The sequence below is a fragment of the Pseudomonas graminis genome (assembly GCF_900111735.1).
Classification (GTDB): Bacteria; Pseudomonadota; Gammaproteobacteria; order Pseudomonadales; family Pseudomonadaceae; genus Aquipseudomonas; species Aquipseudomonas graminis.
Genome location: NZ_FOHW01000001.1, coordinates 338,442 through 389,107, shown reverse-complemented (window position 1 = coordinate 389,107; position 50,666 = coordinate 338,442). Strand labels below are relative to the sequence as shown.

Annotated in this window: 43 protein-coding genes and 2 pseudogenes (1 of these 45 only partly in view); 27 read left to right on the top strand and 18 right to left on the bottom strand. The window is 61.0% G+C overall.

Features of this window, described 5'->3' with window-relative positions:
• Positions 1-150: 150 nt before the first annotated feature.
• Positions 151-1,143, bottom strand: a complete 993-nt coding sequence (locus tag BMY98_RS01735) for a GntR family transcriptional regulator (RefSeq protein ID WP_425438839.1) — start codon at positions 1,141-1,143, stop codon at positions 151-153.
• A gap of 341 nt (positions 1,144-1,484) precedes the next feature.
• Here BMY98_RS01735 and BMY98_RS01730 point away from each other — a divergent pair, with 341 nt between their 5' ends.
• The 9 genes from BMY98_RS01730 (at position 1,485) to BMY98_RS01690 (ending at position 14,678) form a co-directional block, all read left to right on the top strand.
• A complete protein-coding gene (locus BMY98_RS01730; RefSeq protein WP_074883764.1) occupies positions 1,485-2,870 on the top strand; it encodes an amidase in 1,386 nt (461 codons plus the stop codon).
• Positions 2,871-2,896: 26 nt separating this feature from the next.
• Positions 2,897-3,778, top strand: coding sequence for a polysaccharide deacetylase family protein (locus BMY98_RS01725; RefSeq protein ID WP_074883761.1), 882 nt, complete (start codon positions 2,897-2,899; stop codon positions 3,776-3,778).
• A gap of 27 nt (positions 3,779-3,805) precedes the next feature.
• Positions 3,806-5,146, top strand: a complete 1,341-nt coding sequence (locus tag BMY98_RS01720; RefSeq protein ID WP_074883759.1) for an MFS transporter — start codon at positions 3,806-3,808, stop codon at positions 5,144-5,146.
• A gap of 10 nt (positions 5,147-5,156) precedes the next feature.
• On the top strand, positions 5,157-5,918 hold the full coding sequence (locus tag BMY98_RS01715) for an SDR family NAD(P)-dependent oxidoreductase (RefSeq protein ID WP_074883756.1): 762 nt from the start codon (positions 5,157-5,159) through the stop codon (positions 5,916-5,918).
• Between the two features lie 60 nt (positions 5,919-5,978).
• Entirely contained in the window at positions 5,979-6,725 is a 747-nt protein-coding gene (locus tag BMY98_RS01710) for an SDR family NAD(P)-dependent oxidoreductase (RefSeq protein ID WP_074883753.1), read from the top strand.
• Between the two features lie 64 nt (positions 6,726-6,789).
• Entirely contained in the window at positions 6,790-7,089 is a 300-nt protein-coding gene (locus BMY98_RS01705) for a hypothetical protein (RefSeq protein ID WP_065989066.1), read from the top strand.
• Positions 7,086-8,090 carry a CobW family GTP-binding protein gene (locus BMY98_RS01700; protein WP_074883749.1) on the top strand — a complete coding sequence of 335 codons (1,005 nt, stop codon included), beginning with the start codon at positions 7,086-7,088 and terminating at the stop codon, positions 8,088-8,090. Before BMY98_RS01705 ends, BMY98_RS01700 begins: the two co-directional genes overlap by 4 nt.
• Complete coding sequence (locus tag BMY98_RS01695) at positions 8,087-9,280, top strand: ABC transporter substrate-binding protein (RefSeq protein WP_074883746.1); 1,194 nt, start codon at positions 8,087-8,089, stop codon at positions 9,278-9,280. Before BMY98_RS01700 ends, BMY98_RS01695 begins: the two co-directional genes overlap by 4 nt.
• 172 nt (positions 9,281-9,452) lie before the next feature.
• Positions 9,453-14,678 (top strand): DUF4011 domain-containing protein, encoded by a 5,226-nt coding sequence (locus BMY98_RS01690; protein WP_139214419.1) that lies wholly within the window; start codon positions 9,453-9,455, stop codon positions 14,676-14,678.
• 31 nt (positions 14,679-14,709) lie between these two features.
• On the opposite strand, the gene BMY98_RS01685 is transcribed toward BMY98_RS01690, so the two are convergent.
• Complete coding sequence (locus BMY98_RS01685; protein WP_074883743.1) at positions 14,710-17,313, bottom strand: hybrid sensor histidine kinase/response regulator; 2,604 nt, start codon at positions 17,311-17,313, stop codon at positions 14,710-14,712.
• Between the two features lie 48 nt (positions 17,314-17,361).
• Here BMY98_RS01685 and copM point away from each other — a divergent pair, with 48 nt between their 5' ends.
• Positions 17,362-17,991, top strand: a complete 630-nt coding sequence (copM, locus tag BMY98_RS27530; protein ID WP_245760004.1) for a CopM family metallochaperone — start codon at positions 17,362-17,364, stop codon at positions 17,989-17,991.
• An 87-nt stretch (positions 17,992-18,078) separates the two neighbouring features.
• Here the strand turns inward: copM and BMY98_RS01675 are convergent, their stop codons facing one another.
• From BMY98_RS01675 to BMY98_RS01655, 5 genes and pseudogenes are all read right to left on the bottom strand, one after another.
• The gene (locus tag BMY98_RS01675; protein WP_074883736.1) at positions 18,079-18,513 is read right to left on the bottom strand and encodes a GNAT family acetyltransferase; all 435 of its coding nucleotides are present in this window, start codon (positions 18,511-18,513) and stop codon (positions 18,079-18,081) included.
• Positions 18,514-18,573: 60 nt separating this feature from the next.
• Positions 18,574-19,245: a LysE family translocator gene (locus tag BMY98_RS01670; RefSeq protein WP_245760003.1), complete on the bottom strand. Its 672-nt coding sequence runs from the start codon at positions 19,243-19,245 to the stop codon at positions 18,574-18,576.
• Between the two features lie 148 nt (positions 19,246-19,393).
• Positions 19,394-20,056, bottom strand: coding sequence for a DUF1203 domain-containing protein (locus BMY98_RS01665; protein ID WP_245760002.1), 663 nt, complete (start codon positions 20,054-20,056; stop codon positions 19,394-19,396).
• Positions 20,025-20,153 (bottom strand): annotated as a pseudogene (locus tag BMY98_RS27525) (NADP oxidoreductase); the annotation flags it as partial. The pseudogene BMY98_RS27525 and the gene BMY98_RS01665, both read right to left, overlap by 32 nt.
• A 217-nt stretch (positions 20,154-20,370) precedes the next feature.
• On the bottom strand, positions 20,371-21,012 hold the full coding sequence (locus BMY98_RS01655) for a TetR/AcrR family transcriptional regulator (protein WP_074883730.1): 642 nt from the start codon (positions 21,010-21,012) through the stop codon (positions 20,371-20,373).
• 111 nt (positions 21,013-21,123) lie between these two features.
• Between BMY98_RS01655 and BMY98_RS01650 the strand changes: the two genes are divergently transcribed.
• Positions 21,124-22,326 (top strand): MFS transporter, encoded by a 1,203-nt coding sequence (locus BMY98_RS01650; protein WP_083398687.1) that lies wholly within the window; start codon positions 21,124-21,126, stop codon positions 22,324-22,326.
• Positions 22,327-22,572: 246 nt separating this feature from the next.
• On the opposite strand, the gene BMY98_RS01645 is transcribed toward BMY98_RS01650, so the two are convergent.
• Both BMY98_RS01645 and BMY98_RS01640 read right to left on the bottom strand, forming a co-directional pair.
• On the bottom strand, positions 22,573-23,751 hold the full coding sequence (locus BMY98_RS01645; RefSeq protein ID WP_074883724.1) for an MFS transporter: 1,179 nt from the start codon (positions 23,749-23,751) through the stop codon (positions 22,573-22,575).
• A 104-nt stretch (positions 23,752-23,855) separates the two neighbouring features.
• Positions 23,856-24,410, bottom strand: a complete 555-nt coding sequence (locus BMY98_RS01640; RefSeq protein ID WP_074883721.1) for a GNAT family N-acetyltransferase — start codon at positions 24,408-24,410, stop codon at positions 23,856-23,858.
• 237 nt (positions 24,411-24,647) lie between these two features.
• Between BMY98_RS01640 and BMY98_RS01635 the strand changes: the two genes are divergently transcribed.
• The 10 genes from BMY98_RS01635 to BMY98_RS01590 all read left to right on the top strand — a co-directional run bounded on the left by BMY98_RS01635 (position 24,648) and on the right by BMY98_RS01590 (position 36,180).
• Positions 24,648-24,977 carry a DHCW motif cupin fold protein gene (locus tag BMY98_RS01635; RefSeq protein WP_074883890.1) on the top strand — a complete coding sequence of 110 codons (330 nt, stop codon included), beginning with the start codon at positions 24,648-24,650 and terminating at the stop codon, positions 24,975-24,977.
• Between the two features lie 182 nt (positions 24,978-25,159).
• Positions 25,160-25,474: an RcnB family protein gene (locus BMY98_RS01630; protein ID WP_074883718.1), complete on the top strand. Its 315-nt coding sequence runs from the start codon at positions 25,160-25,162 to the stop codon at positions 25,472-25,474.
• 390 nt (positions 25,475-25,864) lie between these two features.
• Complete coding sequence (locus BMY98_RS01625; protein WP_074883715.1) at positions 25,865-28,447, top strand: M10 family metallopeptidase C-terminal domain-containing protein; 2,583 nt, start codon at positions 25,865-25,867, stop codon at positions 28,445-28,447.
• A gap of 797 nt (positions 28,448-29,244) precedes the next feature.
• A complete protein-coding gene (locus BMY98_RS01620; protein WP_074883711.1) occupies positions 29,245-30,276 on the top strand; it encodes a LacI family DNA-binding transcriptional regulator in 1,032 nt (343 codons plus the stop codon).
• Positions 30,260-31,264, top strand: coding sequence for an ABC transporter substrate-binding protein (locus BMY98_RS01615; RefSeq protein WP_074883708.1), 1,005 nt, complete (start codon positions 30,260-30,262; stop codon positions 31,262-31,264). The genes BMY98_RS01620 and BMY98_RS01615 overlap by 17 nt, the downstream gene beginning before the upstream one ends.
• 51 nt (positions 31,265-31,315) lie before the next feature.
• Complete coding sequence (locus tag BMY98_RS01610) at positions 31,316-32,134, top strand: ABC transporter permease (protein WP_074883885.1); 819 nt, start codon at positions 31,316-31,318, stop codon at positions 32,132-32,134.
• Positions 32,131-32,925 carry an ABC transporter permease gene (locus tag BMY98_RS01605; protein WP_074883705.1) on the top strand — a complete coding sequence of 265 codons (795 nt, stop codon included), beginning with the start codon at positions 32,131-32,133 and terminating at the stop codon, positions 32,923-32,925. The genes BMY98_RS01610 and BMY98_RS01605 overlap by 4 nt, the downstream gene beginning before the upstream one ends.
• The gene (locus BMY98_RS01600; RefSeq protein WP_074883702.1) at positions 32,922-33,953 is read left to right on the top strand and encodes an ABC transporter ATP-binding protein; all 1,032 of its coding nucleotides are present in this window, start codon (positions 32,922-32,924) and stop codon (positions 33,951-33,953) included. Before BMY98_RS01605 ends, BMY98_RS01600 begins: the two co-directional genes overlap by 4 nt.
• 24 nt (positions 33,954-33,977) lie before the next feature.
• Positions 33,978-34,811, top strand: coding sequence for a phosphodiesterase (locus tag BMY98_RS01595; protein WP_074883699.1), 834 nt, complete (start codon positions 33,978-33,980; stop codon positions 34,809-34,811).
• A 214-nt stretch (positions 34,812-35,025) separates the two neighbouring features.
• Positions 35,026-36,180 (top strand): ATPase, encoded by a 1,155-nt coding sequence (locus BMY98_RS01590; RefSeq protein WP_074883697.1) that lies wholly within the window; start codon positions 35,026-35,028, stop codon positions 36,178-36,180.
• A 21-nt stretch (positions 36,181-36,201) separates the two neighbouring features.
• On the opposite strand, the gene BMY98_RS01585 is transcribed toward BMY98_RS01590, so the two are convergent.
• The 3 genes from BMY98_RS01585 to BMY98_RS01575 form a co-directional block, all read right to left on the bottom strand.
• On the bottom strand, positions 36,202-36,441 hold the full coding sequence (locus BMY98_RS01585) for a hypothetical protein (RefSeq protein WP_065988840.1): 240 nt from the start codon (positions 36,439-36,441) through the stop codon (positions 36,202-36,204).
• A gap of 319 nt (positions 36,442-36,760) precedes the next feature.
• Entirely contained in the window at positions 36,761-39,673 is a 2,913-nt protein-coding gene (locus BMY98_RS01580) for a putative bifunctional diguanylate cyclase/phosphodiesterase (protein WP_074883694.1), read from the bottom strand.
• A gap of 29 nt (positions 39,674-39,702) precedes the next feature.
• The gene (locus tag BMY98_RS01575; RefSeq protein ID WP_074883692.1) at positions 39,703-40,554 is read right to left on the bottom strand and encodes a phosphate/phosphite/phosphonate ABC transporter substrate-binding protein; all 852 of its coding nucleotides are present in this window, start codon (positions 40,552-40,554) and stop codon (positions 39,703-39,705) included.
• Positions 40,555-41,030: 476 nt separating this feature from the next.
• Between BMY98_RS01575 and BMY98_RS01570 the strand changes: the two genes are divergently transcribed.
• Positions 41,031-41,876, top strand: coding sequence for an AraC family transcriptional regulator (locus tag BMY98_RS01570; protein ID WP_074883689.1), 846 nt, complete (start codon positions 41,031-41,033; stop codon positions 41,874-41,876).
• Between the two features lie 43 nt (positions 41,877-41,919).
• Here BMY98_RS01570 and BMY98_RS01565 read toward each other — a convergent pair whose 3' ends face one another.
• Both BMY98_RS01565 and BMY98_RS01560 read right to left on the bottom strand, forming a co-directional pair.
• Complete coding sequence (locus tag BMY98_RS01565) at positions 41,920-42,429, bottom strand: YkgB family protein (protein WP_074883685.1); 510 nt, start codon at positions 42,427-42,429, stop codon at positions 41,920-41,922.
• Positions 42,430-42,568: 139 nt separating this feature from the next.
• On the bottom strand, positions 42,569-43,447 hold the full coding sequence (locus tag BMY98_RS01560; RefSeq protein ID WP_074883683.1) for a LysR family transcriptional regulator: 879 nt from the start codon (positions 43,445-43,447) through the stop codon (positions 42,569-42,571).
• Positions 43,448-43,574: 127 nt separating this feature from the next.
• Here BMY98_RS01560 and BMY98_RS01555 point away from each other — a divergent pair, with 127 nt between their 5' ends.
• The 3 genes and pseudogenes from BMY98_RS01555 to BMY98_RS01545 form a co-directional block, all read left to right on the top strand.
• Complete coding sequence (locus tag BMY98_RS01555; RefSeq protein WP_074883680.1) at positions 43,575-44,672, top strand: oxidoreductase; 1,098 nt, start codon at positions 43,575-43,577, stop codon at positions 44,670-44,672.
• 115 nt (positions 44,673-44,787) lie between these two features.
• The gene (locus BMY98_RS01550; protein ID WP_083398685.1) at positions 44,788-46,368 is read left to right on the top strand and encodes a sensor domain-containing diguanylate cyclase; all 1,581 of its coding nucleotides are present in this window, start codon (positions 44,788-44,790) and stop codon (positions 46,366-46,368) included.
• 242 nt (positions 46,369-46,610) lie between these two features.
• Positions 46,611-46,796: pseudogene (locus BMY98_RS01545) on the top strand (methyl-accepting chemotaxis protein); the annotation flags it as partial.
• 13 nt (positions 46,797-46,809) lie between these two features.
• On the opposite strand, the gene BMY98_RS01540 reads toward BMY98_RS01545, so the two are convergent.
• The 4 genes from BMY98_RS01540 to BMY98_RS01525 are packed head-to-tail and all read right to left on the bottom strand — an operon-like array spanning position 46,810 to position 48,612.
• Positions 46,810-46,980, bottom strand: coding sequence for a DUF1289 domain-containing protein (locus BMY98_RS01540; protein WP_074883673.1), 171 nt, complete (start codon positions 46,978-46,980; stop codon positions 46,810-46,812).
• Between the two features lie 2 nt (positions 46,981-46,982).
• Entirely contained in the window at positions 46,983-47,339 is a 357-nt protein-coding gene (locus tag BMY98_RS01535) for a hypothetical protein (protein ID WP_074883670.1), read from the bottom strand.
• 35 nt (positions 47,340-47,374) lie between these two features.
• Positions 47,375-48,316 (bottom strand): CDF family Co(II)/Ni(II) efflux transporter DmeF, encoded by a 942-nt coding sequence (gene dmeF / locus BMY98_RS01530; protein ID WP_074883666.1) that lies wholly within the window; start codon positions 48,314-48,316, stop codon positions 47,375-47,377.
• Between the two features lie 20 nt (positions 48,317-48,336).
• On the bottom strand, positions 48,337-48,612 hold the full coding sequence (locus tag BMY98_RS01525) for a metal/formaldehyde-sensitive transcriptional repressor (protein ID WP_074883663.1): 276 nt from the start codon (positions 48,610-48,612) through the stop codon (positions 48,337-48,339).
• 286 nt (positions 48,613-48,898) lie between these two features.
• Here BMY98_RS01525 and BMY98_RS01520 point away from each other — a divergent pair, with 286 nt between their 5' ends.
• Complete coding sequence (locus BMY98_RS01520) at positions 48,899-49,792, top strand: SH3 domain-containing protein (protein ID WP_083398684.1); 894 nt, start codon at positions 48,899-48,901, stop codon at positions 49,790-49,792.
• Between the two features lie 200 nt (positions 49,793-49,992).
• A protein-coding gene (locus BMY98_RS01515) for a hypothetical protein (RefSeq protein ID WP_139214418.1) crosses the window boundary here: on the top strand, positions 49,993-50,666 show its beginning. It continues 1,045 nt past the right edge of the window; 674 of the gene's 1,719 nt are visible here — the first part of the coding sequence; the start codon lies at positions 49,993-49,995; the stop codon falls past the right edge of the window.

Genomic DNA, 50,666 nt, shown 5'->3' with positions numbered 1-50,666 from the left:
TTTAGCGGGACCGGCTTCAACCGGGAAGAGGCCAGTGTGATCACCATCGATTTCGCAGCGTGCCCACTGACGCCTTCCCGGCTAAAGCCGGTCCCGCTGAGAGCAGCGTTATGCCTGCATCTCCCAGGCTATAACCGTTCCCAGTGAGCGTCAGCTGAGTCGGGTCAGGTATTCCGGGACGGGCTGTTCGGGCAGTACGGACAGGACTTTCAGCCGCTGCAGCATCCGCTGGCTGGCGCGGTTTAGGTGTTCCTTGAGGTTCAGCGCTGCGGCGTCGAAGGCGCCGTGCAGCAGGAGTTCCAGGATCAAACGATGTTCGGCCAGCATCGCGTCGTCGGGCCCGATGCCCAGCAGGCTGTAGAAAATCCGGCTGATGATCATGGGGCTCTGGCCCTGGCGGATCAACGTCGCGATCTTGCGGTTGGTGATGCCGGCCAGGCAGTGGTGATGCAGGTCCTCCTCCAGTCGCTCGATGTCCGCCAGGCTGCACTGAGCGCTGTTCTGCGCGGCTTCCACTCGCGCGAGCATGGCCACAAGGTCGTCCCGGCCCAGGCCCGGCGCGGTCTGGCGCAGCGCTTCAGGCTCGAGGCAGGCCCGCAGCTCGTAATCTTCGGTCACTTCCCGCGCGGTGAGGGGCCCGGCCAGCCACTGCGAGTAGGGCTCTTTCTCCACCAGCCCCCGATCACGCAGCCGCATCAGCGCCTCGCGCACAACGGCCCGGCTCACGCCATAGTGTTCGGCGGCGATTTGCTCGTCGAGCCGATAATGACCGAACGCGATACAGGTCGATAACGCCGCGCCGATTTCATCGTAAATCCGTTCCCCCAGCGGGCGCGTGTCCACCAGCTCTTCACTGCTATCGAGGCCCAGCTGATGATGGGTCAAGGCCAGGCGCACCGGCTGCACCTCGGCGCCCTCGGGGTTGACCAGATAACCGCGTCCGTTGAATCGGCTGATCAGGCCTTCTTCATGGAGCAGATCCAGCGCCCGGCGCACTGGCACCCGACTGGTGCCGAACAGCTCTGCCAGCGGCGCTTCGAGCAGCACCAATCCTTCAACCACGTCACCGTTGACGATGGCATCGCGCAGGACCTGCCGGATCGTGGCGTAGCGGGACGCAGTGCGGGGATCCTCGGTGGACATCGATTTCATACACTTCTCGGAAGGCGGGCGGCGATTCTCGCACAAGACAGGTTGTCACTGCGGGTCACGTCAGAACGCACGGTATTGGAGCCGTTGTTACTTTTCTGCACTAAAACGTACCTTTGCGTAAATATCCATCCTTAACAGCCTCCACTTCAGCACGGTCGAGCAGCCGCACATTCGGTGGGTCGGTAAAACCCGGCAACGTATCTAGCCCGGCCATCTTGGCCCGGCGTCTCGCGCATCCACCGCTCCATGAATAAGCCCGTGCCGACTCTGGCACGCTTTCTGCCTTTGCTAAACGTACATTCTCCGAATATGTACATTAAAGGGTAGATGAAATGTCCGACGCTCGCTTCCCGGATCCGTTACTCGCCGACGCACTGGCCATGGCACAAGATTTCGCCAGTGGACGCAGCGACCCGGTGCAGGCTCTGGACGCTGTACTGGCGAAGGCGGCCGCAGTCGATGACGTGTTCATCTCTTTCTCTACTCAACGGGCACGCCGCGAAGCTCAAGCCGCGGCGGCGCGGTGGACGGCGGGGCAACCGGCGAGCGCGCTGGACGGCGTGCCAATCGCCTGGAAAGACCTGTTTGATCTGGCCGGCAGCCCGACCACCGCAGGCGCTGCGGTGCGCCGTGAGTGCGCGCCAGCCCTGCTGGATGCGCAGATTGTCGGCCTGCTGTCACGGGCCGGGATGGTCAGCGTCGGCAAAACCAACCTCAGTGAGTTCGCCTACTCCGGCCTGGGGCTGAATCCCCATTTCGGCACGCCGCACAATCCACTCGGGCATGACCAGCCGCGCATTCCCGGCGGCTCTTCGTCAGGCTCGGCGGTCTCGGTGTCAGCGGGCATCGTCCCCATCGCCTTGGGCACCGACACCGCCGGCTCGATCCGCATTCCGGCGGCCTTCAACGGCCTGGTGGGTTTTCGCAGCAGCTGCCGGCGCTACAGCCGCGACGGCGTCTTCCCCCTCGCGCACACCCTCGACAGCCTCGGCCCGCTGACCCGCAGCGTGCGCGATGCCGTGGCCATTGACGACATCCTGCGGGGTCGCACAAAGCCGCCCGCTCTGCTGCCGCGCCCGTTGGCCGGTCAGCGGTTCCGGGTCGATCAGGCGGTCCTTGAGGACGACCGCGTCGAGCCGGCCGTGCGCGACAACCTGCTGCGTTGTGTGAGTGCGATGCAGGCCCACGGCGCCCTTATCGACGTGCGCCCGTCGCCTGCCTTTCAGACCACGCTCGACCTGATCCAGCAACAGGGATGGCTCGGCTCGGCGGAAGCGTTCGCCCTGCATCAAGCCTTGCTCGACAGCGACGCGGCCGCGCAACTCGACCCTCGGGTACGACGTCGTCTTGAAGCGGCGCGGGCGTTCCCGGCCAGCCAGTTGATCAACCTGTACAGCGCCCGCGAGCGCCTTCAGCAACAGATGGGCGACGAGCTCGATGGCGCGTTTCTGATTACCCCGAGCGTGGCCCACGTGGCACCGCCGCTGGCGCCGTTGTTGAGTGACGATGACCTGTTCATACGCACCAACCTGGCCACGCTGCGCCTGACCATGCCGGGCAGTTTGCTGGACATGCCGGGCGTGTCGCTGCCAAGCGGCTGTGACGCCCTGGGCCTGCCAACCGGTGTGTTGATCAGCGCGCCGTGTGGCGAAGACTCACGTTTATTGCGCGCTGCGCTGGCCGTTGAAGCCGCGGTGCGCACCTTCCCAAACGAATGATCCGATAACTCCGCTGGAGAACGATGATGGCTAAAGAAATTCTGTGCGCCTTCGGTGTCGACGTAGACGCCGTGGCAGGCTGGTTGGGTTCATACGGTGGCGAGGATTCACCTGACGATATTTCCCGGGGCCTGTTCGCGGGCGAAATCGGGGCGCCGCGCCTGCTCAAGCTGTTCGAGCGCTACGGCCTGCGCACCACCTGGTTCGTGCCCGGTCACTCGATGGAGACGTTTCCCGAGCAGATGAAGGCCGTGTTCGACGCCGGTCACGAGATCGGGGTGCACGGCTACAGCCACGAAAACCCCATCGCCATGACCCCCGAGCAGGAAGAAATCGTCCTCGACAAGTCCATCGAGCTGATCACCCGGATGACCGGCAAACGCCCGACCGGCTACGTCGCACCTTGGTGGGAGTTCAGCAAGGTCACCAACGAGTTGCTGCTCAAGAAGGGCATCAAGTACGACCACAGCCTGATGCACAACGACTTCCATCCTTACTACGTGCGCGTGGGGGACAGCTGGACCAAGATCGATTACACCCAGCACCCCGACACCTGGATGAAACCGCTGGTGCGGGGGCAGGAAACCGATCTGGTGGAAATTCCGGCCAACTGGTACCTCGATGACCTGCCGCCGATGATGTTCATCAAAAAGGCGCCCAACAGCCACGGCTTCGTCAACCCGCGTCATCTGGAAGAGATGTGGCGCGATCAGTTCGACTGGGTCTACCGCGAGCACGAGCACGCCGTGTTCACCATGACCATCCATCCGGACGTCTCCGGTCGCCCGCAAGTACTGCTGATGCTGGAGCGATTGATCGAGCACATCCAGAGCCACGCCGGCGTCAAGTTCGTCACGTTCGACGAAATCGCCGATGACTTCGTCCGCCGTAATCCTCGCCACAGCTGATTGCCCCTTCATTCCGAGGCGTGACCCATGTCCATTTATAACAAGCTTGATCTGACCGGCTGGAAACCCCAGCAACTGACTTCCGAACAAGTGCGCTACGCCACCTGGATCGCGTTCTTCGCGTGGGTCTTCGCGGTGTACGACTTCATCCTGTTCGGCACCTTGCTGCCGGAAATCGGCCGGCACTTTCAGTGGGGCGAAGCGGAACAGGCGGAAATCGCCACCTGGGCCGCGGTGGGTACGGCGGTCATCGCGCTGGCCATCGGGCCGCTGGTGGATCGCCTCGGTCGACGCATGGGCATCATTTTTACGGTCACCGGTTCCGCGATCTGCTCGGCGCTGACGGCGCTGGGCGGATCATGGGGCAAGTCGCCGCTGATCCTGATCCGCTCCCTGAGCGGGCTGGGCTACGCCGAAGAAACCGTTAACGCCACTTACCTCAGCGAAATCTATGCGGCCTCCGAAGATCCGCGCCTGGCAAAGCGTCGTGGCTTCATCTACAGCCTGGTGCAGGGCGGCTGGCCGGTCGGCGCGCTGATCGCCGCCGGACTGACCGCGGTGCTGCTGCCGATCATCGGCTGGCAGGGCTGCTTCGTGTTTGCCGCGATCCCGGCGCTGGTGATTGCGTTCATGGCGCGCAAGCTCAAGGAGAGCCCGCAGTTTCAGATTCACCAGCGCATCACCCAGTTGCGCAAGGCCGGCGACGCTGAACAGGCCAAACAGGTGGCGATGACCTACGGGGTGGATTACGAAGAACATCGCACGGCCGGCTTCGGTGCAGCGTTCCGGGGCACCTCGCGACGCGCCACCCTGGTGATAGGCGCAGCGATCCTGCTCAACTGGGCGGCGATTCAGGTGTTCAGCGTGCTGGGCACGTCCGTGATCGTCAGCGTGCACCACCTCTCGTTCGAGAACTCGCTGATTATTCTGGTGCTGTCTAACCTGGTGGGCTACTGCGGTTACCTGAGCCACGGCTGGATGGGCGACAAGATCGGTCGACGCAACGTCATCGGCCTGGGCTGGATGCTCGGCGGCCTGTCCTTCGCCGGCATGCTGTTCGCCCCCAGCAACATGCCTACGGTGGTCGGCCTGTACAGCCTGGGGCTGTTCTTCCTGATCGGTCCGTATTCCGCCGCCCTGTTTTTCATCAGCGAGAGCTTCCCGACCAGCATCCGCGCCACCGGCGGCGCGATCATCCACGCGATGGGCCCGCTCGGCGCGGTGGTCGCAGGGTTTGGTGCGACATCGGTGCTGAGCGCCGGGGGCGACTGGCAGACCTCGGCGCTGTATTTCGGTGCCGTGCCGTGCTTTTTGTCCGGGGTATTGATGTTTGCCGCCCGCCACGTGCGGCCTGAAACCGTCCAATAAGGAACTGAACATGACTCGCAGAGTAGCGTTGATTACCGGGGCCGCCAGCGGGATCGGCCAGGCCTTGGCGGTGGCGTTCGCGCACAAGGGCGTTGCGGTGGTGGGCGGCTATTACCCGGCCGACCCCCATGACCCCGAGATCACGGCGCGGTTGGTCGCCGACGCCGGCGGCGAATGCCTGATGGCCGAGCTAGACGTTACTCAGACCGCCTCGGTGGACGCACTGGCCGAGCAGGCGATCAGCCGCTTTGGCCGGATCGATTACGCGGTCGCCAATGCCGGCCTGCTGCGCCGCGCGCCGTTGCTGGAGATGACCGACGAACGCTGGAACGAGATGCTCGATGTCGATCTCACCGGTGTGATGCGCACTTTTCGCGCGGCGGCCCGGCACATGGGCGAGGGCGGCTCCATGGTGGCGATTTCGTCGATTGCCGGGGGCGTCTATGGCTGGCAGGACCACTCGCACTACGCCGCTGCCAAAGCCGGTGTGCCAGGGTTGTGCCGCTCGCTGGCGGTGGAACTGGCGCCCCGGGGGATTCGCTGCAACGCGGTGATTCCGGGTTTGATCGAGACACCGCAATCGCTGGACAGCAAGAACTCGCTCGGGCCGGAGGGCCTCGCCAAAGCGGCCCATGCCATCCCGTTGGGCCGTGTCGGTCGGGCCGATGAGGTCGCGTCCCTGGTGCGATTCCTGTGCAGCGACGAATCCAGTTATCTCACCGGACAAAGCATCGTCATCGATGGCGGCCTGACCGTGCGTTGGCCGGAGTAAGGCGCAACGCCGATCCGCTATTGATTACGCCACAAGCCGCAGACTGAAAGAGGAAACACCATGCAACTGGTCAACAAACGCGCGGTGATTACCGGCGCAGGCAGCGGCATCGGCGCCGCCATTGCGCGGGCCTATGCCGAGCAGGGCGCGCGGCTGGTCCTGGCCGATCGCGACGCCGTTACCCTGGCCAACACCGCCCAGCACTGCCGCGAACTGGGCGTCGAAGTGGTCGAAAGCGTGGCCGATGTCGGCACGGTCGAGGGCGCGCAGGCCGGGGTCGATGCCTGCGTTCAGCACTTTGGCGGCATCGATATTCTGGTCAACAACGCCGGCATGCTGACCCAGGCCCGCTGTGTCGATCTGACCCTGGAGATGTGGAACGACATGCTGCGCGTCGACCTGACCAGCGTGTTCATCGCCAGTCAGCGCGCCTTGCCGCACATGCTTGCGCAGCGCTGGGGACGCATCATCAACGTCGCGTCGCAGTTGGGCATCAAGGGCGGCGCCGAGCTGACCCATTACGCGGCGGCCAAGGCCGGAGTGATCGGCTTTACGAAATCCCTCGCCCTGGAAGTGGCCAAGGACAACGTGCTGGTCAACGCCATTGCGCCGGGGCCGATCGAAACGCCGCTGGTGGCCGGGATCAGCAGCGCGTGGAAGACCGCCAAAGCGGCGGAGCTGCCCCTGGGCCGCTTTGGTCTGGCGCAAGAAGTGGCGCCCGTCGCCGTGCTGCTGGCCAGCGAGCCCGGCGGCAATCTGTTCGTCGGCCAGACCCTGGGGCCCAATTCCGGCGATGTGATGCCTTGATGCCCAAGCACAAAGAACATAGCCGCGAATAGCTCATCACCCAATAAAGCAGGAGCGAATGACCATGTGTGGACTCTGCGGCTTGCTGGGCGAAGACGTGCACTGGAGCGATCCGCTGGGTGACGAACTGCCCCGGCGCCGCGAACGCCTGCGCCGGATTGCTGCCATCAACAAGGTGGTGGCGCCGTTTCGTTTGAAGGTCGAAGACTTCCAGGGCGTCTCCTACCTGCTGCTCGGCGCCACTGGCAAGCAGGAACTGGCGAGCGGTCTCGACCAACTCTGGCAACGGGCCGAGCAGTTGATCGGGCGTCCGCTGGACCCCCTCGATGAACGACTGCTGGACCACCTGGAGCAGCACCCATGAGCATCGCGCTGAATGTCATCACCGGCTTTCTCGGCAGCGGCAAGACCACCTTGCTCAAGCGCCTGCTGCAGGGCGAAACCCTCGGCGACACGGCGCTGCTGATCAATGAATTCGGCGACGTCGGCATCGATCACCTGCTGGTGGAAGAGGTCGCGCCGGACACCATCCTGCTACCCAGCGGCTGCGTCTGTTGCTCGATTCGCGGCGAATTGCGCGACGCGTTGAGCGATTTGCTCCAGCGCCGCGCCCGAGGCGAAGTGCCGGCCTTCCGACGCATCCTGCTGGAGACCACTGGCCTGGCCGATCCTGCGCCCATTCTGGCGACCATCAACAATGATCCTCATCTGCGGGGCCGGGTGCATATCGGGTTGGTCGTCACCGTGGTCGATGCCAGCCATGCCGCGCTGCAGGAGCGCCTGCACCCGGAATGGATGGCCCAGGTCGCCGCCGCCGACCGGCTGCTGATCAGCAAGACCGACCTCGCCGATGAAGATGCACTGCGCACGCTGCAACTGCGTCTGCACTCGATCAATCCTGCGCCGGTGCTGACCACGGATTCCATTCAGAGCGGCGATCAACTGTTGCTCGGTGACGGGCTGCACAGCAGTGATCCCGCCCAGGAGGTCGCGCGCTGGCAATTGATGGGCGTGCGCTCGACGCCCGCGCGCCACGGTGAAGCGCAGGTTTGCTGCCTGACCTTTGAACGCCCGCTGGACTGGGTCGCTTTCGGGGTCTGGCTGTCCATGCTGCTAAGATGCCACGGCGAACGAATCCTGCGCGTCAAAGGACTGCTCAACGTGAACAACAGCCACGCCCCCGTCGTCATTCATGGCGTGCAGCATTGCCTGCACGCGCCGGTGCACCTGCCGCAATGGCCCGGCGGCGACCATCGTTCGCGGCTGGTGTTTATCGTGCGCGGGCTGGACACCGCGCTGCTGCGCCGCTCGTTCGAGGTGTTCAGCGAGCGCCTGGCGCCGGCACCCCGGGAAGCGCTGGCATGACGGTGACGCTAAGGGTGCTGGGCACTTCGGTGACGCTGCTTGAATCCCTGCGGGTTCGCGCCGAAGAAGACCTGGGCATCAAGCTGGTCTATCAGGTGCACGACGTGCAGACCGCCCAGCGCATCGCGGTCATGCAGCCCGACAGTTACGATCTCTATGACCAGTGGTTCCACAACGTCGATTTCGTCTGGCCCGCCCGCGCCATTCAACCCATCGACACGCGCCGTGTCGCCCTGTGGCACGAAATCAACGACCTGCCCAAACGCGGCAGGCTGTCGGCCAGTGACCGGCTCGGCAGCGGCAGCGTGCCCAGCGAGCGTCTGTTTGTGCAGCACGACGGCAGCCTTGGCAGCGCGGTGAGCGAACGAATCAGCATGTTGCCACTGACCCACAACGCCGACAGCTTCGCCTATCGCCCCGAGCGCCTACCCGCCGGCTTCAGTTCGGCGGACGAGAGCTGGGGCTGGCTGGTCGATCCGGCCTGGTGCGGGCGGGTGGCATTGCAAAGTGACGCGGCAATTGGTGCCCTGGACGCCGCGCTCGCTGTGCAAGGCGCGGGGCTGGCGCAGTTCCGCGACATTGGCAACCTGAGCATCGAAGAGATCGACGTGCTGGCCAACATCCTCGTACGCAAGCAGGGGCAGGGCATGTTCGGCGCGTTCTGGTCTGACGATGAAGAAGCGGCGGAGCTGATGCTGCACCCGACGATCGACATCCAGAGCTTGTGGTCGCCGACTCTGGTGCGCCTGCATCGCGCCGGCGTGAAATACCGCGTTGCCGTTCCGCGTGAGGGCTATCGCGGCTGGTTCGGCGGCTTGTCCCTGTCACGCCACGCCAAGGGCGCGGTACTCGATGCGGCCTACGCGTATTTGAACTGGTGGCTGTCCGGCTGGCCCGGGGCAGTCATGGCCCGCCAGGGCTATTACATCGGCAATCCGGCCCGCAGCCGCGAACACCTGAGTGCGGCCGAGTGGGATTACTGGTACGCCGGGTTGCCCGCCCGTGAACAACTGATGGGCAGCGACGGCTTGCCGCTGATCGACATTGGCGAGGTGCGCGATGGCGGCTCCTACGAGCAGCGCATGGGCCACATCGCGGTGTGGAATGCCGTCATGGATGAACACAACTACCTGGTGCGCCGCTGGGGGGACATCTCCCGTGCAGGGGGAAAAGGCACTCGCAGGCAGTGAGGCGCTTGCGCAGGCTGTCAGTGGGGGGACCGCTGCGCTGGCGTCCCTGCAAAGTGCCCGGCTGGCTGATTGACCGATAAACACATTCACATCCATCGATTACTCATGGACTATAGGCGCCATTTGGCGGCCTCTACAGGAGGCCCGCGCTCGTAGCTTCAGGATCCCGTGAATGAACATCAAGATTGAAGCGCTGATCGCCCGCAAGATCGGCTTCGCCTCCCACCAGAATGCCGTTCCCCTCGTGCGTGAATTGAGCCTCTGGAACCAGGAAGAAACCACCCTCGAAAACCTGGTACTGACCTTAAGCACCGACCCGGACTTCGTTGAAAGCCGAAGCTGGAACATTGACCGTATCCATCCCGGTGATCGCCTCAGCATTTCTGACCGCGACATCAAGCTGAACGCCGGTTACCTGTCCGGCCTGACGGAAAGCCTCAACGCCGACGTGGTGATGCGCGTGTCCCAAGGCGAGACGCTGCTTGTCGAACAGCGTTTCCCCACCGAATTGCTCGCCCGCACCGAATGGGGCGGGTTGAGCGCGATGCCGGAACTGCTCGCCGCGTTCTGCATGCCCAACGACCCTGCGGTGGACCGGGTGCTCAAAGCCGCCTCGCAGGTCTTGCGCCGTGCCGGCAAGAAAGACGGCATCGACGGCTACGAAAGCAAATCCCGCACCCGCACCTGGGAACTGGCCTCTGCCATCTGGTCGGGGGTGTGCAGCTTCCAGCTGAGCTATGCGTTGCCGCCCGCCAGTTTCGAGCAGCAGGGCCAGAAAATCCGACCGCCGAGTGTGGTGCTGGAAAACGGTGTGGCGACGTGCCTCGACACCGCGTTGCTATTCGCGGCCGCGCTGGAGCAGGCCGGGTTGAATGCGCTGTTGGTCATGACCAAGGGGCACGCGTTCGCCGGCGTCTGGTTGCAGCCGCAGGAATTTTCCCAGTTGCTCACCGATGAAGCGTCGGCCGTGCGCAAGCGTCTCGATTTGAAAGAAATGCTGGTGTTCGAGACGACCCTCGCGACCCAGGCGCCTGCGCCGAGTTTTTCCCGGGCGGTGGCCGCCGCCGAACGTGAGCTGGACGATGAGCAGTTCATCATGGCCATCGACGTGCATCGCGCCCGGATGCAGAAGATTCGCCCGATGGCGCTGGTGTCAGCCGTCCCGGTCGATGGCGCCGACGATGCACCGCCGGTGATTGAGGGGCTGGAAGAAGCGCCGTCGCTGCCGGGGTTCGATGTCGAGATCAACGAAGACGACTCGGGCCCGGCCGGAAAACTCACCCTGTGGCAACGCAAACTGCTCGATTTGACCACCCGCAATCGTCTGCTGCATCTGCCGGACAGCGCCAAAGGTGTTCGCCTGCTGTGCCCCGACCCTGCGGCCCTTGAAGACCTGCTCTCCAGCGGCCAGCGCATCCGCGTGGTGGCCGTCCCCGATTTGAAAAGCAGCGGCCGTGATGAGGCCTTGTATGAACAGCAGAACAACGAAAGCCTGGTCGACGAAGTGGCCCGTCAGGCCCTGGCACGTGGCGAAGTCCTGGCCAGTCTGGAGAAGGTCAAGCTGGAAGCCACGCTGATCGACCTGTTCCGCAAGGCTCGCAGCGATCTGGAGGAGGGCGGTGCCAACACACTGTTCCTGGCGATCGGCTTCCTGAAGTGGAAGAAAAGCGCCGACGACCCGAAAACCTATTCCGCCCCGCTGATTTTGTTGCCGGTGAAACTCGAGCGTAAAAGCGCCTTGTCCGGGGTCACCTTGAGCCTGCTAGATGAAGAGCCGCGTTTCAACCTGACCTTGCTTGAGCTGCTGCGCCATGATTTCGAGCTGGTGATTCCCGGCCTTGACGGTGAGCTGCCCGGCGATGAAAGCGGCATCGATGTGGCCGGCATCTGGGACAGGGTACGGCGGGCGGTGCGCGATGTACCCGGGTTCGAGGTGAGCACCGAGCTGGTGCTGGGCACGTTTTCGTTTGCCAAATACCTGATGTGGAAAGACCTGAATGCCAACGCGGCCCAGCTGCTGCAAAGCCCCTTGGTTCAGCATCTGCTGGACCCTGACGCAGCGGGTGAGGGTTTTTCCGGTTCCGCCGACTTCCCCCGACCCGAGCGTCTGGATGCGACCGTCACGCCGGCTCAGCTGTTCGCACCTTTGCCGGCCGATTCTTCGCAATTGGCAGCGGTCGTGGCCTCGGCCAACACCCACAGCTTCGTCATGGACGGCCCGCCCGGCACAGGCAAATCGCAGACCATCGCCAACATGATTGCCCACAACCTGGCCCTCGGTCGCCGCGTGCTGTTCGTGGCAGAGAAACGCGCGGCCCTGGACGTGGTGTTTCGTCGCCTGGCCGAACAGGGCCTCGGCGAGTTCTGCCTGGAGCTGCATTCCAGCAAGACCTCGAAGGTCGAAGTGCTCAAGCAACTGGACCGCGCCTGGGACGTGAGTGAGGCACTGAGCGCCGAGGAATGGGAGCGTGAAGCCGCGCGATTGCAGACCCTGCGTTCACGGCTCAATCAACTGGTCGAGGTGCTGCACCGACGCTGGGATAACGGCCTGACCCTGCACCAGTCGATCGGTCGGGTGGTTCGCGACCACAGCCCGCAGACGCCAAGGCTGGGCTGGGAAACGGGCACCGAACACGATGGGGCCGAGTACGCCGGGTTGCTGGATCTCGCCCGGCGTCTGGGCCTCAATGGCATTGCCGCCCGCGACCTGTCAGGAAACTTCGGCGCCCTGGCGCAGACCCAATGGTCGAACGCCTGGCAGGCACAGATCGCCGGTGCCGCACGAGAAGTGCCCCAGGCGCTCGATGATTTGAATGCCGCCAGCGAACGGCTGCTGGCACTGACCCACGTGCCGCTGCCTGTGGCGGAAGTGAAAGAGGTCCGGCAGCTGCATGATCTCGCGGCACTGATTCTTGAATCCCATGGCCTGAACCTGTCGTTTGCCTTTGCACCCGATGCTGCCGCGCGCATCGAAGCGGCCCGGCGCAGTTGCCAGTTGCTCGAGAGCTATCGGGAGCTTGAAGAAACCCTGTCACTGGATTACGCCGATGAAGCGTGCCGTCGTGTGCCGGTCGCGCAAATGCGCAATGAGTGGCACGAAGCCGAGGGCAAGTTCTGGTTCCTGGGTACACTGGCCCAGAAAAAGGTGGCGAAGAAACTCGCCTCGCTCGGTGGCGCGGCGGGCCTGCCGGACACCGTCGGCGACCTCGCTATTTTTGAACGCCTGCACGCCCAGCTGCTGGAAATGGACGCGTTGGCCAGCGACATGCAATCGATCCCCGGCTGGCAAGGCCTGAAGAGCGACCCGGTGCGCACGCTGCAGGCGGTGACCCTGGCCGAGCATTTGCGCAAAACGCTGATCGGGTTGGCCGAATCGCCCGAGCACCTGGTTGCCTTGCGCGGCGCCGTTGCGCGTCTGGTGATCGAGGCGAACGATATGCTGGCGCCGAATGGCCAACTCGCTACCGTCGTATCGACCTTGCAGCAGGCGTTGTCCCGCGCCGAGGCGGCCGTGCGCGTGTTCGCCGGGCTGGCGTGTACAAGCACTGACATGTCCCTGAGCGTGGCGACGCTTCGGGAGACGTCACTGTCCATCCAGCAGCAGGAAGAGCAGCTCAAGGCATGGTGCGACTGGTGCCGGGTGCGCGAACAGGCGTCCGAGGCCGGCCTGGCCACTCTGGCCCGGGCACTGGAAACCGGCAGCCTGTTGCCGTCTGCCACCGAGGAGACCTTCGTCACGGCCTATGCCCACTGGTTCGCGACCCAGGGCATCGATGGCGAACCGTTGCTGCGCAATTTCGTGGCCGCCGAGCACATGAGTGACATCGGCACCTTCGTGCGTCTGGACGACGAACTGGCGAAACTGACCGTGCGCTATATCCGGGCCAAACTCTGCGGCTTGATCCCGTCCAAGAACGACATCCCCAAGAGCAGCGGCTTTGCCATTCTCAAACACGAGCTGCAGAAATCGCGCCGGCACAAACCGGTCCGCCAGCTGGCGATCGAGATGGGCGATGCGCTGAATTGCCTGGCGCCGTGCATGCTCATGAGCCCGTTGTCGATTGCGCAGTTCCTGCCCGCCGATCAGCCGCCGTTCGACCTGGTGATCTTCGACGAGGCGTCGCAAATCGCGCCGTGGGACGCCATCGGTTCGATTGCCCGGGGCAGGCAGGTAATCATCGCCGGTGACCCTCGGCAGATGCCGCCGACCAACTTCTTCAGCCGTGGCCCGAATGCCGGTGACGACGACACCGCCGAAGACATGGAAAGCATCCTCGACGAATGCCTGGGGGCAGGGGTGCCGAGCCACAGCCTGAGCTGGCACTACCGCAGTCGCCATGAAAGCCTGATTGCCTTCTCCAATCACCGTTACTACGACAGCAACCTGATCACTTTCCCGGCCGCGGAGACCCGCGCCAGCGCGGTTGAGTGGCGCAAGGTCGAGGGCGTGTACGCCAAAGGCAAGGGGCGCTACAACCAGGCCGAAGCGCAAGCCATCGTCGATGAAACCGTCAAGCGCCTCACCGACCCTGCGTTTGTGGCGGCGGGGTATTCCATCGGCATCATCACCCTCAACTCGGATCAGCAAAAACTGATCAACGACCTGCTGGACGCGGCCCGCAAGCAATACCCGCAGATCGAGCCGTTCTTCCAGGACACCCAGACCGAGCCGGTGGTGGTCAAGAATCTGGAAACGGTCCAGGGCGACGAGCGAGACCTGATCATGCTCGGCACTGGTTATGGCCCCACCGAACCCGGTGCGCCGGTGATGTCGATGAACTTCGGGCCGCTCAACAAAGACGGCGGCTGGCGTCGGCTCAACGTCGCCATCACCCGGTCTCGCCGGGAAATGCTGGTGTTCACCTCGTTCGATCCGTCGATGATCGACCTCAACCGCACCAACGCGCGCGCCGTGCGGGATTTGAAGCACTTCATCGAGTTCGCTCAGCGTGGGCCGAAAGCGCTGGCCGAGGCGGTACAAGGGTCTGTAGGCGGTTACGACTCGCCGTTCGAGGAGGCCGTCGCCCAGGGGCTGAGGCGTCTGGGCTGGCAGGTGGTTCCGCAGATCGGCGTGTCACGTTTCCGCATCGATCTGGGCATCGTTCACCCTGACCGTCCGGGCGATTACCTGGCGGGTGTCGAGTGCGACGGTGCCACGTATCACAGCGCTGCCACTGCCCGAGACCGGGATAAAGTGCGCGGGGCGATTCTCAGTGGTCTGGGCTGGAATCTGCTGAGGCTGTGGTCCACCGACTGGTGGGTGGATAAACAGGGGGCGTTGCAAAAACTGCACGTCGCGCTGAACGACCTGCTGGATCAATCACGAATGGGCGGCCCTGACGAACGGGTCGATGAAGCCGTCGCCGCGCCGGCAGTGGCTGATAAGGACCCCGTTTAAGGCGCCTGATCAGCCAATGCCGGCGTGGGGATCAGATCGGCGTGTTCATCAGTTCACGCACGCGAGCGGCCAGTGTTTCAATGGCAAAGGGCTTGGTCAGCACATGCATGCCAGGCTCAAGCTGGTTGGCGCCGATGGCCGCGCTCTCCGCGTAGCCGGTGATGAACAGCGTTTTGAGTCCCGGACGCAGCTCGCGCGCGGCGTCCGCCATCTGGCGGCCGTTCATGCCACCGGGCAAGCCCACATCGGTGACAAGCATGTCGACGCGGACGTCCGAGCGCAGCAGCGTCAGTCCGCTGGCACTGTCCGCCGCCTCCATGACGGAGTAGCCCAGCTCGCCCAGTACCTCTGTCACCAGCATGCGCACCGTGGGTTCATCATCCACAACAAGGATCGTTTCACCAATGCCTGCAGTTTGCGCGGCAGCATCAGGTAAGTGCGCTTCATTGGAGCCGGGATGCCCGTGGTGGCGGGGCAGGTAGATGGACAGCGTGGTCCCTTGTCCGACCACAGAGGCGATGCGAACCTGCCCCCCGGATTGCTGGGCGAAACCGTAAATCATCGAGAGGCCCAGGCCGGTGCCCTGGCCGATGGGTTTGGTGGTGAAGAAAGGATCGAATGCCTTCGCCACGACGTTGGCCGGCATGCCGGTGCCGGTGTCGGTGACGCTGAGGGTCAGGTACTCGCCCTCGGGGACCTCAAGCGCCGCCGCTTCCGCGGTTCCCACGACTTTCCAACGGGTCTCGATGGTAATGCTGCCGCCGTCCTGCATGGCGTCTCGCGAGTTGATGCACAGATTCAGCAGCGCATTCTCCAGCTGGCTCGCATCGACCAGTGCGACGCAGCTGTCCGGCGAACCAACGGTCTGCACGGTAATGCTCGGGCCCACAGTGCGCTGGATCAGCTCGGTCATGCCCTCGACCAGGCTGTTGATTTCGGTGGGCCGAGGGTCGAGTGTTTGTCGGCGGGAGAACGCCAGCAACCGGTGGGTCAAGGAGGCAGCCCGTTTGGTGGCGCCTTGTGCTGTCGTCAGGTATCGGTCGACGTCCGTCAGACGGCCCTGGGCAAACCTGGCACTCAACAACTCCAGCGAACCGGAAATGCCCGCCAGCAAGTTATTGAAGTCATGGGCAAGCCCGCCCGTGAGTTGACCCACGGCTTCCATCTTTTGCGACTGGCGCAGCTTCTCTTCGGCCTGCATCAATGCTGCGGTGCGTTCAGCCACGCGCTGTTCGAGCGTCTCATTGAGCGCCCTCAGTGCGGCGGTCGCGAGGTCGCGCTGGGCTTCGACCGAACGTCGCTCCTCCACATCAATCAGGACGCCCGGAAAACTCAAGGGCATGCCTTCGTCGCTGAATTCAACCCTGCCGTTGGCCTCAATCCAGTAGTACTTGCCGTCAGCCCGACGGACGCGATACTGGTGGGCATAGGCACCGCCGCGACCCAGCGCTTCGTTGATCGCTGTCATGAGCCCCGCCCGGTCTTCGGGATGGACGGTTGCCACCACCTGCTCCAGGCTAAGCCCTTCGTGGCCCAGCATAGGATCGAGTCCAAACGCCCGGGCGAAGGCTTCGTCCACGGTGAAACTGTCGCTGGGCAAATCCCAATGCCAAGTCCCGAAAATGGCCCCGGCGGCGAGGGCCAGCTGCACACGCTCAACGTTCGCCCGTGCGACGGCTTCGCTCTGACGCAGGCGCTCCTCGGCATCACGACGCCCCGTCACGTCGTTGAAGATGATCGCAATCTGACATTCGTCAGGATCGCCGACGGGCACGGCCCGCACGTCAAACCAGCGCTGAAAGGCTTTGGCGTAGCTTTCGAATGTGGCCGGCACGCGGGTCTTGGCCACCCGGCCGTAGGTGTCGAACCAGAATTGCTCCAGATCCGGGGCAAACTCCCTGACCCATTTGCCCCGCAGGTTGACGCCAGCTTCACGTTCAAATGCCGGGTTGGCTTCAACAAATCGATAGTCGACCGGGTAGTCATTGGCATCGAACTTGACCTGAACGATGGCGAAGGCCGCGTCGACTGTTTCCAGAATCGTCCTGAAACGCTCCTCGCTTTGACGCAGTGCGGCCTCGGTGTCGCGAATCGGCGTGAGATCCAGCATCGCGCCAATCATGCGCACGGCGTCGCCTTGGGCGTCGCGGATAACGTGCCCACGGTCGAGTACCTGAGCGTATGTGCCGTCGGCCCGGCGAAATCGGTACTCGTCGCTCCAGCCGGTCTGCCTGCCGTCTATCACGTCATGGATCGAGTTGACGATGCGCTGCCTGTCATCGGGGTGAATCTGTGCCATCCACCATTCGCCGGTCATTTCGACCGTGGCGAGCGGATGCCCGTAGACCCGCTCCAGCGCGTCGTTCCACAGGACGTGGTTTTCTTTGAGGTCCCAGTCCCAGATCGCATCGTTGGTGGCTTTGACCGCGAGGCGGTAGCGAGTCTGAGCGTCTTCGATCGCCTGCTCGGCCACCTCTTCGGCGGCGCGCTCAACCGTATTGTCGAGCGAGCCCGCGATAGCGTTCTGCCGTATGCCGGTGCAAAGGCTTTCCAGCCTCAGGGCTTCACTTGTCTTCAATGCCGACCGCAACTGCACGACTTCAGCCTCAAGGGCTTCCCGGGTCAAATGCTTCAAGTGTCCACCTGTAAACGTAACGTTATGACCTGAGGTCGGAGGTGCGCCATGCGCCTTCCGGAACTGCGCCAGCCGACGGGTCCAGCAATATCGGCGGGCAGCGTTTTACGCTGCATGCTGGCAGAATGCAATTCGGCTTCCAGAAAGGACTCGGGCAGCGAGATAAAGGTTCCGGCACCGGGAATGATTTGCCAGGCCCGCAAGGGGGCGCTTGTTCAGTGGGGTTGGCTTTTTGACCGGTTCTGCTGCAATGGCCTGCTCAACGTGCTTGACCTTGCCGCAGTGGAAAGGTCTAGCGTAACGGCTTCGTCTTTACCCTCATCCAGGATGCCCGTCATGAAAAAGATTGCCGCCGTTGTCAGCGTCATTGCTCTGCTTGCCGTCACAGCCGTCAAGGCCGACCAGACGGAGGACGTCAAACAGATGCATGAGGCCTACCAGCAATCAATGGGCGCCATGAAAGACGACATGCATCACGGCATGATGAGCGACGATCCAGACGTTGCCTTCGCCGCGGGCATGCTGCCTCACCACGAAGGGGCGGTGGAGATGGCGAAGATTGAGCTCAAGTACGGCAAGGATCCGGAGATGCTGGAACTGGCGCGCAAGATCGTTGCGGCCCAGGCGGCGGAAATCGCGCAGATGAAGGCCTGGCTGAAAGCGCATCCGGCCAAGTAAAGCGGCAAAACCCTGCGCCCCTGGTCTGGGGCGCTGATGTCCGCCCATGCGGCGTGGCAGGGCAACGCAGGCGCTGCTGCGTGCGCATCAATTCGTGATGTTCGATTCGATTTTCTTGCCCATGCTGATGCGCGGTTCGGTTGCGTACCCCATAGACTCATAGAACGCCTGGACGCTGGCATTGGTGGTGACGATCTGCAGGTTGATTTTCATGCACCCCCGCAAAGTCAGGGCGTGCTCGGCATGACGAACCAACTGCACGCCCACGCCTTTTCTGCGATGTGAGGGGTGCACCGCGACCGCATAAAGCCAACCACGATGGCCGTCGTACCCGGCCAGAACAGTACCCACCACCTCATCGTCCGTCAGGGCAACAAAGAAGAGACCGTCCGCCACGGCCAGCTTTTTGTCGATGGCGAGGCCGGGCGTGTTATGGGCGGTTTCGTATCCGAATACGGCGTCCCAGAGTTCGATCACGGCGGGGCGATGAAGCGTGTCGGAGTAGTCGGTAATGGCAGCCATGGTCAGGCTCCTTATTCAGCGGTAGTGGGCGAAGGGATTTTCTGCGCTGACACTCGCGACTTATCGTCCCGAGACCAGTGCCAGCCGACAGGCCAGCCCCAAAAAAACCGCACCCAGCACCTGATTCAGGCGCTTGGCGATACGGACATTGGTCGCCAGCTTGTGCCCGATTCGACTGGCCAGGAGGATGACTGCGCCGTTCACCAGTAAACCGATGACATTCAAAACCGTGGCGAATATCAGCATCTGCACGACCAGCGAGGCTTTCGTTGGATCAACGAACTGCGGAAATAACGCCAAGACGAACAGTGCCATTTTCGGGTTGAGCAGATTGGTCACCACTCCCTGCCGAAAGATACTCAGAAGCGGCGTGGGTGCAAGGTCGGCATCTGCATACAGCGGCGACGGGGCGCTGAACGCTTTCCAGGCGAGAAAAACCAGATAGGCAGCCCCCGCGAACCGCACCGCGTCGTAGGCAGCGGGCACATTGATCAACAATTGAGAGAGTCCGAGTGCGGCAGCCAGCGCGTGACAATAGGTGCCCACCTGAATGCCCGCCAGTGAAACGAAGCCTGACGCTCTGCCCTGGCTCATGCTCCGCGATGCAATCAACAACATGTCCGGGCCCGGTGTCAGCGTGAGCGCAACGCAGGCGCCAGCGAAAAGCAGCAGTATCGAGATATCAATCATCACGTCCCTTTCCGAGGTTATGTAAACGGCGAGTGCAGGCACGCATGTTACCGGACGGTGGCGCTTCTCTGGAGGGCTTTGCGGGATGACGCCCTTCAGTGGCGCCACGACCCATGGGGCAATTCCACGTGCTTTTCAGTCTGGGCGATCGCCCCGTGATGAGGAGCGTTGAGGGCAGAATTGGATGCTGCTAAGCCCGATCAATCCGCCCGGCGTAGCAACCCTGTTTCGCATTGTGGGCGTGGATGTAGTTGACGGCAGGGTTGGCAAACATCCGCATGATGACTGACTCCAGCGCGGTCCCTTGCGCGACATCCGCGTCGATCATCATCCCGTCTTCGCTAAAGGCACGCAGTGACAGCAGGCGACTGCGCATTGACTCGGGAATCTGATCCACCGCGTCATAAGCCTGTGTCGCACCCTCTCTGACAAAAATGGCGTGGGAGGCGCGATAGGGCGTGTTCGCGGGCTGGTGGACGTGATTGAGTAAAAGCACGCACTGACCTACCTCTGCGTCCTTCATCTCAATGCGATCAGGAAAACCGGGTTGGGCGTCGACGGTGTAGCGCTTGATCCCACGCGCTGCCAGTTCTTCGTCAGGCAATCCATAGAAGGCTTGAAAAGGTGTGGGGCAAAGTCCTGATATGCGAAAGGCCATGGTGGGCTCCGAGGGGTATTGAGCCTTGATGCTAAGCGTGCTCGTGGTGCGTTCACGTTCTGATTCTTGCGGTTGAAACGGCAGGAAATAAAGGGATGCCGGACCCCGCGAGTCACCATGTTCATCGAAGCTGGCGCGCGCCATCTTCGATGAACACCGCCATTCAGTGGCGCCACGACCCATGGGGTAATTCAATGCGCCTTTCTGCCTTGGCCAGCGCGACCTCCAGCGCCTCCTTGTTCAGCGGAATGCAGTACGCCGGCTTGGCGCGTTCAAATCGCCAGCTTTCATCACGGCGGCGGAATGCGGCTTTTACGCCGCAGCAGCGGAGCGCCTGGCTGTCGCCGCAGAGGGTCGCCAAGCATGTCTCTGCCCTTGAGCATGGACTCGGCGCGCCCTCTACACCGACACCCGGCGCCGAACGGCCAAACTGCGCCGATTCTTTAATGCGGCACTGGTGCGTTTTGGTTGAGCCGTAGTGGGCGGGCACACTCAGGGATTGCCAGGGATCAAATCGCAGCGGGATCTTTCATCGGCGTGTCGACGCGCAGCCCGTCCCACACGCCCATCACGTGAGTAATTGCAGCGTCCAGCGTTTCACACGTCGACCCGTCGCGCGCCAGTACCGACATGCCTAGCATGAAGCTGTCGAACACCGTGGCCAGCGCGACCGGCGCTACCGTTTTGGGCAGTTCTCCCGCTGCGATGGCCCGTTCGATGCACGCGACAATGGCAGCACGGTTCAAGGCTCGCGCATCCGCCAGCGGCTGGGAAATGGTTTTGCTTTCTTCGGTAGATGCGCTCAGAAAACCCAGTGACACCAGGCAGCCCTTGGGGTGACCCGCCTCGCACTGCATTTTTGCCGAGCACCGCAGCGTGCGCTCTATCGCTTCCCTGGGGGCGAGGGCGGTATCGAAGAGGCTGTCGGTCACACGGCCATGGGTGTTCAGGTAGCGCTCCATGACTTCATTGAACAGCGCCTGTTTTGAGCCAAACGCTGCATAGAAGCTCGGCGCGGTGATGCCGCCGCCGATGCTCGCCTTGAGCTGGCTGAGTGACGTCGCGTCGTAGCCATGCTCCCAAAACAGATGCAGTGCCTGAGTGATTGCCGCGTCACGGTCAAACGTGCGCGGTCGTCCCATCTGAGCCATATGGATCTCCTCTCATGTCATATAAATACTAGTCGATACATAAGTTGTTGACCACCCGGGCTTGGGTCTTTAGATTGCTACCGATCAGTATATTAGTCCGAGGATTGGATAATGACCCACGAAGGAAAGGCCACAAAGCTGCCATATGGAGCGCTGCTGGCGCTGGCAATGACCGGTTTCATCTGCATCGTCACGGAAACGCTGCCAGCCGGGCTGCTGCCTGAGATAGGCGACGGCCTGGGCATATCGGCGTCGCTGGCAGGCCAGATGGTGACGGTCTACGCACTAGGGTCGCTGCTGGCGGCCATTCCGCTGACCATTGCCACGCGCAGTTGGCGGCGCAGGACGGTGCTGCTGCTCACCGTCGTCGGGTTTCTGCTGTTCAACTCCATCACGGCGCTGTCTTCGGTTTACTGGCTGACCCTGATCGCACGCTTTTTCGCAGGGGTTTCAGCGGGACTGGCCTGGAGCCTCATCGGCGGCTACGCGCGGCGGATGGTCGAGCCGGCCTCACAGGGCCGCGCCATGGCGGTGGCGATGGTGGGGACGCCAGTCGCATTGTCACTGGGCGTGCCCCTTGGCACCTGGCTGGGCGGGGCGATCGGATGGCGGATGTCGTTTGCCGTGATGTCCGGATTGACGCTGGTGTTGATCGCCTGGGTGCTGATCAAAGTGCCGGATTATCCCGGTCAATCTTCCTCCCAGCGTATGGACCTGCGTCAGGTGCTATTCACGCCGGGCGTGCGTCCCGTTCTCGGCGTGGTGCTGACCTGGATGCTCGCCCACAACATCCTTTACACCTACGTCGCGCCCTTCGTTTCCCTCGCAGGGTTAGGTTCCCATGTCGATCTGGTGCTGCTGGTGTTCGGCATTGCTGCGCTGCTGGGGATCTGGCTCGGGGGGCGTCTGGTTGATCGTCATCTTCGCACCGCGGTGTTGCTGAGCCTCGCCACCTTCGCCGGGGTTTCGGTATTCTTCGGGATGTTCTCGGCCTCTGCCACGGCGATTTACCTCGGTGTCTTCGTCTGGGGCCTGACCTTCGGCGGCGCCGCCACACTGCTGCAAACGGCGCTGGCCGACGCCGCAGGTGAAGGCGCCGACGTGGCCCTGTCGATGAACGTAGTCGTCTGGAACAGCGCCATTGCTGGCGGCGGGCTTCTGGGTGGCGTGCTGCTTGATCACTGGGGCGCGCGCGCCTTTGCCTGGGTGATGGTGCTGGTGTTGTTGATCAGCCTGGCGATTGCGTTCCGTGCGCGAGTGAATGGGTTTGCGCAGGGTGAAAGGGTTGCCGGGGAGAGGGTCGTCGCTCATTGAGTCGGCGCCCATGGCAACCCTTGCGGTAGGCAGGCGGCAACGTGGGTGGCGAACGTCTGAACCGCCCGCGAAATGAGTCGCCGAGAAAACCGCATTGCTGGACGAGCGCATCAGGCAGATGCACGCGCTGCGCAATCTGTTGGCCGAGCGGGCCGGGCAGGTCTGTCCGCTGTTGCGCAATGGCGCCGCTGACGCGCCCTCAAGGACGCCTCACCTGGCAATGCCCGGACATCCGTAACGCCGCTTTCAGTCGCACAGCGCCTGGCTGCGACGCATCGCTATCGGCCGCACCAGGCTCAGCAATCCTGCCAGGGCCATGGCCGCACCGACCCAGAGCGGCGAGCGCAAACCCAGGCCTGCGTCGATCGTCACACCGCCCGCCCAACTGCCGAACGCCAGCCCGGCGGTGATCACCGAGGTGTGCATGATGTTCACCAGGGCACCGGGCTCGGCCGCTTTCATGACGCGCGCGACCATCGCAGGGTTCAGCGCGACGCCGGTCAGCCCGAGGGCGAGGAAGCACATCAGGTTGAGCCACAGATGATCCCCAGCCAGGGCAAAGCCCGACAATGCCAGCACCATGACTGCCAGACCCCAGCCGACGATCGCCATCATGTAGCGATCCGCCAGCCGGCCCACCACCCAGTTGCCCAGCACGTTCGCGACGCCATACAGCGCCAGCAGCGGCGCGACGAATTTCGGTGCGACCCCGACTTCCTGGATCAAAATGGGCGTGCAATAGCTGAATGCGGCAAACGTGGCGCCGATGATCAACCCGCTGGTGAGGTACGCCGCCCAGAGGGGCGGGTTCTTCATGTCGGTCAATTGTTGGCGCAGTGGCGGTTCACTGCCTTTGGCGCTCGCCGGCAGGCGCTTGCTCGCCAGCACCGTGCAAAGCATCGCCAGCACCACCACCAGCCAGGCGCTCGCACGCCAGCCGAAGTGTTGCTCGACCCAGGTGGTCAGCGGCACCCCTACGACGGGGGACAACATCAGCCCGGCGAGGACCACGGACACTGCGCGACCGCGACGTTCCGGAGTGACGAGGCCTGCGCACACCGTCATGCACAGACCGATGCAGACGGCACTGGCAATGCCCATGACCACGCGAGCGGCGGCAAGTACCAGATAGCTCTCAGCGGCCGCCGCAATTGCGCCGGCCACCACATAACAGACGAGCAGCGCGATCAAAGAGCGTTTGTTGCTGATGCCTCTGGACAGTAGCAATACGGTCACAAGCGGGCCGCCGATCGCCATGCCCAAGGCATAGAAGGCGATCAGGTTACCGACTTGTGCGAGGCTGACCGAGAACGCATCCGCCAGCGCGGGCATCATGCCGGCGACCATGAATTCGGCTGTCACCAGCGAGAAAATCGTCAGGCCCAGAAGGTAGACGGTGGAAGGGAGTTTGCTGCGGCTGGACATGGGGTTCCCGAGGGGTAAAGAAGGCCGGCTACCCTAGGGATTGAGACGGGGCAGGTCAACAGTCAATCGAGGCGCTGTCACTGGAAACAGTGGCTTTTGCATCATCACGAGGTCCGAGCTTGCATCGCCCGCCATTCAGCGCGCGTCAATTCCCAGAGCTCTTGAACCATCGCGCCAGACACAAAGTGGCCGTTGCGTCGCTCAATCATCCGCATGCCCTCGCGTTCGGAGATCTTTCTCGACGCCTCATTGCCGGCTGCTTTGGGGACCTGCATCACCGGTCGCTGCAGGGTTTCGAACCAAAAGGCGTTGATCGCTTCACACGCCTCCCGCATATAGCCATGACCTCGCCACGGCGGCGCCAGCCAGAAACCCCGGTGGTTCTCGGGCTGATCGTGCAGGCTGATGCAGCCGATCACCCGCACCGGTTCGGAGTTCAGGCGTATCGTCCAGTGCCATTCGCGATCCTCTGCCACGGCAGGAAGCGCGACGTCGCGGATGTAGGTCAGCGCGCCGTCGTCGGGGTAGGGCCATGGCACATGGCTGTCCAAATACCGGACCACATCCCACTGGGGAAACACCTGTTGAATCGCGGGCGCATCGGTTAGCTGCAGCGGGGCGAGTGTGAGTCGGGCAGTCTGGAGCGTGGGGCTGTCCATGCGGGTTCGTCCTTGGGAGCAATGCAGCGCTATTGATGCCATATACGAAGGACAGGGAACAAGTGTCCCGGGATGTGCCCTCGGACATTGTTGATTTTGGGTGGCGAATACTCGCTAATGCCGCACTGGCGAACCCGGCGTGGGTGCGGGCGTATGAGCGCAATCAAAGCGATCTGTATATGTTTGGCCCGGTCATGCATCGGTAGCATCGAACACCCTTTATTCGCCGAGGCCGCTATGAAACTCACCGCCATTCCATTTGGTACGACCGACTGGTCTAAACTCGAAGCCGTCTCACATCCGGGCGAGACCGGCACAGCGCTCTGGCGCACCTGCCAGTTTGGTGATGTCAGGGTGCGCAGGGTTGATTACAGTCCCGGCTACCTGGCTGACCATTGGTGCTGCAAGGGCCACATTCTTCTGTGCCTGGACGGTCAGCTCGACACCGAACTCGAGGATGGCCGGACATTCACCTTGACTCCGGGCATGAGCTACCAGGTGGCTGACAACGCGGAGGCGCATAGGTCGTCGAGCACTGTGGGCGCCAGGCTATTCATCGTGGATTAGTGCTGCGGGTGCTCGAGGCTGGATACAGGCAAGGTCTGCCCGTGGGCCGGGTAGCCGGGTGATAAGGGTCTGAGCGCTCGGGATTTGATCGAACTCCTGCGAATCAGTCCCGGTCTGAGCATGACGGATGCACCGTCAATCTCTACTCAGTTAGCGGCACTCGTTTGCCAGAGGATCTGATCATGCCTGGAAAGAAATACCTCCCTCATTTGCTGTTCACCGCGGTGTGCGCAGTCAGCAGCTTTTCCTACGCTGCCGAACAGCCAAGCGTGACGATGGATCGACCGGGCGCGGGGGTCAAGGAAATCAAGGAAGGCGACAACGCCCCGGACCAATATCAACGTCCGAGCCTCGCCGTCAAAGACTGGCGTGCACGTCACTTGGCCGCACCGGACGAGAATCAACAGTGGGTGCAGATCAAGGACAAATATGCCCTGATCGACATCCCTACCGGGACGATCAAGCAGATGGTGCCGAAGGCCAAGGGTCACAAGTAACGCCGTTGGCTGACACCCCATTCCTCAGTCAACGAATGAAGGCGTGACGTCTGACGCCTTCCCGGCTAAAGCCGGTCCCACAGTGGGTTCACCGCTAGCCTGACTAGATGTGTGTGGCCTGGTAGGACCGGCTTCAGCCGGGAAGAGGCCGTCGGCGCACCATCAATCTCGGGGCCCGGTACACGATGCCGTCCCGCCTAAAGCGGATCCCACGAATTACTGCATCCAGTCGTTCGGCTGCGGCAGCAGTGATACCAGCAAGGCGCTGCTCATCCGACGAAAGCCCCTTTCAGGGAACTAACAATCAGGAACTCCGCCGGTCCAACCTGTTCGCCGAACCGGTTGCGATAACGGGTTCACAGGTCGTCAGTTTCCAGGCAGGAGCAGCGCATGAGCATCACCCCCACTTTTGATATCCGCAATTATGGCGCCAAGGGCGATGCCATCACAGACGATACCGTCGCCATCCAAAAGGCAATTGATGCCGCAAGCGCTGCGGGTGGGGGCAAGGTTTACATTCCTGGCGGCACCTGGCGGGTGTCGGACAGCGACGGTTCGGGCAACGCGCTCGCGCTGAAAAGCAACGTCACGCTCACCGGCGATGGCGCCGGTGACAGCGTGCTCAAGCTGGCCGATGGCGCCGGGTTGAACACCACCTCGCTGTTGGGCATGGTGGCGGGCAGCAACGTGCGAGACGCGACAGTCAGCAATCTGTCCCTGGATGGCAGTCAGGCCAACGGCGGTGGGCAGGTCAGTGGCTGGTCTCAGTCGGGCGCGAGCAGTACCAATCTGTTGATCGACGGCGTCACTGCGACGAATTTCAGCGGCAGCGGTTTCGACCTTACCGGCGCGTCGGTGCATTTGACGGTGCGCAACAGCACGGCCACAGACAACGCCGCCGACGGCTTCGTAGTGGGCGGGTCGCTGCCCGCACTGACCTTTCAGGACAACCGAGCGCTGGACAACGGCGGCAACGGGATCAATGTCGGCCTTGGCAGCGTGGCGCTCTCACTGACCGACAACCAGGCTTCCGGTAACGCCGGTGACGGGATTCACGTCCATGAAGAAAGTGGCGTCGATACCGGCTTCTTCAGTGTCATCGGCGGCGACGTCTACGGCAACGGCGGCGATGGCGTGCACATGCGCGGTATCGAATACGGCGGCGTGTATCGCCTCGACATCCACGACAACGGCGGCTCGGGTGTCAACCTGCAAGGGACGACCCATATCGAGGTGTCCAATAACGTCATTCACGGCAATGCGCAGAGCAACGATGTGCCGGAAGTCGCAATCCGCAATCTGGGCAGCGATAACGGCACGCAGAATTTCGTCTATGACAACCTGATCACCGGCAGCGACGGATCGACCTGGGGCGTGGCCGAGGTGCCGTCGGACATGGCGAGCGTCGAAGGCAGCGTGATCTTCGGCAACGTCATTAACGGCACCCAAGCCGGCGACATCAGCGCGGCGGGCAATAACACCCAGGTCTACAACAACAGCGATGTGCTGATCGTGCGGGGCAGTGCGGGCGCCGACACGCTGATCGGCAGTCGCTCGGACGAACTCATCAGTGGCGGGGCAGGGCGCGATCGCATCGATGGCGGCGCCGGTGACGACGTCATTCATGGCGGTGCAGGCGCGGACCGCCTCAGCGGCGGCAGCGGCAGCGACGTGTTTCGATTCACCTCGGCCAGCGACAGCTATCGCACGGCGACCACATCCTTCACCGATCGCATCACCGACTTCAACGACACCAGCGACCGTCTCGACCTGACCTTGCTGGGATTGTCCGGCCTGGGCAATGGCCACGACGGCACGCTCAAGGCGACCTATAACGCTGGCACCGACATCACTTACCTGTCCAGCCTGGACGCCGATGCCTCCGGTAACCGCTTCCAACTGGCACTCGACGGCAATCATCTGAGCACCCTGAGCGCAGCGAACTTCTTTTCGTCGATTACCGGCACGGCCAGTGACGACAAGCTGCTGGGGACCGCTGCCGATGACGTGCTGCTCGGCGGTACCGGACGCGATACGTTGTCAGGCGACGGCGGCGCAGATCGGCTGGTCGGCGGTAGCGGTGGCGACACGCTGACGGGTGGGGCGGGCGCGGACACCTTCGTCTACACCAGCATCAGCGACAGCCTGCGCAACGATACCAGCGGCAGCTACGCGCAACGCGACCTGATCACGGATTTCAACAGCAACGGCCATGATCGCCTCGACCTCACGGCGCTGGGGTTCAAAGGCCTGGGCAATGGCTACGACGGCACGCTGAAAGTGGTGCTGAATCTGGCGGGTGATCACACGGCGCTGAAGTCGCTGGAACCGGACGCCGACGGCAATCGCTTTGAAATCCTGCTCAACGGCAATCACCTCTACGACCTGACCGCGAGCAACGTACTGTTCGCCAACCCCGACGACACGCGCACGGATTCGTCCCAGCCGCTGACCTCGGTGAACGCTACCGGTACCGCAGCCGCCGACACGCTGTATGGCGACTGGGGCAACGACACCTTGATTGGCCTGGCAGGCAACGATGTGCTGGCGGGCAGCGTTGGTGATGATTTACTGGTTGGCGGTGCCGGCAGCGACAAGCTCACCGGCGGATCGGGCGAGGACACGTTCCGCTTTGATCTGATCAGCGACAGCTACGTCGGCGCGGCAGACCTGATCACTGATTTCACCACCGGCCACGACACGCTGGATGTCTCTGCTCTGGGCTTCACAGGCTTGGGCGATGGCCGAGACGGCAGCTTGCAGGTCAGCTACAACGCCAACAGCGACCGCACCTACGTGCGCAGCAACGAAGCGGACAGCGCTGGCCAGAAATTCCAGGTTACCCTGGCGGGGGATTACAGCCACACTCTGAAAGCCGATGACTTCGCTTTCAGCGCGTCAGGCAATGGGGCCGAGATCAAGGTAGTGGGCGTGCCGGCGCTGATGGACCATGCGGTGTTGTCCGACGCCTGATTCACTGGCTGCATGCTGTTTATGAGTGGGACCGGCTTCAGCCGGGAAGAGGCTAGCCCGCACACCCGTAGATTTGCGGTGTGACGCCTGACGCTTTCCCGGCTAAAGCCGGTCGCACAATTAGTGCGTAGCCAGTCCTACTCAATGCACTCGACCTTACAATGGGTTCGCCGCCAATCCACCTGGATGCACGCGGTTCTCTAGTGGGACCGGCTTCAGCCGGGAAGAGGCCAGTCTTAACACCCGTGGATTTGCGGTGTGACACCTGCCGTCTTCCCGGCTAAAGCCGGTCCCACAAATTAGTGCGTGGCCAGTCCCACTCAATGCACTCGACCTTACATGGGTTCGCCGCCATCCACCTGGATGCACGCGGTTCTCTAGCGGGACCGGCTTCAGCCGGGAAGAAGCCAGTCCTAACACCCGTGGATTTGCGGTGTGACACCTGCCGTCTTCCCGGCTAAAGCCGGTCCCACAAATTAGCGCGTGGCCAGTCCCACTCGATGCACTCGACCTTGCAATGGGTTCGCCGCCAATCCCCCTGGATGCACGCGGTGCCCTGGTGGGACCGGCTTCAGCCGGGAAGAGGCCAGTCCTGACACCCGTGGATTTGCGGTGTGACACCTGCCGTCTTCCCGGCTAAAGCCGGTCCCACAATTAGTTCGCTGCCAATTCCATGCAAGGATGCGCAGTCAACGCCACGGCACCCCATGACTGCAATCTGTCACATCCTCGCCCCTGAAATGCCACATTGACGCCGTAATGTCCTCGCCAATGAGATCGATCTCAAGCGAGTGATCATGAGTGACCTGAAAGACGTTGCACGGGTGGCCGGGGTTTCCAGAGCGACCGCCGCCCGCTGTTTCGCCTCCCCTGAGGTGGTGCGCCCGACGACCCGTGACCAGGTGTTCGCCGCCGCGCGAGAACTGGGTTTTCGTCCCAATCTGCTCGGCCGCCAGTTGCGCCTGCAAACCACCCAGCTTATTGGCGTGGTCGTGCCGAGTCTGCTCAACCCGGTGTTCGCTGAACAGTTTCAAGCCATGGAGCGCGCCGCTCGGTTGCGGGGTTACAACCTGCTGCTGGCGACAACCGATTACAGCGCCGAGCGGGAAAGCGCGGTGGTTGAAGAGCTGCTGCGGCAACGGGTCGACGGCCTGGTGCTCACGGTGACCGACGCCCACAGCAATCGCGTGCTGCAAAGCCTAACCACCGAAGACACCCCCTTTGTTCTCGCCTATCACCAGCCCGGCAGCACCGAGTACAGCGCCGTATCGGTGGACAATCGCGCCGGCATGGCCCTCGCCACACGCTATCTGCTGGACGCCGGCCATCGCCGCATCGGCATGGTGGCGGGACCGACCCTGCAGTCCGACCGGGCGCGGCAGCGTTACGCCGGTTACTGCGACGCCATGGTTGAGCGCGGCTTGGCCGCCGTGCCCATCATCGAAATGCCCAGCCACACCCAGGCCGATTTCAGCGCGCTCGCGCCGTTGTTAAACGGCCCTCAAGCCCCCACGGCTCTGGTCTGCTCCAACGATTTGTTGGCGATCAGCCTGATCGCCGAACTGCGCCGCCACGGATGGGCGGTGCCGCAGCAGCTGTCGATCATCGGTTTCGACGGCATCGACATCGGCACCCAGATGCACCCGACCCTGTGCAGCGTGGTCCAGCCCATCGCCGCCCTGGCGACCACGGTGATCGATCAATTGCTGGCGCAGATCGCCGGCGCCGCGCCGACTTCCCATTGCCTGCCGTGCCACATCCGGCCGGGCGAAAGTACTCAACCCTACAATCAGCCCTTCGAGGAGACGCTCCATGATCCGCTTCAGTAAAACCCTGGCGGCACTGCTGCTGTGTGGCGTGGCCAGCCTGACCCAGGCCGCCGAAACCGCGATCTGCTACAACTGCCCGCCGGAATGGGCGGACTGGGGCACCCAGCTCAAGGCGATCGCCGACAGCACCGGCGTGCAAGTGCCGCTGGACAACAAGAACTCCGGGCAGTCCCTGGCACAGCTCGTGGCGGAAAAAGCCGCACCGGTGGCGGACGTGGTGTATTACGGCGTGACCTTCGGCTTGCAGGCACAGAAAGCCGGCGTGGTCGGCACCTACAAACCAAAAGGCTGGGATGACATTCCCGCAGGCCTGAAAGACCCGGAAGGCCACTGGTTCGCGATCCACTCCGGCACCCTCGGCATCATGATCAACGTCGATGCACTGGGTGGCTTGCCGGTCCCGCAAAGCTGGGCTGATCTGCTCAAGCCGGAATACAAAGGCATGGTCGGTTACCTCGATCCGTCCAGCGCGTTCGTCGGCTACGTCTCCGCTGTGGCGATCAACCAGGCCATGGGCGGCACCCTGGATAACTTCGCGCCGGCCATCGACTACTTCCAGAAGCTGGCGAAGAACTCACCGATCGTGCCCAAGCAAACCGCTTATGCGCGAGTGCTGTCTGGTGAGCTGCCGATCCTGGTGGATTACGATTTCAACGCTTACCGCGCCCGCTACAAGGACAAGGCCAACGTCGCCTTCGTCATCCCGAAAGAGGGCAGCATCAGCGTGCCGTACGTGATGAGTCTGGTCGCCAATGCCCCGCATCAGGCCAACGCTGAAAAAGTGCTGGATTTCGTCCTTTCCGAGCAGGGCCAGGCGCTGTGGGCCAAGGCCTATCTGCGCCCGGTTCGCGCCATGAAAATGCCGGCCGAGGTGGCCGCGCAATTCCTGCCTGACAGCGATTACGCCCGCGCTGGAGTGGTGGATTACCAGCACATGGCCGACGTGCAGGAAGCCTTCGCCGCGCGTTACCTGAGCGAGGTCAAGTAAGTGAGCAGCACGGTTTTGAAGGCGCAGGATGCCGGCGCGCGCGGGTCTCTGATAGGCCGTCTGCGTCCGACGGCGGCCTGGGCGTTGGCGCCAGCCGCCGCGGTGCTGGCGGCGTTCTGGCTGTTGCCGCTGGCGCACCTCATGTTGCTCGGCGGACAGCAACGGGATGGCGCCGGCAGTGGCTATTGGCAAGTGCTCAGCAGCCCGCAGTACCTGGGCAGCCTGGCGCAAACCTGTGTGCTCGCGGCGGTGGTGACCTTCGCCGCGCTGCTGGTGGGCGGCATCACCGGCGTATTCCTCGCCCGTCAGCGCTTTTTCGGCCGCTCGACATTGGTGGCATTGCTGACTTTTCCGCTGGCGTTTCCCGGCGTGGTGGTGGGCTTTCTGGTGATTCTGCTGGCGGGGCGGCAAGGGCTGTTCGCCATGCTCGGACTAAAACTGGCGGGTGAGCGCTGGGTGTTCGCCTATTCCCTGGCGGGCCTGTTCCTCGGCTATCTGTATTTCTCGATTCCGCGAGTGATCCTCACGATTATGGCCGCCTGCGAAAGCCTCGACCGCAGCCTGGAAGAGGCCGCCCACTCCCTCGGCGCCGGGCACTGGCGGGTGGTGTGTGATGTGATCATTCCAGGGCTGGCCCCAGCGCTGGTGTCCTGCGGCGCAATCTGTTTCGCCACGTCCATGGGCGCGTTCGGCACGGCGTTCACCCTCGGCACCCAGCTGAACGTCACCCCCGTGGCGATCTACAACGTGTTCACCAACTACGCCAACTTTACCGTCGCGGCGGCGCTGTCGGTGGTATTGGGCGCGCTGACCTCGGCGGTGTTGCTGCTCGCGCGGCGCATGGTAAAGCAATCGAGGACGGTCCTGTGAAGCGCCCATCGCTGTTCATCGCGCAACTGCTGTTCACCCTGCTGGTCTGCGCCTTCATGCTGGTGCCGGTGCTGATGTCGCTGCTGGCCGGGCTGACGCGCAATTACTTTCAGGGCGTGTCCAGCGGCTTGACCGTCGACTGGATCGCGCAAGTCTGGCAGGCCTATTCGCCGACCGTCTGGCTGTCCCTGCAACTGGCCCTGGCCTGCGCGGTGTGCGTCTGCGTGATCGGCGTCCCGGCAGCGTATGCATTGGTCCGGATGAACAACCGGTTCAGCCGCGCGTTCGAGGAGTTGATGGTCTTGCCGGTGGCCATGCCCGGCCTCGCCAGCGCCCTGGCCCTGCTGCTGACCTACGGCCAGTTCGGCAGTTTTCGCAGCAGTTGGCTGTTCATCCTCGTCGGCCACGTGCTGTTCACGCTGCCATTTCTGGTGCGGCCGGTGATGGCGGTCATGCAGCGTCAACATCTGCCGACGCTGGAGGAGGCCGCTGCCAGTCTCGGCGCCGGTCCGTTGCGACGCTTCTTCAGCGTGGTGGTGCCCAACTGCCGGGCAGGCATTCTCGCTGGGGTGCTGATGGTAGTGACGCTGTCCCTGGGCGAATTCAACCTCACGTGGATGCTCCACACGCCCATGACCAAAACCCTGCCGGTGGGTCTGGCGGACAGTTACGCCTCGGCGCGGCTGGAAGTCGCCAGCGCCTACACCCTCATATTTCTGTTGATGATCGTGCCACTGCTGGTGGCGTTGCAGGCCATCAGCGCACGTCTTTCCCGTGGAGAGCAAAGATGACTGGAATCCCGCTGCGCCTGATCGGCTGCCGCAAGGCTTTCGCCGACGGCACCGTCGCTGTTCACGACCTCAACCTGACCATCGAGGCGGGGGAGACCCTGGCGATCCTCGGCCCGTCCGGTTGCGGTAAAACCACCACCCTGCGGATGATTGCCGGACTGGAACGGCCGGACGTCGGCCAGGTCTTGTTCGGCGATCAGGACGTCACCCGGCTGCCCATCGAGCGCCGCGACGTCGGCATGGTCTTTCAGAGTTACGCGCTGTTTCCCAACCTCTCGGTGGAAGGCAACATCGTGTATGGCCTGAAGGTGCGCGGTATGGCCGTCGCCGAGCGCAACAAGCGCTGCGCCGAGCTGCTGGAACTGGTCGGCCTGCAGGAACACGCCAAACGCGGCATTCATGAGCTGTCGGGCGGACAACGGCAGCGGGTGGCACTGGCCCGTGCCCTGGCGCCGCGGCCGAAAGTTCTGCTGCTCGATGAACCGCTGGCAGCGCTGGACGCGCAACTGCGTGAACGCCTGCGCAGCGAACTCGATCAACTGCTGCGCAGCCTCGGCATCACCTCGGTGTTCGTCACGCACGATCAGGGCGAAGCCATGGCCCTGGGCGACCGGATTCTGGTCATGCAGCAAGGGCGCATCGCCCAGCTCGGCACCCCGCGTGAAATCTATCAGCAACCGGCCAACCCCTTCGTGGCCGGTTTCGTCGGCAATCTCAACGCCTTCCCGGTGGCAGGCCGCACCGTCAACGGCCTGAAAGTCAGTGGCGGCGAACTGCCGTGGATTGAGGCGGGCGAGCCGTCCACCGTCTACTGCCGGCCCGAGCACCTGCGGGTGGTGAAGGGCGAAGGGCACCTGCACGGGCGTTTGCTGGGACAGTTTTTTCAGGGCGCGCAAAGCCGCTTGCTGATCGAGGTGGGCGCCGCGCAACCCTTGCTGGTCGACAGCGCCGACGACGTCATTCATGCCCCGGGTGATCTGATCGCCCTGTCCATCGAGCCGCAGGCGCTGTTTGCCCTGCACCCGTAATCACTGTTTTTGGGTAGGTCAATTTTGAGTCTTCCGTTTCTCATCGCGCAGATCAGCGATCTGCACCTCAAGGCCGGCAATAAGCTCACCTATGGCGTGGTCGACACCCTTGGCGCCTTGCGTAGCGCGGTCGATCATCTGAACGCCAGCACGCCACGCCCGGACATCGTGGTGATCAGCGGCGACCTGGTGGACTTCGGTCAGCCAGATGAATACGCCGTCCTGCACCCCGAGCTGGCGCGCCTGAGCATGCCGTATTACCTGGTGCCGGGTAATCACGATGTCCGCGAGCACTTGCTGGCCGAATTTGCCGACCACGCTTACCTGCCGCTCTGTCCCAGGTCACCCCTGGATTGGGTCGTCGAGAAGCACCCGGTGCGCCTCATCGGTCTGGACTCAACCATTCCCGACGCCCACGGCGGGCAGATGCTGGACAGTCAGGTGGCTTGGCTGGACGAAGTCCTCGGCCGACGCCCAGACATGCCGACCCTGTTGATCATGCACCATCCGCCGTTTGTCACCGGCATCGGCCATATGGAGCGCGAAGCGTTCATCAACGGTGCGGCGCTTGAGCAGGTCATCGCACGCCACCCGCAAGTCGAACGGGTTTTGTGCGGCCACCTGCATCGGTCGATGCAACGACGCTTTGCAGGAAGCATCAGTTGCACCTGCCCGGGCACCTCGCACCAGATCGTGCTGGACCTGCGCGACGACGCCCCGGCGCACTTCAACCTTGAGCCGGCGGGCTATCTGCTGCATCGCTGGGAAGCGGAGCAGGGGCTTGTCACCCATAACGGCGTGTTTGGCGATTACCCGGGTCCGTACCCGTTTTACGACGCTCAGGGCTTGATCGATTAGGTACGCCTCATACCCTGGCTTGTCCCAACGCTTTCGCCCGGCGGCGCCCGACTGTTCAGCGGACGCCGGTGGTTGGCGCGCGACTGAGACGGGGCTACCGATAATCAGTCTATAGTCGGTCTATAATCACCTATAAAAGCATGTTTCATACCTGTCTATAATTGGTCTATAGTCGCTCTATAATTGCCTATATAGCTGTGCCTGAGGTCTACCGATGCCTGAAATCTTCTACCACCGTCCCGAACTGGCCACCCGACTCTCAAAGCTGATCATGCAGATATCCGTGGGCAGTTCCGCGAGCTCCGGCGTCTTCCTGGCTGCGCCCCGGCGTACAGGCAAATCCACTTTCGCCCGTGAAGACCTGCGCCCCGCGCTGGAAAAAGCGGGGGCGATCGTGCTGTATGCCGACCTCTGGCAAGACCTGACCAAAGACCCCGGCCTCGTCATCGTGGACGCCATCCGCGAAGCGGTTGGCCGTAGCGACGGTTTCATCACACGGCTGGCCAAGTCTTCCGGAATAGAGAAGGTGGTTGTCGGCGGTTTGAATTTCAGCCTGGATAAAATCGGCCTCGGCAAAGACATCGACCTCACCACGGCGCTGGTGGCGCTCTCCGACGAATCGCAGAAGCTCATCGTTCTGATGATCGATGAAGCGCAACACGCGATTACAACCGAGGCGGGGGTGGCGGCGCTGTTCGCGCTCAAGGCGGCGAGGGACGAACTCAACAGCTCCCGGCACCATGGCCTGCGCATCGTCTGCACCGGCTCGAACAGGGACAAACTGGCCATGCTGCGCAACAGCAAGGATCAGGCGTTCTTCGGGGCATCGATGGTGCCGTTCCCGACGCTTGATCAAAACTACATTGACTGGCTGTGCGCCAACATTGATCTGCCATCACCGCTTGATCCGGCGGAGGTGTTCCAGCTCTTCAAAGAAAGTGGCTATCGCCCCGAATTGCTTGGTGCGGCAGCTGATGCCATCCGCTTTGACTTTTTCATCGACCCTGAAAACGTACGTGAGCGTTTTGCCGAACTGGTTCGGGCGCAAGCCGATGAGCTGAACGCGAATCTCAAGAAGGTGCTCCACAGCCTCACCCCGATTCAGTCCGCCGTGATTCGCGTCATGGGGAGCATGGGCGAAAGTTACGCCCCCTTCGAGGCGCCCACCATGGCGTTGTACGCCGCAGCGATGAAGCAGGCGGGGATTGCCGAAAGCGACATCAAGGTCGAGGTGCCGGGCGTGCAGCAAGCCCTGATCGCCCTGCAGGAAAAGAACCTGGTCTGGAAGGCTTCGCGGGGTGTGTATGCGGTGGATGAGCACGTGATCGTTGATCTGCTTCGTGCCGACGGGTTGCTTGAAGGCTTGTAGCCTCGAGGCAGCCCGGAACGGTTACCTCTTGAGGGCTATGGCCTCTTGGACAAGGCACTCAAGGGCGAACTGCTCGGTGTAGGTCATCTGAATGGGCGTGGTTTCTCCCTTGACGGTTCTTTCGCCATCCAGGATGTAACGGATGCGTTTGTCAGTCACACCGATACGCTTTGCGATCCACGAAGGTGTTTGTCCAATCCGCGAAATCAGCTTGTCGGCGTATTCGGTGGAAGGGTTATAGAGTTCAGCGTTGGGTGTCATGTGACGTCCAGGTAAAGGTCAGGCGGTCTGTGTTTGAGGCGTATGCGGCACAGTGTGCCAAATAACTGCGCTGTGCCGCGACCTCAAAGGCGTTGCGCGCCCGCAATGACAGGCGCGTCGCTCCTGTTTACTGCGCCGATTCAAGCGGCGCAAAGGTCTCGGCAAAAATGTCAGGCTGGTAGCCTGCAGCCGCCGCTGACTGGATAGCGGACCTTGTCAGCGACAGAGAGTCAGCCATTTGCTGATCAAAAGAGCAGGCTTTTTTCCGACTCATGAACACGGCGAATACCCATCTGAACACGACCTGAAAATCGCGTATCTACGCAACACCATTTTCAGGAAATGTTACCGCCAAACTGCGTGACGACTTAATCAGTGCAGCACAGTCATCACTGGGTATGGGCTTACTGAAAAGATAACCCTGTATTTGATCGCAGCCATGTTCGACAAGCATCTGGAGTTGGTCGAATGTTTCGACGCCCTCCGCGATGACATTCAGGTCCAGTTCGTGCGCCAATACGATGACCGCTCGGGTAATAGCCGCGTCTTCATGGTTGCTCATGATGTCTTTAATGAACATTCTATCGATTTTGAGGGTGTCGATAGGGAACCGCTTCAGGTAGGCCAGGCTGGAATAACCCGTTCCGAAGTCATCGACGGAAAGACTTATGCCGTACGACTTTATATCGCGCAGTATTTCAACGGCCGACTCGGGGTCAATCATCAGCACGGATTCGGTAAGCTCAAACTCTAAGAGCGCGGGATTGATACCGTACTCTTCCAGGATGCGCTTGACGATTTTAGCCAGGCCTTTTACCTGAAGCTGCCTGGCTGAGAGATTGATGGCGACCGGTACCACTCTGATGTGATTATCTTCCCAGCTTTTCAGCGTCTCACAGACTTTCCGGATAACCCATTCGCCCACCGGAATGATCAGGCCGGTGTCCTCAAGCATAGGGATAAAATCAGCGGGAGAAACCAGGCCGAGCGTTGGATGATTCCACCTTAACAAAGCCTCAAGGCCACTTATCCTGCCATCGGTCAGGCTGACCTTTGGCTGGAAATGCAGAATGAATTCATCGCGATCAAGTGCGCCCCGCAACAGGGTTTCAGTCTGCAGGCGTTTAACTGCACTTTGGTTCATCTCGGCATTGTAAAACTTGAAGTTATTGCGGCCACTTTTTTTGGCGTTGTACATGGCGGTATCGGCATTCTTGAGGATAACGCCAGCGTCACTCCCATCAAGCGGATAGTTAGCGATGCCTACGCTCGCTGAAACAAATATATCCTGGCCACGTAGGTTGAACGGTTTGCCCAGTGCATCGACAACATTGGTCGCGAGCGACTTGATGAGATGTTCCGAATAAACAGGATGGGTGACCACGATCGAAAATTCATCGCCTCCCAGGCGCGCAACCATGCTGTTCTCATCAATGTAGTCTTCCAGGCGGCGGCTCGCCTGGATAAGCAATTCATCACCTACTGAATGCCCCATGGTGTCGTTGACGGTCTTGAATCTGTCCAGATCGATGAAAATGACGCTGATTGCATCTGACGTTTGGCGACTGATGGCCCCGCGCAGATAATTGTTCAGAAACCAGCGATTGGGCAGATTTGTGAGTGAATCATTTTCGGCCAGGTAGGTTAGCTTGTTCTTGGCGTCATCCCTTTCAAGGGCGGCCGCCAACAGGTTTGCCAGTGTTTGAATGTAGCTGACGTCTTCACGTGTAAAGGGCTGGTCCGTAGTGGCATAAACCCCCAGGATGCCCTTGAAGACTTCCCTGCACGATATGTCGACTTCGATGCTGCTTCTGAGGCTGTCAGCTTTTACCGCATCGCCAGAAAGCAATTTGAACGTGGCGTCAGTCGTATCAGGATGCCTGGCAAGCGGCGTGGAGGAAGGAGTGCCTTCGAGAAATTCACTGTTGTAACCACTCCGGATGTCAAAGTGGGTCAAGCCAACCTCGGCGTTGAGGATTACCCGGTGACTTACCTGATCAACGACTAACAACGCGGCCTTGCTCAGTTTCAAGCCTTGCGCGGCAGTCAGTGCTGCCAGTTCACCCAGCGTGCTGACGTTTTCTTCCGTCAATGCCTGCTGGCCAAACAAGGCGATGAGGTTTTGCCTTCTGGCGTTATCCAGAATCGCCACCTCAAACTCTTTGCGGTCAGTGATATCGATATCGATGCAGATGTATTTTTCAATGCCGCCCCTGTCGTCGAGGATAGGGATGATAGTGCGTCGATGCCACTTATCGGTACCGGTCCGGCCAGACAGCCTGACCTCACCGTTCCATACCTCATTTCCAGGTGCCCAGTGCCACGGCTGATCGGCTGAAGACATGCCGGACCAGACCTCATCAATCGTCAACTCCAGAAGCTCAGTTCGCGAATGCTGTGAGCTGGTGACGAATCGTTCGTTAACGTAGGTGATTTGGCCGGAGGCTGAAACTTCGCAGACGATTGAAACCTCATCCAAGGCATTTTTATGCTGAACCAGTGTGTTCATCAACGATTCGATGCGCTGGCCAAAGTGATTGCGCATACTCGCTGCCGTACGATTTACCGCTTTTATCGCCTCCTGGATCTCCATGGGAGCATCGGCGACCAACACGGCTTCTGCGGCCACTGCGCCTGAAGCGATTTCTGCCTCATAGGAGTGCAGCTTGCCCAGATGCGCAAGCGAGCGCTTGATCATGAACCCCATCAATACCAGGCTTGTCAGTAAAAATACCAGTGCGAGGACCGTTGCCTGGACCACCAACGTATAGAGTTCTGCCGCTATCCTCTCGGCATTGAAAGACAGACGCATCACGCCATAATCTTTCCCGCCGATAGTGATCGGGCGATTGACGTCGAATAATCGTGCAGCGACCTCCGACTCTATCCATTCCGGGGCTCTGCCAAATGGTGCACTGGGTGCCTGCAGGCGAATAACGCCACCCGACAGGTCGATAAACATGGCCGACCTGAATGGCGAGCGAGACAAGGTTTTTTCGAGGGTCCTTTTGATGGTGTCGTAATCACCAATGATGACGCTTTCCTCCACGGCCTGCGCGGCAACCTCTATCAGCATGTTAGCGCTGTCTTGTATCTCTTCAATGTGCTGAAGCATCTGATTTTTATAAAAAAGCCCCAGCCCCGTCGTGAGGAAAACCAGGATCAGAATGGACAGCATCGCCAATATGCGCGACGTCAGTGATTTGGGCACAAGGCTTTTAAAGAAATTCATTAACAGCCTCCAGCTGGATGTGAGAATGATTACTTGCGGTTTGCCGGGGCGCTGTTATAAAAATCACGATAGGACGCATAATCCGCTTCCGTCGCAGGAATGAATTTAACCGGTTCGGGCGCATGGACTAACTCAGTCGCGTCATGAAGAATCTTGCTGCCGACGCTGTCATATTCCATGTTAAAAAATGCGCTGGCGACTGCCGCCAGTTCTTTTTGAGAAACTCTGGGGGAGGCCATGAGCGCCAAATCATTGAACGAGGAAGAATTCCACAATACGCGGAACGACTTGCCCTCTCTCTCGGTGTAGCCGCTGACCAGCTGTGAGTTCACCCCCATCGCCTGGGCCTTGCCACTCAGCAGCTGGCTGAACGCGCCGTCCATGTTTCCTGCAAACACGGTAGACGCATTTATGCCTTTCTTTATCAGTTCCGAGCTCGTGACTTTATAAGCAATGAACGCTTCAGGTCCCGGGTACACGACTTCCTGGCCGTCCAGTTCCGCGAGGCTCTGGATAGGCGAATCGGCAGGTACCACGATTTGTCCTTCGAGGGGAGGCGCGTCACGGCGACCAAATACCTTCCAGCCCATTTTGTCGCGCTCAGGGCTAAAGAGATGATTGGTAAAAGCGAAATCAACTTCTTGTGCGAGCACATAACTGGTCGTGTCGGACGATGTTCGCCCCAATTTCAGAGTGAGATTCACACCACTTTTTTCGGACACATACCGGATGATCGGGTTCCAGAAACTGGCTGAGAGATTAAGGTTGTATTGATTGACAGGCGAAAAATTATAGACTTTAAGATCTTCACAGACAGCCACATTTGACAACCCTAAAGACAGCGCAATAATAATAGCTTTGCAGGTTAGACGTAACGTCACGTGTTCACTCCAGATGTAGACTGACTTCTCACCCAACGGCGGTTAAAGCCAGATTAAGCTCGGCAATCTAATTTAATCGGCCGAAAAACGTGGATCTGAAGCACGTGTTGCATAAATAAATAGTTAACTTAATTGGATCCCCTAACGTGCACTTCATCATGGATCCCATTAGCGAAGGCGGTTAGCTTGTCCTCATCTCAAGATGCCCGCGCGGAAGGTGATGACGAAGGCTTCAGCGCTGGCCTGGAGCGGCTGTGCACAGGCGGGTTATCGGTTCGCTGGGGGAGGGCGGCCACAGGAGCCGACCCACAGCGGTCACTCAGTCTCCTGAACCCAGTGATCCACATTCCTGCTCGGCCTGTGCCGGTGACTGAACTCCACCTGCTTCGCAAGGACGCTGAGTGCCGGGAGCCACAATAGGGCGTATGGCTCGGGTGTTATGATTCGAACCTGTATTACCTGCCAAGGGATTGCCCATGGACCGCTTGTCTACCTTGCTATCGCAGTTCGGCGTGCGTGCGAACCTGTTTTACAGCGGCAAGCTGTGCGGTCTGGCGTCTTATGACGGCGCAGAAGGATCTGGCTATATCCACCTGCTGGAGGCTGGCAGCGTTACCTTGCTGGGGCCCGATCGTAAGAACTTGCTGTTGATCCGGCCCAGCCTGATTTTTATGCCGCGTCCAAGTCGGCATCAACTGTTTGCCGGTGAGTCCGAGGGCGCCCGGTTGTTGTGTGCATCAATGGCGTTTGAGGGTGGGGTCGATAATCCGCTGTCGGCTTCATTACCCGATTGCCTGGTGCTGCCCCTGGATGAATTACCCATGCTGGCCGATACGCTGAAATGGATGTTCAGCGAGGCAGCGGGCTCGCATTGCGGCAGGGAGGCAGCGCTGGAGCGGTTGTTCGAGTTGCTGGTCATCCTGCTGTTTCGACATCTGCTTGATCACCACCAGTTGCATACCGGGATCATGGCGGGTCTGGCCGATCCGAGGTTGTCGCGCTCTCTTTTGCAGATTCACAACGCCCCTCATCTGGCGTGGTCCATTGCGGGGCTGGCGAGTGAGTCGAACATGTCCCGCGCGGCCTACGCAGTGCACTTCCGGGCAACCATCGGGCAGACGCCCGCCGATTATCTATTGAGCTGGCGTATCAGCCTGGCGCAGAAGCGTCTTCGAGAAGGCCGGTCCATCACTCTGATTGCTGCCGAGGTCGGTTATGAAAGTCCGTCTGCACTTGCTCGCGCGTTTCGACGCAAGACTGGCTACAGTCCTCGGGACTGGATCAACGGCGTGGCGGGCGTAAAAGATGGGGCGATGACCTGACAGCAATGAACCGCTTCAGGCCATCCCGGGGGCAATCATCGGCTCATCGGCGTTCCAGCGCCATCAGCGAATGGCCGGCCACGAAAACCGAGGCGGCAAGCAGGCCGATATCTTTGAGTAGAAACTGGCCTGGCGCGATAGAAATAGCGGGGAAGACAAGGCCGGGCTCGATCACGCCTGGGGTCGAGAACATGAAGCTCAAGGTGGTAAAAAACAGCCCGGCAGACAGCGCCCCCCCTATCAATGACAGCTTGGGTGACAGCAGGCGGCCCGCAATGAGTGCTCCGATGGACACCTCCAGAATGCCAAGCAGACTGGAGAAGGTGTCGACGCTGAAAATGCCATAAACCCAGCCCAGAAAAGGACTGTTGCTGACCAGCGGAACCAGCCCGACCGCTTCGTAGTGCGTGAACTTCATTCCGCCGAACCAGAAGTAAATGACGGCGAGCGCAAAATAGGCCCCATGGATACCAAGCGCCATGATCTTGAACCCAGGCGTTGAAGGGATTTGTGCGTTGTTGGTTTCGTGGTTCTCGATACTGTAGGTTTTCATGATCAATGCTTCCAGGAGTGTGAGGAGGAACGCTGACTAGCAGACCTGCGCGATGTGCGCCGGGAGTAGAAACAGTGTTGCCTTTGCCGGCACGCTCGTGGGGTTTGAACGTATTGCATTCGGTGCAGATCGTCTTGAGTCATCCAGGCTTAAGAGCCCGTTCAAGATGTTCAAGAAGTACGCGCACCCGGTTGGGTACGTACTGACGAGTAGGAAGCACGGCCGTTATGGAAAGTTGTTCAGGCACCACATCTTCCAGCTCGACGAGAACCAGACTGCCCTCCGCGAGCGCGGTGCGCACGTCCCAGTAAGTCAGCATGGCCAGACCCAGTCCCAGTTTGCTGGCCGCTCTGACGGACTCGACACTATTGGCCGAGAACGATGCCTCGGCACGGATGGAGACCTCTTCTCCCTGATGGACGAACGGCCAATACGGCATGCCATGCAGGCCAATGCATTGATGACGCTTAAGGTCTTCAAGGTGGCTAGGCGTACCCTGCCTGGCGAGATATTCAGGGCTTGCGCAGATGACCCGTGGGTTTGGAGCAAGCGCGCGGGCAACCAACCCGGAATCGCTGAGTGTCGCGATGCGGATAGCGACGTCGATACCCAGGCCCACGATGTCTACGATGCGATCGGAGAGTGTCAGGTCAACCTGCAGTGCCGGGTTTTCTGCGAGCAGCCGGGGAATCACCGGCATGATCATTTCCTGGCCGAATACGGTGGGAGCGGTGACCCTCAGTAGGCCGCTGGCCGCCCCGGCATTGGCTTTCAATGTGGCCCGCGCGGCCTCGTCAGCCTCCAGCATGCTTCTGGCGAACGGTAGCAGTACCTCTCCCTCGGGCGTGAGGGACGCAGAGCGGGTCGTTCTGTGAACAAGCCGCACCCCTAATTCCTTTTCCAGAGAGGCTAGTCGTCGGGACACAGTCATGGCTGACAGCCCAAGTCGTCTCGCCGCCCCTGACAGGCTGCTGGCGGTTGCCACGGCAGCGAACACTTCAACATCCTGAATCTGCATCGATTATATCTCTTAGCGTTACGCCGCCTTATCTCCCTGGCCGTCTTATACCTTCACGGGATCAGGGATATCGTCACCCACCATAAGGCCGTGGAAATGAATCTCTGGCCAACGAAGGTTTAATCAAATGAACACGCCCAGCAAGCAGATCCTGGACACTTTCGACATCGGCGAGCTGAAGTTAAAGAACCGGCTCGCTGTTGCACCGATGACTCGCGTCAGCGCAACTGAACATGGCAGTGCCTCGGAGGCGATGGGACGATACTACGAACGCTTCGCCAAAGGCGGTTTTGGGCTGGTGATCACTGAAGGGATTTACACCGACCAAAAATTCGCTCAAGGCTATCGGTTTCAACCTGGAATCACTGATGCTGAACAAGCCTTGGCCTGGCGAGCCGTTACCAATCGGATACATCGTCATCAAGGCCTGGTCATCGCGCAACTGATGCACGCAGGAGCCTTGAGTCAGGGAAACCGTTTCCTGAGCGAGACCGTCGGCCCTTCTGCCATACGTCCTGTTGGTGAGCAGATGAAGTTCTACTATGGCGAGGGCCAATACGCCGTGCCAAGGGTGATGACCGATGAAGACATCGCCGATGCGATTGAAGGGTTCGCCAATGCCGCGAGACTGGCAGTCGCAAGCGCAGGGTTCGACGGTGTGGAAATTCATGGCGCCAACGGCTATCTGCTCGATCAATTCCTCACTGACTATACGAACCAGCGAACAGACCGCTGGGGCGCAAGCGTGCGCAATCGCGTTGCCCTTACGCTGGAGGTGATCAAGGCCGTAAGAGCAGTTGTTGGGGAGGCTCCCGTGGGTGTTCGAATCTCACAGGGCAAGGTCAACGATTACGCCCACAAATGGGCTGAAGGCGAAGCCGCCGCCGAGACCATTTTTGGATCTCTGGAAGACGCAGGTATCCAGTACATTCATGTCACAGAACACAAAGCGTGGGAGCCTGCCTTCAGCGAGAGCGGCCCCAGCCTCGTCAGCCTGGCTCGTCGTTATGCTCCAGGGGTCGCCATCGTCGCCAATGGCGGGCTGGAGAACCCTCAGCATGCCGAGCAAGTTCTCATTGATGGCGCTGACATCGTTGCGCTGGGTAAAGGAGCGCTGGCTAATCCTGATTACCCGAACCGTCTGATGATGAATCAGCCTTTGAAGGAGTTTGACTTCTCACTGCTAGGGCCTATCGCAAACATCAAAGACAGTGAGCTGGCTTAGCAAAACCAACAATCCAGTGCGCTGGCGAGCACGTTTTCTGGATATCCACTCGGAGTCGCTCGTAACGGTACGATAGCTGCATAGAGCGTGCACAAGCCAATTTGATGACGCGCCCATGAAGCCGCTGTACCTAACCTCGACCAGGCTTGCCCCTTCAATGCTGACCAAAGCACTGATTGGTTTCATTGCTTTAGTGTGTCTGTCGTTGATTCTGGCTACCGCCTGGCAAATCAATCAGTCGCGCAATGAACGCATCGCTACTGCCAAAATTTCAGTTTCCAATATCGTCCTTGCTGCCGAGCAGCTCGCTCAAGACACAATACGACAAGCAGACAACACGCTGCGCGATCTGGTCGAGCGCGTAGAGCACGATGGCGTTGATGGTGATCAGCAAGTTCGACTCGAAAAGCTGATGGCTCGGGCTGTGGTGAACGTGGATGGCATCCAGGGGCTGTTCATCTACGACGCGCAAGGCAACTGGGTCGCCAATTCCTTGTCCCAGGGCACACCGCTGAACAACGGCGACCGCGCGTACTTCACCTATCACCGCGACAATCCCGATGCGTCCATCCACATTGGCTCCATTGTCGAGAGTCGCAGCACGGGGGACATGGTCATCCCTATCAGCCGTCGCATCAATGCCGCCGACGGTACATTTGCAGGTGTGGCGTTGGCGACGGTGCCGGTTGCCTATTTCCAGGCATTTTTCAAGCGTATGGACGTGGACGAAAAGGGCGTTATTTTCCTTGCCCTGAGCAATGGCGACCTACTGGCTCGACGACCGACGCTGACCGCGCTGATGACGACCAATGTGGCCAAAGGTGATCTTTTCACCCTTTATCTGCCTTACAGCGACAGCGGTAACGCTTTGATCAAGTCCGTCGTGGATGGAGTGGAAAGGATCTATGCCTACCGGCGTGTGGCCGGATTACCCATCGTCGCCGCCGCTGGCGTGTCATGCGAGCATGTGTTCGCGCCTTGGTGGGACTATGCGTACCGGTCAATGGCCGCGATCGCTCTGATCATCTTCGCGCTGGTTTTGCTGGGCTTCCTGTTGTATCGGCAAATCCAGCACCTCATCACGGCGGAAAACGACCTGAACACCGCCAGGACCGAGCTGGAGGTCATTGCCCAGACCGACAGCCTGACGCATCTGGCCAATCGCCGCTGTTTCGACGCGACCCTGCAACGGGAATGGGGCCGTGCCAATCGCAATAACTCATTCATCGCCATTATTTTGTTGGATATCGACTGGTTCAAACAATACAACGACCGCTACGGCCATATTCAGGGGGACGACTGCCTGAGCGAGGTGGCAGGCATTATCGGGGCCTGTATCAACAGGGCCGGCGATTTGGCGGCAAGGTATGGCGGTGAAGAGTTTGTGATCCTGCTGCCTGAAACACATTTAGCGGGTGCGCTAATCATTGCCGAAAAGGTCAGGTCGGCCATTGAAAACGCGCGCATAGCCCACGCCACCAGCCCGCTGGGCAACGTCACCATCAGCTCCGGTGTCGTGGCGATCAACACGCTTGGAAAAGAGGGTTATAAAGCCGCACTGGAAGAGGCAGACCGACTTCTGTATCGCGCTAAAACCAAAGGCCGAAATCGTGTTGAGGGGCAACTGCCAGTCAATGACAGCTTCCCTGTCAACTTGATCGCTTCCCGGCGGGATGCTTCAAGTTTCCAACCCTGAGTCGATAGCGTGTTGAATCTATAAGCCACTGACGAAAAGCAGGAATCTCGTATTCACCTTAAAACTCGCGGGCTATCGCTAGGGATTCACCGATCCGCTGGCGAACCGTGAGTCTTTTCCAGAGAGTGATGAAAAGCGCTCGCTTTATACGCCGGTAAAAAACAGTGCCGTTGTCTATTCCAATCACCTTGTTCTTCTCGAACCGTTGATGAGGCACGGTGACATAGCGGTTGCGGTCAGTCCTCTTGATCGCCACCGCCTCTGAGGAGCAGTCGCATGTCGCGCGCGAGGTTGATCGCAATCTGGCCAGTATTCGCGAGCTGGCAACGCAGAGCGCGGCGGGAGCCAGCCAGACGGCGAGTGCTCGCGGTGAAATGTCAAAACGGGCGGTTAACCTGAACCGGTTGGTAAACCGGTTTGTTGTGTGACTAAGGGCAGCGCCTATTTCAGCGCCTTCAAACGCACACTCGCCCTTTGCACCGCCGCCATTTTTTCAGGCCGCTTCATGCGTTTCCACTTTCTGATGTCGTCCTTGGTCCGGCCACAACTCACACACAGATCACCCCTGAGCTGGCACACAGAGATGCAGGGGTTTTCGATTTCTTTGGCCATCGTCAGTCCCCCTTAACCAGTCGCTTTTGCCAGTTGCCACTGTGAGTGCGCTGGCATTCCTCCTCAGAGTCGAGGCGGACATTGCGATCGGAGAGTTTCAGGTCGATGCCGGCGTCATTCAACGCGGTGGCCGTCAGCTCGAAAATGCGCGCCTTCGCTTCAACTTGAGCGAGCGTTCTGTCCGCGAGGGTTTCGAACACCCAGACCACCTTCAGGGTTTCAGCCAACGCGTCGAGGTCAGCCATGTGGGTCAGCCAGGTGAAGCCTTTGATTTCACCTTTCGCTGTTTCGCACGCTTCGGTCAGCGCGGCTATTAACCGGCGTTCGATTCGCGCCAGTTCACGTTTGCCGGGTGGCATCGCAATTTCCTTTGGAGTAGGGCTGGGGCGTTACATCAGGCCGGCCGAAATTCGACCGTCAGATGCCTGACTTCATGGACCGGCTGCAGACGTTCACGAATGCTGTCGGCGTTCGCAGTAGCTGCGCCAAGCACGCTGACGATGGCCGCATGGGCCTGGGGTCCAACCCGCCAGACGTGCAAATCGGTGATCGTGGCATCCCCCGGTTCTTCAACCAGTTGGCGGATTTCCTCGGCAACGTGTGCGTCAGTCTGATCCAGCAATACACCTGCGGTGACGCCCATCAAGGTCCAGGCCCAGCGCGCGATAACGATGGCGCCGACGATGCCCATGGCCGGATCCAGCCACACCCAGCCCAGATAGCGACCGGCGAGCAGTGCAGCGATGGCCAGCACCGAAGTCAGCGCATCTGCGATGACGTGGACATAGGCCGATCTTAAATTGTTGTCGTTGCCATGGTGGGCATGGTGATGGCCATGACCCTCCTGGTCCTGATCGTGGTCATGATCGTGTCCATGACTGTGCCCGTGGCCCAGCAACAGGGCGCTGACGATGTTGACAATCAACCCGGCAATCGCGATGAGCGTAGCGGTGCCGAACTGAACGTCGGTTGGCTGCAAGAGACGCATCACCGACTCAACGCCGATCCCCAGGGAAACCATACCGAGAATCAGCGCCGACGCGAATCCGCCCAGATCTCCTACCTTTCCTGTTCCAAAACTGTAGCGCTGACTGGATGCGTTGCGTTTGGCGTATCCATAGGCCGCCGCCGCGATGCCCAATGCGCCGGCATGGGTGGCCATGTGAAAACCATCGGCCAGTAACGCCATCGAGCCCGTGAGATACCCGGCGGTGATTTCAGCCACCATCATGACCACCGTCAGAGCCACTACCCAAAGCGTACGCCTGGCATTTTCATCGTGCGCCGAGCCAAGGAACACGTGATCGTGCAGGTAGTTAACGTGGGTGCTTTTCATCAGCGAGTGCCTGGATGTGTTCACTTGGAATAACGACGAATGGCTTCAAGCAGCTCTTCGACACCTTTGCTGCGCTCATCTTCGCTGAGACCAGGATCCGCAACATGCGCGCGCGCATGGTCTTCAATGATTTCCTCCATCAAGCCGTTGAGGGCCCCGCGCGTGGCGGCAACAAGGTGCAGCGTTTTGGCGCAGTCGAGATCCGACTCCAATGCACGTTCGACGGCCTGGAGTTGTCCGGCGATGCGTTTGACCCGCTTGAGAAGATCGTTTTTGTTTGCTGCGATATGGCCCATCGGATATGCCCCTGGCTAGACGAAGCGCAGCATAGGTGTACCCCCTATACCTATGCAAGGGTTGCCTGGCAACGGGCAACGGTTGGTTGATGCAGTTGTAAAGGCTCCTGCTCCAGCTGCAGGCCACCGTTATTCCCCAGAACCGCCTGTCAGCCATAAAAACGGTTGTGACTCTTTTCAAATTTGTGTGTAATCCGCGCACTTCTTCAGGGATGAAGGCCGACCAACGATTACATCGTGCTGACTCATTCCTGCATATCTCTCCTTAACTCCAGAGGACTGTGCGATGGGTTTGGCAAAAAAGACCACTGCCGCGTTGCTCGTTTTGAGCATTGGTTTTTCATCCGGTTGCGCCACGTCGGGTACCGACTGGGCTAACAAGGAAAACATTGGCACCGTACTCGGCGGCGCCGCTGGCGTACTGATTGGTAGCCGCATCGGCGCGGGAGGGGGGCGAACCGCAGCGATGTTGATCGGTGGCCTGGCCGGCGCCTTATTAGGCAAAACCATCGGCGCGAAGATGGATGAAACCGACCGTCTTGCCCTCGCTGCACAAACCCAGCAAGTACTCAATAGAAACCAGGACGGCCAGGCTGCTACCTGGCAGTCCAACCACAGCGGCAGCAGCGCGCAGATCACCCCGGTCAGTACCGAAACGCAGTCGCGGCAGGTCGCGGTAAAACGCCTGCCGAAGATCCAGCCGGTCACCGACATGACCGTGATCAATAAACCCTACCGCACCATCAAGTCGGCCAACTTGCGTAGCGCCCCGGACAGCAGCGCCGAAAAAGTGGGTGGGTTACCGCCGAGTTCGACGTTCACCGCCATGGGCCGCACCCACAATGACTGGATCATGGTTGGCCGCCGTGGCGTGACCGTTGGCTACGTGTATGCCCCACTGGTGGAAGCCGTTGCGCCCAAGCCCATGTCGGTTGCCAGCAGTGCTGCCACCCAAGGCTCCGGCGACAGCGCCACTGACCTGGACAACCTCGACACTGCCAGCGCGGCGAAACAAGGCGTCGACCTTGACGCCATCGATGCCAAACCGGTGGAAGACAAACTGACCGCGCAAACCACCTGTCGCACCATCACCTACGACGTGAAAGCCAAGGACAGTCAGGCCGAGAAGCAAACCGTCAAGGCCTGCCAGGCGGGTGACGGCGCTTGGGAACTGATTTGATGAAAAGCGTAAGCAAACTGTTGCCACTGACCCTATTGGCCCTTGCCGTGTGTCCGAATGCCCATGCTGCTGCCTACCGGCTGGCCTTTTCCAAGGGCGAGAACGTCGAGGTATTCGTGGACCATGCCGACAATCAGCCGTGGTGCACAAATCCCCTGGCGCTGCGTTTTGCCTTCGCAGGCAAACCGGACAACGAGGCGGTGGCGCGCCTGCTGCCCAAACTCGGCGGTCTGCTTGTCAGCCAGTGCCCGAGTGCTGCCACCGTGACCTGGAAAAGCTACAACGCCCAAGGCCAGCCGGCTGCCACTGGGGTGGCTGCCAAGGCGGAGGAATGGTCCAGCCATGTCGTCGTGGCCGACGTGCCGGCCGGGCCGGTAGCCGAGGTTGCCGCTGCGCCTGTCTCCGAGCCAAGGCCGGCACCTGTGCCGCCTGTTCCTGCACCGGCGGCGGATCCAGCCCCGCCGCCTGCTGCTGCTCCTGTCCCCGCTATGGCTGCAGATCCCGTACCACCGCCTGCTCCTGCACCCATTGTGGCTGCAGACCCAGTCCCGCCACCTGTTCCTGCACCCGTTGCTGCAGTTCCACAACCGCCTGAGTCGGCGCCCGTTGCGCAGTCCCCTGCGCCCAAAACGATCACTCCCGTGTCGCCGGCTTTTGCAGTATCTGGCTGGACACCGCCGAGCGAGGCCGATGCGATCAAGGCCGCGTCCTTTTTCTTCGAGCTCAAGGACCAGAACGGTTGCCTGTTTCGTACCACCTACAAGCCGGACGGTGACACTCGCTTCGTGAGTGCAAAATCCACCGGTGTAAGCTGCGGTTCCGACGGCTACGCTGCCGGTGAGGGGGGAGTGGTGTTGCTGCGCGCAGACGGCGT

What these genes read in the sequence shown, in the direction of transcription:
- BMY98_RS01625 (WP_074883715.1), top strand. Translation starts at nt 25,865, where the DNA reads ATGAGCATCACCCCCACTTTTGATATCCGCAATTATGGCGCCAAGGGC.
- BMY98_RS01675 (WP_074883736.1), bottom strand. Translation starts at nt 18,513, where the DNA reads ATGGCTGCCATTACCGACTACTCCGACACGCTTCATCGCCCCGCCGTG.
- BMY98_RS01715 (WP_074883756.1), top strand. Translation starts at nt 5,157, where the DNA reads ATGACTCGCAGAGTAGCGTTGATTACCGGGGCCGCCAGCGGGATCGGC.
- BMY98_RS01565 (WP_074883685.1), bottom strand. Translation starts at nt 42,429, where the DNA reads ATGAAAACCTACAGTATCGAGAACCACGAAACCAACAACGCACAAATC.
- BMY98_RS01705 (WP_065989066.1), top strand. Translation starts at nt 6,790, where the DNA reads ATGTGTGGACTCTGCGGCTTGCTGGGCGAAGACGTGCACTGGAGCGAT.
- BMY98_RS01640 (WP_074883721.1), bottom strand. Translation starts at nt 24,410, where the DNA reads ATGGACAGCCCCACGCTCCAGACTGCCCGACTCACACTCGCCCCGCTG.
- BMY98_RS01635 (WP_074883890.1), top strand. Translation starts at nt 24,648, where the DNA reads ATGAAACTCACCGCCATTCCATTTGGTACGACCGACTGGTCTAAACTC.
- BMY98_RS01730 (WP_074883764.1), top strand. Translation starts at nt 1,485, where the DNA reads ATGTCCGACGCTCGCTTCCCGGATCCGTTACTCGCCGACGCACTGGCC.
- BMY98_RS01655 (WP_074883730.1), bottom strand. Translation starts at nt 21,012, where the DNA reads ATGGCTCAGATGGGACGACCGCGCACGTTTGACCGTGACGCGGCAATC.
- BMY98_RS01735 (WP_425438839.1), bottom strand. Translation starts at nt 1,143, where the DNA reads ATGTCCACCGAGGATCCCCGCACTGCGTCCCGCTACGCCACGATCCGG.
- BMY98_RS01645 (WP_074883724.1), bottom strand. Translation starts at nt 23,751, where the DNA reads ATGTCCAGCCGCAGCAAACTCCCTTCCACCGTCTACCTTCTGGGCCTG.
- BMY98_RS01615 (WP_074883708.1), top strand. Translation starts at nt 30,260, where the DNA reads ATGATCCGCTTCAGTAAAACCCTGGCGGCACTGCTGCTGTGTGGCGTG.
- dmeF (WP_074883666.1), bottom strand. Translation starts at nt 48,316, where the DNA reads ATGAAAAGCACCCACGTTAACTACCTGCACGATCACGTGTTCCTTGGC.
- BMY98_RS01535 (WP_074883670.1), bottom strand. Translation starts at nt 47,339, where the DNA reads ATGCCACCCGGCAAACGTGAACTGGCGCGAATCGAACGCCGGTTAATA.
- BMY98_RS01560 (WP_074883683.1), bottom strand. Translation starts at nt 43,447, where the DNA reads ATGCAGATTCAGGATGTTGAAGTGTTCGCTGCCGTGGCAACCGCCAGC.
- BMY98_RS01540 (WP_074883673.1), bottom strand. Translation starts at nt 46,980, where the DNA reads ATGGCCAAAGAAATCGAAAACCCCTGCATCTCTGTGTGCCAGCTCAGG.
- BMY98_RS01570 (WP_074883689.1), top strand. Translation starts at nt 41,031, where the DNA reads ATGGACCGCTTGTCTACCTTGCTATCGCAGTTCGGCGTGCGTGCGAAC.
- copM (WP_245760004.1), top strand. Translation starts at nt 17,362, where the DNA reads ATGCGCCTTCCGGAACTGCGCCAGCCGACGGGTCCAGCAATATCGGCG.
- BMY98_RS01720 (WP_074883759.1), top strand. Translation starts at nt 3,806, where the DNA reads ATGTCCATTTATAACAAGCTTGATCTGACCGGCTGGAAACCCCAGCAA.
- BMY98_RS01525 (WP_074883663.1), bottom strand. Translation starts at nt 48,612, where the DNA reads ATGGGCCATATCGCAGCAAACAAAAACGATCTTCTCAAGCGGGTCAAA.
- BMY98_RS01590 (WP_074883697.1), top strand. Translation starts at nt 35,026, where the DNA reads ATGCCTGAAATCTTCTACCACCGTCCCGAACTGGCCACCCGACTCTCA.
- BMY98_RS01630 (WP_074883718.1), top strand. Translation starts at nt 25,160, where the DNA reads ATGCCTGGAAAGAAATACCTCCCTCATTTGCTGTTCACCGCGGTGTGC.
- BMY98_RS01725 (WP_074883761.1), top strand. Translation starts at nt 2,897, where the DNA reads ATGGCTAAAGAAATTCTGTGCGCCTTCGGTGTCGACGTAGACGCCGTG.
- BMY98_RS01600 (WP_074883702.1), top strand. Translation starts at nt 32,922, where the DNA reads ATGACTGGAATCCCGCTGCGCCTGATCGGCTGCCGCAAGGCTTTCGCC.
- BMY98_RS01550 (WP_083398685.1), top strand. Translation starts at nt 44,788, where the DNA reads ATGAAGCCGCTGTACCTAACCTCGACCAGGCTTGCCCCTTCAATGCTG.
- BMY98_RS01520 (WP_083398684.1), top strand. Translation starts at nt 48,899, where the DNA reads ATGGGTTTGGCAAAAAAGACCACTGCCGCGTTGCTCGTTTTGAGCATT.
- BMY98_RS01620 (WP_074883711.1), top strand. Translation starts at nt 29,245, where the DNA reads ATGAGTGACCTGAAAGACGTTGCACGGGTGGCCGGGGTTTCCAGAGCG.
- BMY98_RS01585 (WP_065988840.1), bottom strand. Translation starts at nt 36,441, where the DNA reads ATGACACCCAACGCTGAACTCTATAACCCTTCCACCGAATACGCCGAC.
- BMY98_RS01555 (WP_074883680.1), top strand. Translation starts at nt 43,575, where the DNA reads ATGAACACGCCCAGCAAGCAGATCCTGGACACTTTCGACATCGGCGAG.
- BMY98_RS01700 (WP_074883749.1), top strand. Translation starts at nt 7,086, where the DNA reads ATGAGCATCGCGCTGAATGTCATCACCGGCTTTCTCGGCAGCGGCAAG.
- BMY98_RS01580 (WP_074883694.1), bottom strand. Translation starts at nt 39,673, where the DNA reads ATGAATTTCTTTAAAAGCCTTGTGCCCAAATCACTGACGTCGCGCATA.
- BMY98_RS01650 (WP_083398687.1), top strand. Translation starts at nt 21,124, where the DNA reads ATGACCCACGAAGGAAAGGCCACAAAGCTGCCATATGGAGCGCTGCTG.
- BMY98_RS01690 (WP_139214419.1), top strand. Translation starts at nt 9,453, where the DNA reads ATGAACATCAAGATTGAAGCGCTGATCGCCCGCAAGATCGGCTTCGCC.
- BMY98_RS01695 (WP_074883746.1), top strand. Translation starts at nt 8,087, where the DNA reads ATGACGGTGACGCTAAGGGTGCTGGGCACTTCGGTGACGCTGCTTGAA.
- BMY98_RS01710 (WP_074883753.1), top strand. Translation starts at nt 5,979, where the DNA reads ATGCAACTGGTCAACAAACGCGCGGTGATTACCGGCGCAGGCAGCGGC.